General features: G+C 42.5%; 48 protein-coding genes, 1 tRNA gene and 1 other RNA gene. 22 read left to right on the plus strand and 28 right to left on the minus strand.

The annotated features are described in order from the left end of the window. Window positions 1-104 precede the first annotated feature (104 nt). On the minus strand, window positions 105-704 hold the full coding sequence (locus BN3769_RS04475) for a superoxide dismutase [Ni] (protein ID WP_068468005.1): 600 nt from the start codon (window positions 702-704) through the stop codon (window positions 105-107). A 253-nt stretch (window positions 705-957) separates the two neighbouring features. Here BN3769_RS04475 and BN3769_RS04480 point away from each other — a divergent pair, with 253 nt between their 5' ends. Beyond that, window positions 958-1,284 (plus strand): hypothetical protein, encoded by a 327-nt coding sequence (locus BN3769_RS04480; RefSeq protein ID WP_068468006.1) that lies wholly within the window; start codon window positions 958-960, stop codon window positions 1,282-1,284. Between the two features lie 20 nt (window positions 1,285-1,304). On the opposite strand, the gene BN3769_RS04485 is transcribed toward BN3769_RS04480, so the two are convergent. From BN3769_RS04485 to BN3769_RS04500, 4 genes are all read right to left on the minus strand, one after another. Beyond that, window positions 1,305-2,450, minus strand: a complete 1,146-nt coding sequence (locus tag BN3769_RS04485; RefSeq protein ID WP_068468008.1) for a cysteine desulfurase family protein — start codon at window positions 2,448-2,450, stop codon at window positions 1,305-1,307. After that, window positions 2,428-3,207 (minus strand): Stp1/IreP family PP2C-type Ser/Thr phosphatase, encoded by a 780-nt coding sequence (locus BN3769_RS04490; RefSeq protein WP_068468010.1) that lies wholly within the window; start codon window positions 3,205-3,207, stop codon window positions 2,428-2,430. The genes BN3769_RS04485 and BN3769_RS04490 overlap by 23 nt, the downstream gene beginning before the upstream one ends. Window positions 3,208-3,466: 259 nt before the next feature. Beyond that, window positions 3,467-4,708 (minus strand): serpin family protein, encoded by a 1,242-nt coding sequence (locus BN3769_RS04495; RefSeq protein ID WP_068468013.1) that lies wholly within the window; start codon window positions 4,706-4,708, stop codon window positions 3,467-3,469. Window positions 4,709-4,724: 16 nt separating this feature from the next. Next, window positions 4,725-5,600, minus strand: coding sequence for a CPBP family intramembrane glutamic endopeptidase (locus BN3769_RS04500; RefSeq protein WP_068468015.1), 876 nt, complete (start codon window positions 5,598-5,600; stop codon window positions 4,725-4,727). A gap of 192 nt (window positions 5,601-5,792) precedes the next feature. Between BN3769_RS04500 and BN3769_RS04505 the strand changes: the two genes are divergently transcribed. Next, window positions 5,793-6,779 (plus strand): class I SAM-dependent methyltransferase, encoded by a 987-nt coding sequence (locus BN3769_RS04505; RefSeq protein ID WP_068468017.1) that lies wholly within the window; start codon window positions 5,793-5,795, stop codon window positions 6,777-6,779. A 20-nt stretch (window positions 6,780-6,799) separates the two neighbouring features. Here BN3769_RS04505 and ffs read toward each other — a convergent pair. Next, window positions 6,800-6,898, minus strand: an RNA gene (gene ffs, locus BN3769_RS04510) — signal recognition particle sRNA small type. An 83-nt stretch (window positions 6,899-6,981) separates the two neighbouring features. Here ffs and BN3769_RS04515 point away from each other — a divergent pair. After that, window positions 6,982-8,106 (plus strand): phosphotransacetylase family protein, encoded by a 1,125-nt coding sequence (locus BN3769_RS04515; RefSeq protein WP_068468019.1) that lies wholly within the window; start codon window positions 6,982-6,984, stop codon window positions 8,104-8,106. Between the two features lie 53 nt (window positions 8,107-8,159). Here the strand turns inward: BN3769_RS04515 and BN3769_RS04520 are convergent, their stop codons facing one another. Next, on the minus strand, window positions 8,160-8,801 hold the full coding sequence (locus BN3769_RS04520; protein WP_068468021.1) for a MazG family protein: 642 nt from the start codon (window positions 8,799-8,801) through the stop codon (window positions 8,160-8,162). Between the two features lie 141 nt (window positions 8,802-8,942). Here BN3769_RS04520 and BN3769_RS04525 point away from each other — a divergent pair, with 141 nt between their 5' ends. Beyond that, window positions 8,943-9,446 carry an NUDIX hydrolase gene (locus tag BN3769_RS04525; protein ID WP_195155550.1) on the plus strand — a complete coding sequence of 168 codons (504 nt, stop codon included), beginning with the start codon at window positions 8,943-8,945 and terminating at the stop codon, window positions 9,444-9,446. 21 nt (window positions 9,447-9,467) lie between these two features. Further along, complete coding sequence (locus tag BN3769_RS04530; RefSeq protein ID WP_068468023.1) at window positions 9,468-10,031, plus strand: hypothetical protein; 564 nt, start codon at window positions 9,468-9,470, stop codon at window positions 10,029-10,031. A gap of 97 nt (window positions 10,032-10,128) precedes the next feature. On the opposite strand, the gene BN3769_RS04535 is transcribed toward BN3769_RS04530, so the two are convergent. From BN3769_RS04535 to rlmN, 12 genes are all read right to left on the minus strand, one after another. Beyond that, the gene (locus BN3769_RS04535) at window positions 10,129-11,406 is read right to left on the minus strand and encodes an MORN repeat-containing protein (RefSeq protein WP_068468025.1); all 1,278 of its coding nucleotides are present in this window, start codon (window positions 11,404-11,406) and stop codon (window positions 10,129-10,131) included. Window positions 11,407-11,909: 503 nt separating this feature from the next. Then, window positions 11,910-12,974 (minus strand): lipopolysaccharide heptosyltransferase I, encoded by a 1,065-nt coding sequence (gene waaC, locus BN3769_RS04540; RefSeq protein ID WP_068468027.1) that lies wholly within the window; start codon window positions 12,972-12,974, stop codon window positions 11,910-11,912. Between the two features lie 6 nt (window positions 12,975-12,980). Beyond that, window positions 12,981-13,865, minus strand: a complete 885-nt coding sequence (locus tag BN3769_RS04545) for an RluA family pseudouridine synthase (RefSeq protein ID WP_068468029.1) — start codon at window positions 13,863-13,865, stop codon at window positions 12,981-12,983. A gap of 31 nt (window positions 13,866-13,896) precedes the next feature. Next, on the minus strand, window positions 13,897-14,925 hold the full coding sequence (pheS, locus tag BN3769_RS04550) for a phenylalanine--tRNA ligase subunit alpha (RefSeq protein ID WP_068468031.1): 1,029 nt from the start codon (window positions 14,923-14,925) through the stop codon (window positions 13,897-13,899). A gap of 119 nt (window positions 14,926-15,044) precedes the next feature. Further along, window positions 15,045-15,401 (minus strand): 50S ribosomal protein L20, encoded by a 357-nt coding sequence (gene rplT, locus BN3769_RS04555; protein WP_068468033.1) that lies wholly within the window; start codon window positions 15,399-15,401, stop codon window positions 15,045-15,047. A 179-nt stretch (window positions 15,402-15,580) separates the two neighbouring features. After that, entirely contained in the window at window positions 15,581-15,766 is a 186-nt protein-coding gene (rpmI, locus tag BN3769_RS04560) for a 50S ribosomal protein L35 (protein ID WP_228840626.1), read from the minus strand. 66 nt (window positions 15,767-15,832) lie between these two features. After that, window positions 15,833-16,387 carry a translation initiation factor IF-3 gene (infC, locus tag BN3769_RS04565; protein ID WP_068468037.1) on the minus strand — a complete coding sequence of 185 codons (555 nt, stop codon included), beginning with the start codon at window positions 16,385-16,387 and terminating at the stop codon, window positions 15,833-15,835. Window positions 16,388-16,393: 6 nt separating this feature from the next. Further along, the gene (locus BN3769_RS04570) at window positions 16,394-18,151 is read right to left on the minus strand and encodes a His/Gly/Thr/Pro-type tRNA ligase C-terminal domain-containing protein (RefSeq protein WP_068468039.1); all 1,758 of its coding nucleotides are present in this window, start codon (window positions 18,149-18,151) and stop codon (window positions 16,394-16,396) included. Between the two features lie 19 nt (window positions 18,152-18,170). After that, window positions 18,171-18,244 (minus strand) — tRNA-Val (locus BN3769_RS04575). Window positions 18,245-18,635: 391 nt separating this feature from the next. Then, window positions 18,636-20,471, minus strand: coding sequence for an excinuclease ABC subunit UvrC (gene uvrC / locus BN3769_RS04580; protein ID WP_068468041.1), 1,836 nt, complete (start codon window positions 20,469-20,471; stop codon window positions 18,636-18,638). Window positions 20,472-20,479: 8 nt separating this feature from the next. Next, the gene (locus tag BN3769_RS04585; RefSeq protein WP_068468043.1) at window positions 20,480-20,941 is read right to left on the minus strand and encodes a hypothetical protein; all 462 of its coding nucleotides are present in this window, start codon (window positions 20,939-20,941) and stop codon (window positions 20,480-20,482) included. Between the two features lie 403 nt (window positions 20,942-21,344). Continuing rightward, window positions 21,345-22,415, minus strand: a complete 1,071-nt coding sequence (gene rlmN / locus BN3769_RS04590; protein ID WP_068468045.1) for a dual-specificity RNA methyltransferase RlmN — start codon at window positions 22,413-22,415, stop codon at window positions 21,345-21,347. A 465-nt stretch (window positions 22,416-22,880) separates the two neighbouring features. Here rlmN and BN3769_RS04595 point away from each other — a divergent pair, with 465 nt between their 5' ends. Then, the gene (locus BN3769_RS04595) at window positions 22,881-23,237 is read left to right on the plus strand and encodes a hypothetical protein (RefSeq protein ID WP_068468047.1); all 357 of its coding nucleotides are present in this window, start codon (window positions 22,881-22,883) and stop codon (window positions 23,235-23,237) included. A 41-nt stretch (window positions 23,238-23,278) separates the two neighbouring features. Here BN3769_RS04595 and BN3769_RS04600 read toward each other — a convergent pair whose 3' ends face one another. After that, complete coding sequence (locus BN3769_RS04600; RefSeq protein WP_079989408.1) at window positions 23,279-24,121, minus strand: glycosyltransferase; 843 nt, start codon at window positions 24,119-24,121, stop codon at window positions 23,279-23,281. A 196-nt stretch (window positions 24,122-24,317) separates the two neighbouring features. Here BN3769_RS04600 and BN3769_RS04605 point away from each other — a divergent pair, with 196 nt between their 5' ends. Continuing rightward, window positions 24,318-27,368 carry a glycine--tRNA ligase gene (locus BN3769_RS04605; protein WP_068468049.1) on the plus strand — a complete coding sequence of 1,017 codons (3,051 nt, stop codon included), beginning with the start codon at window positions 24,318-24,320 and terminating at the stop codon, window positions 27,366-27,368. An 82-nt stretch (window positions 27,369-27,450) separates the two neighbouring features. On the opposite strand, the gene BN3769_RS04610 is transcribed toward BN3769_RS04605, so the two are convergent. After that, on the minus strand, window positions 27,451-29,175 hold the full coding sequence (locus tag BN3769_RS04610; RefSeq protein ID WP_068468051.1) for a hypothetical protein: 1,725 nt from the start codon (window positions 29,173-29,175) through the stop codon (window positions 27,451-27,453). Window positions 29,176-29,472: 297 nt separating this feature from the next. Between BN3769_RS04610 and BN3769_RS04615 the strand changes: the two genes are divergently transcribed. Then, complete coding sequence (locus BN3769_RS04615) at window positions 29,473-32,553, plus strand: FAD-dependent oxidoreductase (RefSeq protein ID WP_068468053.1); 3,081 nt, start codon at window positions 29,473-29,475, stop codon at window positions 32,551-32,553. A 325-nt stretch (window positions 32,554-32,878) separates the two neighbouring features. Here BN3769_RS04615 and BN3769_RS04625 read toward each other — a convergent pair whose 3' ends face one another. The 4 genes from BN3769_RS04625 to BN3769_RS04640 all read right to left on the minus strand — a co-directional run bounded on the left by BN3769_RS04625 (window position 32,879) and on the right by BN3769_RS04640 (window position 37,037). Beyond that, window positions 32,879-33,598 carry a M15 family metallopeptidase gene (locus tag BN3769_RS04625; protein ID WP_068468057.1) on the minus strand — a complete coding sequence of 240 codons (720 nt, stop codon included), beginning with the start codon at window positions 33,596-33,598 and terminating at the stop codon, window positions 32,879-32,881. Between the two features lie 504 nt (window positions 33,599-34,102). Continuing rightward, complete coding sequence (gene dnaG, locus BN3769_RS04630) at window positions 34,103-35,899, minus strand: DNA primase (RefSeq protein ID WP_068468059.1); 1,797 nt, start codon at window positions 35,897-35,899, stop codon at window positions 34,103-34,105. Between the two features lie 291 nt (window positions 35,900-36,190). After that, complete coding sequence (locus BN3769_RS04635) at window positions 36,191-36,589, minus strand: Hsp20/alpha crystallin family protein (protein WP_068468061.1); 399 nt, start codon at window positions 36,587-36,589, stop codon at window positions 36,191-36,193. A 10-nt stretch (window positions 36,590-36,599) separates the two neighbouring features. Beyond that, window positions 36,600-37,037, minus strand: coding sequence for an Hsp20/alpha crystallin family protein (locus BN3769_RS04640; RefSeq protein ID WP_068468063.1), 438 nt, complete (start codon window positions 37,035-37,037; stop codon window positions 36,600-36,602). Window positions 37,038-37,166: 129 nt separating this feature from the next. On the opposite strand from BN3769_RS04640, the gene recD2 reads away from it, so the two are divergent. The 11 genes from recD2 (at window position 37,167) to truA (ending at window position 50,503) form a co-directional block, all read left to right on the plus strand. Next, the gene (recD2, locus tag BN3769_RS04645) at window positions 37,167-39,329 is read left to right on the plus strand and encodes an SF1B family DNA helicase RecD2 (protein ID WP_068468065.1); all 2,163 of its coding nucleotides are present in this window, start codon (window positions 37,167-37,169) and stop codon (window positions 39,327-39,329) included. Further along, the gene (locus BN3769_RS04650) at window positions 39,329-40,465 is read left to right on the plus strand and encodes a phospholipase D-like domain-containing protein (RefSeq protein WP_068468068.1); all 1,137 of its coding nucleotides are present in this window, start codon (window positions 39,329-39,331) and stop codon (window positions 40,463-40,465) included. The genes recD2 and BN3769_RS04650 overlap by 1 nt, the downstream gene beginning before the upstream one ends. A gap of 14 nt (window positions 40,466-40,479) precedes the next feature. Continuing rightward, the gene (dapB, locus tag BN3769_RS04655) at window positions 40,480-41,178 is read left to right on the plus strand and encodes a 4-hydroxy-tetrahydrodipicolinate reductase (protein WP_068468069.1); all 699 of its coding nucleotides are present in this window, start codon (window positions 40,480-40,482) and stop codon (window positions 41,176-41,178) included. A gap of 21 nt (window positions 41,179-41,199) precedes the next feature. Next, window positions 41,200-42,102 carry a 4-hydroxy-tetrahydrodipicolinate synthase gene (gene dapA, locus BN3769_RS04660; RefSeq protein ID WP_068468072.1) on the plus strand — a complete coding sequence of 301 codons (903 nt, stop codon included), beginning with the start codon at window positions 41,200-41,202 and terminating at the stop codon, window positions 42,100-42,102. Continuing rightward, a complete protein-coding gene (locus BN3769_RS04665; RefSeq protein ID WP_068468074.1) occupies window positions 42,095-43,315 on the plus strand; it encodes an LL-diaminopimelate aminotransferase in 1,221 nt (406 codons plus the stop codon). The genes dapA and BN3769_RS04665 overlap by 8 nt, the downstream gene beginning before the upstream one ends. A gap of 245 nt (window positions 43,316-43,560) precedes the next feature. Further along, window positions 43,561-44,565 carry a thiamine-phosphate kinase gene (gene thiL, locus BN3769_RS04670; protein ID WP_068468075.1) on the plus strand — a complete coding sequence of 335 codons (1,005 nt, stop codon included), beginning with the start codon at window positions 43,561-43,563 and terminating at the stop codon, window positions 44,563-44,565. 238 nt (window positions 44,566-44,803) lie between these two features. Beyond that, complete coding sequence (locus BN3769_RS14905) at window positions 44,804-44,962, plus strand: hypothetical protein (protein WP_195155551.1); 159 nt, start codon at window positions 44,804-44,806, stop codon at window positions 44,960-44,962. Window positions 44,963-45,466: 504 nt separating this feature from the next. Further along, window positions 45,467-48,379 carry a hypothetical protein gene (locus BN3769_RS04675; RefSeq protein ID WP_068468078.1) on the plus strand — a complete coding sequence of 971 codons (2,913 nt, stop codon included), beginning with the start codon at window positions 45,467-45,469 and terminating at the stop codon, window positions 48,377-48,379. A gap of 146 nt (window positions 48,380-48,525) precedes the next feature. Further along, window positions 48,526-49,122 carry a MarC family protein gene (locus BN3769_RS04680; RefSeq protein WP_195155552.1) on the plus strand — a complete coding sequence of 199 codons (597 nt, stop codon included), beginning with the start codon at window positions 48,526-48,528 and terminating at the stop codon, window positions 49,120-49,122. Between the two features lie 17 nt (window positions 49,123-49,139). After that, entirely contained in the window at window positions 49,140-49,739 is a 600-nt protein-coding gene (locus BN3769_RS04685; RefSeq protein ID WP_068468079.1) for a MarC family protein, read from the plus strand. Between the two features lie 14 nt (window positions 49,740-49,753). Next, the gene (gene truA, locus BN3769_RS04690) at window positions 49,754-50,503 is read left to right on the plus strand and encodes a tRNA pseudouridine(38-40) synthase TruA (RefSeq protein ID WP_068468081.1); all 750 of its coding nucleotides are present in this window, start codon (window positions 49,754-49,756) and stop codon (window positions 50,501-50,503) included. 68 nt (window positions 50,504-50,571) lie between these two features. Here the strand turns inward: truA and BN3769_RS04695 are convergent, their stop codons facing one another. After that, the gene (locus BN3769_RS04695; RefSeq protein ID WP_068468083.1) at window positions 50,572-51,756 is read right to left on the minus strand and encodes a DUF368 domain-containing protein; all 1,185 of its coding nucleotides are present in this window, start codon (window positions 51,754-51,756) and stop codon (window positions 50,572-50,574) included. Beyond that, entirely contained in the window at window positions 51,756-52,157 is a 402-nt protein-coding gene (locus tag BN3769_RS04700; RefSeq protein WP_420885316.1) for a helix-turn-helix domain-containing protein, read from the minus strand. The genes BN3769_RS04695 and BN3769_RS04700 overlap by 1 nt, the downstream gene beginning before the upstream one ends. 292 nt (window positions 52,158-52,449) lie before the next feature. Between BN3769_RS04700 and rnhC the strand changes: the two genes are divergently transcribed. The 3 genes from rnhC (at window position 52,450) to recN (ending at window position 55,584) form a co-directional block, all read left to right on the plus strand. After that, a complete protein-coding gene (gene rnhC, locus BN3769_RS04705; RefSeq protein ID WP_068468087.1) occupies window positions 52,450-53,364 on the plus strand; it encodes a ribonuclease HIII in 915 nt (304 codons plus the stop codon). Window positions 53,365-53,467: 103 nt separating this feature from the next. Next, on the plus strand, window positions 53,468-53,908 hold the full coding sequence (locus BN3769_RS04710) for a hypothetical protein (protein ID WP_068468089.1): 441 nt from the start codon (window positions 53,468-53,470) through the stop codon (window positions 53,906-53,908). Window positions 53,909-53,913: 5 nt separating this feature from the next. Continuing rightward, window positions 53,914-55,584 (plus strand): DNA repair protein RecN, encoded by a 1,671-nt coding sequence (gene recN / locus BN3769_RS04715; protein WP_068468091.1) that lies wholly within the window; start codon window positions 53,914-53,916, stop codon window positions 55,582-55,584. A gap of 114 nt (window positions 55,585-55,698) precedes the next feature. Here the strand turns inward: recN and BN3769_RS04720 are convergent, their stop codons facing one another. Continuing rightward, the gene (locus tag BN3769_RS04720; protein WP_068468093.1) at window positions 55,699-57,612 is read right to left on the minus strand and encodes a ubiquitin carboxyl-terminal hydrolase family protein; all 1,914 of its coding nucleotides are present in this window, start codon (window positions 57,610-57,612) and stop codon (window positions 55,699-55,701) included. Window positions 57,613-57,671 lie beyond the last annotated feature (59 nt).

The following is a 57,671-nucleotide window of genomic DNA, read 5'->3' on the forward strand; positions in this document are numbered from 1 at the left end:
GAGACTTAGGCAGTTTTAATACACCCCACTTAGAGGCGTATTAAAACCGCTAGCGACCTAAATTCGAGTTCTATTCCCTAGGAAGCGATAGAAGATAACAGAAATCAATGCGTATGATCATGGTCGTGGTCGTGGTCGTGATCATGGTCGTGATCATGGTCATGGTCATGGTCGTGATCGGAAGTGCTCTGCCCATTAACCGATTGGTTACTCTGCCGTTTTTCAGCCCATTTTTTAAGCTTAGCTTGGCTGACTTTGCACTTATAGCCTTCAATATGGAACATCAGCTTGAAGCTTTCCCATTCTTCATAAAAGTCATTAACAACTTTGAGATCAACCGTTTGTTTAATTTGCACCAATAGGAAAAGTAATTTATGCGCACTGAGGACTCTCTTAGCTGTATCTTCTTCCCCTGGCTTAATCTTCTGCTGCAAAAAATAAGTCGTAATGAGCTGTGCTATCTCATTAGAGCTATTCTCTTTTTGAATAATCCAACGGATAAATTCATTATGCTCCTGAACGGTTTTAAAGGGATTATCTGTCAAAACGCTAATTCCTTTTACAGTCGTCTCTATATACTGATCAATTTGATCGAAAACCATTTCATCATGGTAAATTCCGCATGGCATTTGACAATGGGCATGAATCGAGAACTGATAGCACATTCCCAATAGGCATCCGGATAACAATAGTTTTTTTAACATTTTTCTACCCCTTTTGATGATCGAGATTATCAAAAGTTTTACTATACAGGCCAATATTATACAATTGCTTACCGCTGCTTGCTGGGAAGACCCTGTTAGGAAATTGCTAATTCCTTGATGCAAGCTCTTTTCCTCTAGAAAGACAATATTCTCAACTCTAAGCAACTATTTTCAAAGTCATTTGACAGAACTTACTATTTCTGCTTTAATGATTATTCATGGCATTTATCTTATCTACTCACTCTCCTAGCTTATGTTATCTATCGTTTGGCACCATTTATTTGTCCGCTCCTGGTGGGTGATGGCTTTTTTCCTCATGTGCTTTATCTTGTATGAGCAAGCGCTTAAAAATAGAGACCGCCATTATAAACAGCTCAGCGAACAGCTCATTTCTCTTCAAATGGAAAAACAAAAAGCCCTTCAAAAGCAAAAAAACCTGCAATTGCAAATCAATAGTCAAAGTGATTTAGCCTGGATTGAATTAACTTTAATGAAAGGGCTTGGATTGGTTCCAGAAGGCGAACAAAAAATCTACTTTTATCAGAATAAAGACGAGCGCTCTATCGGCATCGCACAATAAAGCTTGCTGGCAAATTTTTACTAAGAGGTGCGCTTTAAAGAACGCATGCGTTCTACCATGGCTGCGATTATTTCAATTGCTTTGTCTATTTCTTGCGCAGTCGTCGTCCTTCCCACGGAGAAGCGAATAGCTGAAGCTGCCTGCGCGTGCGTAATTCCCATATTAAGAAGGATGCGAGAAGGCTCTAGAGCGCCTGAAGAACAAGCAGAACCATGGCTGACGGAAATGCCTGCCATATCTAAGTTGATAAGTAAAGCCTCTCCATCTACTCCTAGAAAGGAGATATTTGTTGTATTGGCAATGCGAGGTCCCTGGCCATTTACCACAACTTCGCCTAGCCGGTTTATCAAGCCTTGCTCCAATTGATCGCGTCGCTCTTTTAAATGCCTCGTAATGGCGTCCTGCTCCTTTTCTAAAATAGCGATAGCTTCGGCCAAACCAACAATTCCGGGCAAATTTTCCGTTCCGGCCCGTCGATTAAACTCTTGGCTTCCCCCAACAAAAAGAGGCGCAAGCTTCAAAAACTGCTTGCAAAAACAGACGCCTACCCCCTTTGGAGCATGAATTTTATGGCCGCTGAAAAACATAGCTGAAACGCCTTTTGGAATAGAAAAAGATTCCTTTCCCAAGAGGGCGACTCCATCTACAACAAAAGGAATATTGGCCTGAGAAGCAATCTCTGCGATCCCCTCAATGTCGGTTTTTACCCCTGTCTCATTATTGACAGACATTAATGTAATGAGACGAGTATCGGGACGAATAGCTTCTTTGACAGCCTCGGGGCGAACAGCTCCCCATAAGCCGGTTGGCAGAAAAGTGGCCTCATACCCTTGCTTTTCAAACTCTCTGACAGTTTGATAGATACAGGAATGCTCAACGCTTGAGGTAATGATATGGCCTGCTAATGATCTTTTGAGGATCCCATACAGCAATAAATAAGCCCCTTCTGTTCCACCGGAAGTAAAAATTAAGTCTGTGGGCTGAACGCGAAGAAAACGCGCAATCAATTGACGGCTTTGTTCTAATTTACGGCGACACCACTGACCTTGAACATGAAGACTGGAAGGATTTCCCTCTTCTTCTTCTAACTCTTGAACAATTGCTTGCAAGACCCGTTTATCAATGCGTGTGCTTGAGTTGCAATCAAGGTAGATCCGCTGAGTCATATTTTTCCTGGATTTTAATGACAACAACAGTAATGTTGTCATATCCGCCTCTTTGCTTTGCCGTCTCTACAAGTTTCGCTGCCATATTTTCTTCAGGCGTTTGCACAAGAATGCGTTGAATGTCTTGATCGCTTAAGAGGTCCGTCAGGCCATCCGTGCACATTAAAAGAATATCGTTTGCATGGATCATATCATGCCGAATACTTGGCTCTACATAAGGCTCTGTGCCGATCGCTTTAGTAATGATATTTTTGTATTGAAAATCTTCTGCTTGTTCCTCATTCAATTGACCCAGATCTATCAATTCCCTTAGCAAAGAATGATCGTGTGTAAGCTGCTCTAGTTTATTTTTACGCAACCGATAAATCCGGCTATCGCCAACATGGCCATAAACTATTCCTTTCGGATGCAGGAAAATACAGCAAAGCGTTGTCCCCATCCCTCTCATGCCTTCATGTTCCAGGCCCATTCGAAAAATAAGGGAATTAACCTCTTGAATAGCTTCTAATAAATGCTTTTGAACGGATTTTAAGCTCTTATCAGAAGAGATCAGTTTCTCTTTGAAGATTGTGCATAAATGATTAGCCGCTTCTTTAGAAGCAATTTCTCCAGCCTGGTGCCCACCCATTCCATCTGCCAGAACAAAAAATTGATCATCTAATAGCTGAGTCCAAAAATCCTCATTGTTCTGGCGAACAAGACCAACATCAGAAATGCCATAGACAGATATTTTGTAAAGCATTACTTGAAATGCCATAATAGAAGGTAAAACCTATACAGTTAGTACAATACGAATAGAATAGCAAATTTTGAAATGAGGAAAAGGAAATTTGTAGAAATCTTCTAATCCCCTTTTTCGCATTGTCAGCTTTCTGGTATTGTATTCTACTAAAAAAGTCTTTTTAAAGATAGAAAAGCTTAAAACCAGAGAAAAATTGCCGAATTAGGAGACTGCTCTGGAATGGCCAATTGTCTATATTCAAGATTATAGTTCCTTAGAGGGTGTATCCAAATTGCTAAGGCCGCAAAACACGTCCCATAAATAAGATCAATTGAGTCTTTTGATCTATAATAAAAAAATAAAAAGGACGGTCGATGGAAATTTCCTGTAAGTTCTCGCCCTCTCCTGGCCGAGCTTTTTGATTAGCCTTTATTCTAGGGGCGCCAATTGCATCTGTTCCCTTTTCATCTACGTGAATCAATGTTTTATGCACGGCCTTGTTTAAAAACACTCTTTTATCTTCTAAAATGTCAGAATAATCCGCTTGAGGAGTAAAAATTTGTTTGATACCCAATGCTTGCGCAAGGGGATTCAAATCTAATTTTTCCTCGATTCTAAAGCGCGGCAGGCCTAAGCGGAGCTGCTGAGGGCGGAGACCACCTCTCCATTTTTGCCAATTATCCGCATTGAGTTCGGGCTCCAAATTTTGCCAACCGCTCGCCTCAGTGGGAAGAAGAATAATCATCGCCAATTGAATTCCGCTCTCTTGAGCCTCGTAGGGAATCTCAATGAGAGTAAAATGCGGGGATACCCATGTCCGATAGCTGGCTATAGAGTGCATCATTTCCACTTGAGTCGTATATTGATCTCGAGTGTAAAAAGGAGCGCGGCTTGTTTGCCATAAGTCAAAAGGATGCATCCAAGCCCCCTTCATATAAATGGCTGTCGTTAAGACCAGTTGGGCGTTTTCAACCACATCCGCAGTGTTTAAAAGTTGATTGATCTTCCCTTTTGTTTGACTGGCTGTCCATTGATTAATTTTTTTAACGGATTGCACAAATTCATGTTGAAAATCGACAAATGCCAAGTCGAAATTAAAGCTGCGCTTAAGCGTTAGTGGATAGGCCGGCAGGATAGGCAGCCCCTCTTGCATCCAAATTGCATTGGCTAGAAAAAGCTGAGTCGCATTTTTGCCCTCGGCTAGAGCTAAAGAACGGTCAAGGCTGCCAATTAAAGGAGAAAGGCTCAAAGAATAATGCAAGGCTTGCTGGATTTCAATGGATGTTTGGCCTTTCGCTCCAACAGCGGCAAGGGCAAAACCTGTTCCGATGCTATAAGGAGAGAAAAAAAGATTGCCTTTGCGATTTTTCAGCTGTTGCAATAAATCGAATGCAAATTGATTCTGGCCCTGAATAAGCAAGTCAAAATAGCGGTTATCGACCGAAGGTGTTGGCTTGTCGGAGGCGGGAGCCTCTTGCGCCTGTAAAGAGAGGAAGAAAGAGAAAAAACAGAATAGTCCTAATAGGATTCGGTACATTCGAGATCTCCTTTTTCTAATATTTAAAGATCAATAGGACATTCATTAAATTAAAAAAAGCATGCATGCCGATGGGCGCCCACAAAGAGTGCTGCTTTTCATAAATATAGCCTAACACGCATGACAAAACAAAAAGAGAGGAAAGCAGCTCGATATTTGTCAATCCCTGCGAGCCTGAATAGTGGAAAATAGCGAAAAGCAAAGAAGTGAGCACAATAGCCAAGGGAACATGATTGAATTTTGATTTAAGCCAGGATTGCAGCAATCCCCGGAAAAGAAACTCTTCTGTAAAAGGAACCAAGCAGATCACTTCTATAGCAGTAATGGAAAAGATCAAGGGATCGGACAATAAGCTTTTCATATGCCTGACAGCCACTTGATCAAGCTCAGGCTGGCGATAAAGAGCAAGCACGATCAAAGAAATGAGCTGGCTAAATGCGATCACTAAGGGATAACTGACAAGCCAAGCGATCATCCCAACGAATACCTGTTTATACCAAGGAGAGCGGGCCTGCCAAAATTGCCCTCGCTTCTCTGCCGGCAGTCCGCGATAAATGCTCCATACCCCTATAAATCCTCCAAAGACCACCCCGATATTGATCCATCCTTTCAACTCCGGGCTGAGCATAGATGCCGTTAATATTTTACCCATTAACACATAAGCGCCTACGACAACTAAAGCAGGGACCATCACAAGCTCTGCAAGGAGAAAAGCCGCAAATCCTTTTAACACCTCCCGCCCTTTAATCTTAGGAAGAAAAGAAGGCGTAAAAGAGTGGAACGCTCCATTTCTCCATGCTAAAAATAGCAGGCCTGCTCCTATTAATAGCCCTAGGAAAATAAGTACCAGGTGTTGTTGGATCTCTTCGTTGATTACAGCCTCTTGCAGCATGGGTCCTTCCTAGTCTAGCCACTGAATTTTATACAAAATTTAAATAGGATGAGTTTGAGCCATTTTCTCTCCAACATCGACTCGCCACTTAAATTTTGACTTTAGATTTATTCCAAACCTGGGTTATTTAATAAGAACAAGCGAAAAGGTGCAATTGAAAAATTGATTTCGAAGAAGGTTCCTTAATTTATTATGGCAAATAACCGGCTTAATATTCTTGAGGTCGGTCCAGGCTCCCCTCAAACAAACGGCTCTTCGATTCCCTCGCGTCTTGCACGCAAAAAAGAGATGCAAGCCAAGTTTGAGCGTCTTTGGCTTCTCGATCCCGAACAATTTAATCCTTTGCGCAATTGCATGCAAAGAGAGCGCCTGGATAGAACATGGGCCCTTTTGACCCAGCACATCTCACTGGAAGGCAAGCACATTGCCGACATTGGTTGCGGAGCGGGTATTTTTTCGAGGCGCATGCGCGATGGCGGTGCCCATATAGAAGCTGTTGACATTGCCGAAAATGCTCTAAAGCGGCTGCGGCAAGAAGATATGCGCCATATTGAAGCCAAACAAGAGGCAATGCCCATGACGCAATTGCCGGATCAAGGGTATGATATTGTCGTTTGCACAGAAATCGTTGCGGAATTGAGCCGGGACGATTATCGCCTCTTTTTTGCCGAACTGGCCCGTTTGGTCAAGCCAGACGGTTATATTGTATGTTCAACCCCTATTGATATCGATAGCGAAGGCGGAGTGGAGCGGCTAACGGGCTTGGCGCAGACCGAATTCGACATTGTAGATGCCAAGCCCAGCTACCATGCGCTATTTATTCGATTAAAACGCTGGCTGGAACTGCCTATCAACTTGACCAAAGCTTGGCAAGATCCTCGCTTCAGAGAAGAAGAATTAGCAAAGAGAAGAGGTTTAAGCCGTTGGTGGTTCTATAGCCAGACTAGCTTTTTTTTTATTTGGATTTGGTTTGCCTTTGCTTATTTGGTGCATCCCCTCTTGTCCTATCTGAGAAAAAACCGCTGGCTGCTCTTGCAAATAGAAAAAATCTGCCAATTCATATGGGATGAGTCCGGAATCAGCCACTATATTTTTTTAGCGAAGCTGCGCCCACTGGCAACCGTTGACCCTAAAGAGATCCCGATAGAAAAGCCAAAGCGGAAAGAGATATGGGAATAGAGAAAAGGAAGGAAAATAAAAAAACCGGAGATTGTCTCAAGGCATAATCATCGTCCTTAAGGCTGCTACATTCCTGTCCTGACCTGGTTCGGACTGTTTTATTCCATGAGGTCCCCGGTTAAACTCTTGCCTCAATCAAAAGATTATATTATAACTTGTTAAGTTTTTTTACAATAAGAATTTACGGCTTTTATTAAATCCTATGAAAAACGCTATCTTTATTGCTGCAACAGGACAAAATGTCGGAAAAACAACGCTTTGCTTAGGCATCATTGCCGCTTTGCATAAGCGCTTTGAACAAATTGGATTCATCAAGCCTGTCGGCCAGCAGCACGTAAAGGTTGCAGAGGATTTAAAAGTCGACAAAGATGTCGTGCTTTTCAAAGAATACTTTAATCTTCAATCCGACTATGCCGATATGAGCCCTGTCATTTTGCCGGCCGGATTTACAAGAGATTTCCTGGACCGCAAGATTGACGGCAAAGCAATTGAACAGAGCATTAAAAAAGCCTTTCATAAGATTTATGACCGGCATGATTATACGATAGTGGAAGGAACAGGGCATATTGGAGTCGGCTCCATCGTCCATATGAATAATGCCAAAGTAGCTTCTCTGCTCGGACTAGAGGTTGTCATTATTGCGTCGGGAGGGCTGGGGTCCGCCCATGACGAGCTGGCTTTAAATATCGCCATGTGCCAAGCATATGGCGTACGCGTAAGGGGGGTCATTCTCAATCGGGTCTTAGAGGATAAAAAAGGCATGATTGAAGAGTATTTTCCCAAAGCGCTGCAACACTGGGGCATTCCCCTGATCGGCTGCGTGCCTTATAATGCTTTTCTCAACACCCCTACTTTAAAAGATTTTGAAATCTTATTCCAAACGCAGCTCCTTGCAGGCGAAAAGCATCATTATCGGCATTTTCAACATCACCGCCTTGTCGCAGGATCGCTGCAAGCTTATCAAGATGAACTGCACTCCAATGAGTTAATCATTACGCCTGCCAGCCGAGAAGACATTATTTTGGCCACTCTTCAAAGGCATCAAATGGCTAAAGAGAACCAGCAAGACGCTTTATTGGGCATGATCCTGACAAGCAAGCACCCCCCAAGCCCTTTTATTCTTAATCTCATCAAGCAAGCGGATATCCCGGCCTTATATGCCCCTTTATGCAGCTATGATGCGATGAAGATGATTACGTCTTTTACGGCTAAGATACGAGGGGAAGACCTGCCCAAAATTGAACAGGCCATTCAATTGGTGGAAAGCAATATTGACTTAGACCGGTTAGTTTGTCCTCTTGCTCAACCGCATTCTATATCAAATTAAAAGACTCAACCGAATTGATTTAATAGCGAAATAGCCAACTATTATATTTCAATTTAAGGTGGATTCGCCTGTTCCCATGCACGAAACTGTTGGTTGAGATGGGAAAGAAGCCTGCGCAGAGCGTGCTCGGCATCGATGCCTTTCCTAATCCCGTGCTGTACAAGCTCTAGCAAGGCCAGGCCCAGGCGATCTTCTTCCGACGTCTGTTCATTGGGCCTTGGCAAAGAAAAGCCGGCTTTTTCAAATTTTTTGAGCATCTTATAAGCCCGTGCAAGAGAAGGCAAATCCTTGGGAATATTATCCAGAGCGCTTTGAGGTTGGGCTTCTCCCTTTTCTTTTTTTTTGATTTCTTCCCATTGCTTGAGCACCTCTTCTGCCGTCCCAACCTGGGCCTCGCCAAAAATATGCGGATGGCGGCGAATGAGCTTGGCAGCGATCTGTTTAAGGACATCTTCCAACGAAAACCGGTTATCGCGCTCGGCCAATTTGCTTAGGAAAATCGCATTAAAAAATAAATCCCCTAGTTCTTCTTCAATCTGATGATTGTCATTTAAATCAATGGCTTCAATCACCTCATAGGTCTCCTCTACCAGCGAGCGGCGCATCGATTGGAGCGTCTGTTCCCTATCCCAGGGACACCCATCCGGAGCTAGCAGGCGTTCAATAATAATGATAAGAGCTTTGAAGTCATCCATGGCTTTTCCTTTAAAAATTGAGGACGAAAAGTAGAAAAATAGGATATACTCAACAAGGCCAATTTGAACGCGTTTTAAGAGAATCAAAATTGACCAAGCTGATTATAGCATAGCAGCAAAATTGCTTTTTTGGGTATCCGCATGATTAGAGAGTTTGTCGCAAGCGTCTATATTATTGAAAATGAAAAGGTCCTTCTCATTTTTCATCACAAGCTGCAAAAATGGCTGCCTCCTGGAGGACATATAGAAGCCAATGAAACGCCCGTGGAAGCAGCAAGACGAGAAGTGAAAGAAGAAGTCGGCCTGGACATTGCGTTTATTTCTCAAGAAAATCTGCAAATTGATTATTGGAATGCGCACAGTTTCGAGCGTCCTTATCTTTGCCTATTGGAAAATATCCCGGCTTACAAGGACAAGCCTGCACATCAGCACATGGACTTTATTTATATCGCTAAACCCGCTTTAGAGCAATCCCCTCTCCAAGATTCCTCTTTACATCTTCCTTTCCGATGGTTTAGCTTAGAGGAATTAACCCTCTTAAGACCGGATGAGGATATTTTTTGCGAAACCCTCCAAGTCATCCAGCACTTGCTAAGCGTATTTGCCTCCATCCCCGCCTCCCCCTCTTTAATGGTCGAAGGATAAGAATAGTAGGAATGTGTTCGTATGCTTAATCCCCTCTCAGAAAAATTGACATTCCTTTATACCCAGTTCCAACTCATTTATTACAATGAACGTGTGCAGACTATGTTGGGGATTACCCATCTAGCCTTCGGCATTCATGCAGCTCATCATTTGATTCAGACTTATTATTTTGCTTATCGAACCATTCCCTCTCCCCATCTGTCTTCCCAGCAGCATCAAGCGATTAAAATGATGGATACGGTCGCTGATATATCCCGCATTGCCAATGCTTTGGTCAACTGGCCTTTAAGCCCCTTATGGAGATGGACGGCACAACGCCTACTGTCTTCCGCTCAGATCGAGCGCTTTTTCGGCTCTTCGACTGCACTCTCTCCTTCGCGAATTCAGCTGGTCGTAGGATTAGCCAGTTTGATTTTAAGCCTGCCATCCAATTTAAAAACCGCCTATTTTTGCTATCTATGGGCCTTCAATCGTAGAAGGTACACCGCTCTACAACCTATTCCGGCCCCTCATGCGCCAGAGCGGACAATGCGAAGAACCTCTGACGTCGCAAGCCAGGTTTTATTCCATTTAAGCCCCAGATGAACGATCTATCCGCCACTGGTTTAGGAAACAGCCTCTTAACTAAGAATGGAGCTTCCTCTCAAAAGCCCCTTCTTAGCTTCTTTTCCCCTTCTTTCAATCAAAGCAAAGCTTGAGAGGGTGAGTCCATCCTATTAACGCTGAAGTGAAAAATGCCTTGCGCGCTAGGCTTGCCGTCAATGAATTTTCCCTCAAAAGAAGCCCCATTTTTATAGCGAAGAACACCATCACAAGGCTTGTTTGCTTTAAATATCCCTCTAAAACTGTGATTTGGATGCTGCGGAGGATACACGACATATCCATGCCCTTCGAGCTTCCCGCGAACAAACGATCCTCTATAGGAGATGCCTGCTTTTCCGATCAGAACGCCTTCGCCATGAAATCTATCATTCAAAAACTCTCCTTCATAATCTTGCCTTTGCGCAAATAATTTTCCCTGTCCGGAGCATTGATTGTTAATGAATTGACCCTCGTATCTATTCCCATTCGGCCAGGTCTTTACTCCATATCCATGCTTGTTTCCTTTATCGTAGTCTCCCTCATAAGAGCCGCCATCAATGAATTTCTGGCGACCTTTTCCATGCATCAGATCATCCTTAAATTCCCCCTTATAAATTCCAAAAAGATGAATTAAAATCCCTTCCCCATGTTTTTTGCCTTTATGGAAATCCCCTTCATACCGAGATCCATCAAGATAAGACATCTCTCCCTTGCCATGCGGCTGGCCATCTACCGTCCACCCTGCATAGCGATTTCCGTCAATAAACAATCTTTTCACATACACAGGCTCACTCAGCCTAGACTCTTCAGAGGGAACAAGAGGCCGAATGGGATCCAAATGATTCGTTGAAGGCAAAGAAGCAGGCTGGGCAACGGAACGAGAGGCACCTGCAAGTCCCTCCTGCGTTTGAAACGTCCTGGCTAAATGAGCGGACATTTGAGAGGCATAAGACACACAAGGAGGAATAACTGGCTCAATTGTTGGGAATAACCGTCGGCTTTGCTGGTTGATTAACGCATCGATGGAAGGCCTATCTGCTTCAGAATCCTCTTCATCTGGATTTGCCAACTTTTCACTTTCCATACCTCTTACGCATACTCTCTTGCTTAGAGGAGGTAGCTCTTGTTCTTGTCTATCCATAGTTTCTGGAGTTTCTGAAAAAGAGCGAGGCCTCTTAGGTAAAGGCAAAGCGGGAAAAAGAGAGTGCAGTGCGTGTTGTCCCGTACCGATTATAGGACCTAAATCAACCTTAGGTTCCAGGCATGAAGGGGCTGGAGAAAGACGGACAGAAGCACCAGAGCTTGGCACAACTGGAATTTCTCGCGAGGTTGTTGTTGTTGTTGGACAGACACCTTTTACATAAGTATTAAAATTCATTATCAGATCCCTTTTATTAAAGACTAAATTACTAATTCCTAAAACTAATCTTAACAGTCAAATTAAGGGCGTTTTAGCTAAACAATTTTAAAAATGAAATCTACCTGATTTTACGCTGCATAAAAGCTTGAAAAAAGCTTGGCTAGCTATCGTCTAAAGGTAATTATTTGTTTTAAGCTTGAAAAAAGAACATATTTTCATTCTCGTTTAAAAGACACGAGCATCCATGAAAATATTTAAAGAACTAAAGAAAGCATTTAGATAAAAACCATGCCAAAGTGTTAAATGAGATAAACTATTTAGTCCAACTTTGGTGCTTATCTTTCCTATATTTGATTTTTTGGGCATCTTAATTAACTGGCTGTTTTTTTGTCAAACTAGACTTAATCACAGAAAATCATTTACACAATTAAATTAAATAAAAAAATTTTCTTTTTATGTAAAAAACTATTTACAAAGCTTAATTTCTTCTTTAATAACAAAATCGATTTGCTACTAAAAATTCATAACACCCTGTTTTTCCACCACGTTTCAAAAGACTGGAACAAACGTGCGGCATCTATGTCTTTTATACAATTGCCAGTTGAGCAGGTGCGTAAAAGAGGACAGCGTTTTTCAAAGCTTTGATTAAAAGGGCAGCTTCCTTGAAAAGCCCCGTGATTTCCACCTAAGGGCTTATATTTGTGTGAAGAGGATGCGCCAAATATTCCATAAGTTGGAGTAGGCGTGGTTCCTGCGAGATGAAGAGGCAAAGAATCCATGGCTATGACGGCATCCATGCGGGCCATTAAGTTTTGCAAGGCAGGAAGAGGCAAGCGATCTACAATAAGGCTATGATCGGGAAAATGCGCTGCTAAGTATTCTCCCATGTCTTTTTCTGCTGGCGAGCCCCAGACAAAAAGAAAGCGTCCTGAGCATTTATCTAAAATTTGCTGTAGGAATGCTTTTAATGTCTCTTTGGGAAGCTGCTTATTCGTCCAATTCGATCCTGGACAGACCATGATTTGCATGCCATTTTGAATCTGCTCATGAGCTAAAATGGCCTCCAATTTGACTTGCCAGCTCGGCTCAATTTTTAATTGGACTCCTTTTCTTTCTGCCTTAAAATCGCCCAGAATGCTTTGAGCAAGAAAAAGATAGTCTTCGCGAATGTTTTGCCTTGGCGGCGGATTATAGCGTTGATTCGTAAATAAGAGATTGGGCCATTCCGGCACAGACTTTGAGCCAAATCCAATCTTTTTCGCGCTTTTTACAAAAGCCAGGATTAAGCCGGATTTGGTATTGCCTTGCAAATCGATGGCAACGTCATACGTCTGCTGGCGAATTTGCTGAACAAAATAGCGGATGTCTTGCCAAACATCTTTCTTCCAGAAGCCTTTGCGCCATTTTTTGGTATTGACGCTCCAGGCTTGATGAAGAGAGGGATGTGCTTGAACGAGCTCCACAAACGGCTGTTCAACGACCCAATCGATCTGGGCTTGCGGGTGGCGGGATTTTAAATATTGCAACACGGGAAAAGCATGGATGATATCGCCCAAAGAGGATGTTTTAATGATCAAAATTTTCATAAATCCTCACATCTTAAATAAGGCTTTCTGAGCGTGCAGGAAATCATCCGGTAAAGGAGCCTGAAAAGACAATGTTTGTTTGGTTAAGGGATGCCTAAAGGCGATTTCCTCGGCATGCAGCAAACAGCGGGAAGGGCGATATGCACAGTGAAATTGCTTGCAATATTGAAAGTCGCCAAGGATGGGATGGCCGATTCCTGCCAGATGGACCCGGATTTGATGTGTCCGGCCTGTCTTGGGAATGCAAAGAACTAAAGATGCCCCCTTGCCTGTTTTTAGACACTCCCATTCCGTATGGGCATATAGGCCTTTGTCGGATTTGACAGCTCCCCAAATGGCTTGGCCGGAGTAGGCATGCTTTTTTCCCAAGTAATTTTCAACAGTTCCCCGTCTGTCTTTTAAAATTCCGTCCACAATTGCTCTATAGCGTTTATGAACATGGAACTGCTTAAATTGCTGGACAAAGTCATCAAAGATTGCCGCGTTTTTGGCCAACAATAGGATGCCTGACGTCTCTCGGTCCAGGCGATGAACAAGCTGGAGATGGGGATAATGAGGCTTTAAAAGCTGAAGGACGCCTTTTTCATCGCTTGTGACTCCTGCCGGCTTATTATAAATAAGCACCGCTTCATCTTCGTATAGGATTTGCGCAGGGTCCCATTTGGGCTTTTTTTCTAAAGAAGCGGGAAGCTGTTCGAGAACCAACACAACATGGTCTCCCCTGCCAAGCAAGGTAGAGGCAAAGCGCTCTGTACGGCCATTCACTTGACAGCAGTTATTCTCAATCGCTCTTTTTAAGGCGCGCGCCGAGTATTCATTTCCCACTTTGCTGCTGAGGAAAGCAATGAGCTTGCAGCCTGCTTCTTGAGAGGAAACCACCCATTCCGGCATGTCATCTTGTCCCGCTATGATTGAAAGGAAACTAAATAGCTGTAAATTGCTCTAAGAAACGGAGATCGTTTTCCGTAAACAAGCGGATATCTTGAATTCCTTTAAGCATCATGACTAAACGCTCTAATCCCATTCCCCAAGCAAAGCCGGAATAGCTTTCTGGATCAATACCGCCATTACGCAAAACCTGCGGATGAATCATTCCCGCACCGGCCACCTCTACCCATCCTGAATATTTGCAAATATGGCATCCAGCCCCTTTACAGACTAAGCAGCTAATATCGACTTCCATTCCAGGTTCGACAAAAGGAAAATAGCTAGGGCGATAGCGTGTAGCAATGTCTTGTTTAAATAATTTTTTCAAAAATTCGTCCATCGCTGCCATTAGATCTGAAAAAGCTACATGCTTGTCGATATAAACGGCTTCGATTTGATGAAAAAACACATGCGAACGCGCCGTAATTGTCTCATTGCGGTATACTTTTCCCGGAGCAATGATGCGGATAGGCGGTTCATTCGCTTCCATCACGCGCGCTTGAATATTAGACGTATGCGTGCGCAGGAGAATATGGGGTGAAATATAGAACGTATCTTGCATGTCCCGTGCAGGATGCTCTAAAGGGAAATTAAGCACTTCAAAGTTATAATAGTCCGAATCAATATCTGGACCATATTGAACGGAAAATCCCATGCCCACTAAAATAGCTATAATTTGATCCATTGCCTGTGTCAGCGGATGCTTGCGTCCAATAAAGCGCTTGCGGCCTGGCAAGGTAATATCAAGGGTTTCATGGGCCAATTGCTGGCTTTCCTCTTGTGCGATGAGCTTAGCCTCAAGCTGATCGCATTCTGTTGTCATCAGTTCTTTTAAATCGTTGATATGCTTACCTACAGCCGGACGGTCTTCAGGAGCGACATCCTTTAACCCTTTCATCAATTGCTGAAGGGGACCTTTTTTACCCAAGAACTTGACTTTGACAGCTTCTAAATCAGATGTCGTTTTAATGAGAGCTAAAGCTTGCAGAAATTGCTGGCGGATTTCATCGATAGATTGTTGCACGGATGATGCCTTTACAAGAGAATCTTTAATTCGTTAAAAGAAATTTTGAAGAATAAGTTAAAGAGCAAAATCTGAGATTTTGCTCTTTAACTAAATGGCTTAAGCTTTAAGCATAACGTTTATGCTAAAGCTTCCTTTGCAAATCCAACGACCGCAGCAAAACTGTTCGGATCGCGGATCGCCATATCAGCTAGGACTTTTCTATCGAGCTCACATCGCGCTTTTTTTAACCCATAGATAAATTTGCTATAGGAAATTCCATTGATTCTGGCAGCTGCATTGAGGCGCATAATCCACAAACTACGAAAATCACGCTTCTTTTGCTTACGATGCGCATAATTGTATGCCATCGCACGCATCACTGCACCACTCGTTAAACGCAAATGGTTCTTTCTGTCGCCGACAAACCCTTTGGCTAACTTGTATAATCTCTTCTTGCGACGATGAGAAGCTACAGCATTGGTTGCTCTAACCATAGCTAGTCTCCACGTTAATCATTTTTACCGCTCAGAGGCGGCCTTAATTTTTTATTGACTTAGGCGCTTTGCCTAAGCCTTTATTTGCTTTTCCGATTGCTTTGTCTGTTAAACAGACGTCGACTGTCCATAAGCAAATAATTATCAAATAATAAGGAAAAAAATCCTTATTTCACTTGTTATAAACACATCAGACGCTTGTATGTCTTCAGATGGCCTTCATCTAAGAGCATAGGCTGTCGCAACTGACGCTTACGCTTGGGTGTTTTACCGGTCAATAAGTGACGCTTGCCCGGTTGGCTAGCTTTAAGCTTGCCGCCTGCCGTCACGCGAAATCTAGACGCAACAGCTTTGCGTGTTTTCATTTTAGGCACTGTCTTATCTCCTAACTTTATACAATCGATTCAATGAGGAAGTTCTTCGATACTTACCTAGTCGATAGCCGGCTCTTCAGTCGTACTACTCTGCTTAACTCCCTCTTTCTTCTTCTTTGATCCAGGTGCTAAGACGACAAGCAACATGCGACCCATCATTTTAGGGGGCGATTCAGGAGTAGAAACATCTTCTAGATCCTGACACATCTGACGGACAATTTTTTCCCCAATCTCTGGGTGCATCATTTCACGCCCTCGAAAAGTACAAGTGATTTTTACTTTATTACCACTCGCTAAAAATTCATGGGCATGTCTTGTTTTCGTCTCAAGGTCATGAACATCAATATTCGGTTTAAGTTTTATTTCCTTAACTTTGATTTGATGCTGTGCCTTTTTACTTTCCTTTTCCCGTTTGCTTTGGTCGTAACGGAATTTTCCGAAATTCATGACTTTGCAAACAGGAGGATTTGACCCTGGAACAATTTCAACTAGGTCTAATCCTTGCTCTTCTGCCATGGCCAACGCTTCATAGAGGGAAATAATTCCCACTTGTTCTCCGGTTGCACCGATGACTCTTACTTTTGGAGCGCGTATTTCTCTATTTACTTTCAAGCTACCTTACTTACTCCTCTTCAAAGTATACTCCACAAGTGCTGGATATACGCATTCTTGTTGGATTTGTTCTAGGCACGTTTCCAAATTCTGCAGTTGGTTTTTGCCCGGCTGCCGATGGGACCGTACCGTTACACCCTGCTTTTTACACTCTTGATCTCCCACAATAAGCAAATAAGGAATTCTCTCCTTTTCTGCTTCGTGGATTTTTTCACCCAATTTAACAGGACGCAAATCAAGCCTTACACGAAGCCCTTGTTGTTTGCATCTCGCTTCAATGGTCTTTGCATAAGAGCGGACAGACTCCCCGATTGAAAGAATCCGTACTTGCTCTGGAGCTAACCAGAGCGGAAGCGCTCCTTCAAATCGCTCAATCAAAAGAGCGATAAAACGATTTAAAGACCCCCAGATCTGCCTTTTTAAAATAACAGGCTGATCTCTTTTCTCTTCTAGACCTTCTGCTTTAAAATTCCAAGCCTTTAAACGATCAATGATAATTGTCAGAGAAGGACCCGCCCATTGACGTCCAATTTCATCCACTAGACGCAATTCTAAGCGAGGGCCCTCTATATTATTATCATCTTCATAGAGGTGAGAGTCAATAGGATACGTAAAAGAATACGACTGAATCGCTTGTTTGATCCAATCTAATGCCTTTCTCTCCTGCTTGGCTTTAAAACTTTTCTGCCTTGAAGCGACCAAATACCATTGGGCCTCAAAACCAAAGATTCTAATGATTTGTTCAATGAAATGCAAGGAAGAAATCAATTCTTGAGAAAGTTGTTCCGCTAAACAAAAAATTGTGAGCTGGTCAGACAGTTCGCACGCCGACTCCAACATCCCTTCGTTTATCCCTTCTTCCTTCCTCTTATAAACTGCCGAAAATTCAGAAAAACAAACAGGCAATTCCTCCGAAAGAACCGAATGCCGTTGAAATAAATGCACATGCTGAGGTACTCGCGAAGCGCTAAGCCTTAACACTTGATCCCCTACTTCAAAAGCAGGAAAACTTTGCAAGTCATGCGCGAACAACGCTGCATTGACAACTAAAGGAGTCGACACCTTTTCAATCGCCCATTGCTTGCTTTGCTCTTTCTCCATCCACTCTTGTAAAATCTGCTTAGCACTCTCGCCTTTGGGATGCCAAATCCACTCAACGGGACTGATTTGCTCGCTTAAGCTAAAGAAATCCATTTCTTGGCCGATCAGGACATGGCTTTTCTTTTTTAAATAGGCATCGTAGGTCTTTAAAAACTGCTTGAGCGTCTGCGGATTATCAAAAGACGTTCCCAATAGGCGCGTGACTGTTACCTCTCCGTCTTCGGTCAACCACTTCTTTTCCGTTGCATCGAGAAGCTTAACGGATCCCGCTTCGCCTGTCGATTGCATAGAAAAAGCGGGACATAGGCCATGAAACTGATCAATTTGAATAAGATCGATAATATTAGAGGCCTCTTCGCCTGCTTTTTCTGCCAAAAAAGGTTGACCATGATGCAAAAAAAGCGCTTGGGCATTCTCGCGCATCATATTCAACAGGCGCACATCCCGGTTTTCTTTGATCAATGTCCGCAAGTGCAGTTCGATAAAAGCAAGCATATCGGCATGCACAGGCTGATCGAAGATAAAATCGTAATAAAATCCTAATGGACTGGTTCCGCCACCTAAGAGAATGATATCTGGAAAAAGTTGAGAGACTGTATAAGCAAGCAACTCTGCAATAGGCCGGCGTTGAATGATAAGCTCAGGTGTATGAAAAAGAGGCATAATTGATAGTAAATGAGAATGAGATATAGCTGACTCGAACAGCTGACCTCCACGATGTCAACGTGGCGCTCTAACCAACTGAGCTAATATCTCATTGTGTGAAGCAAGATCTTACAAGAAGGCAAGAGTTTTACTCAACAAAAAAAATGCTTATTTGCATTTTTCTTTCCTGAGGCCTTTCTGGACCATGATTTAGCAAGGCCTGAATACGCATTGAAACAACTCGTTTTTCTACCCTTTCAAATTTAGGTGCCAAAGTCTTGCGCGCGTTCTATCTGTCGACGCTCTTTTTCCAGCCTCTCCCGTCGCTTTTTTCATTATTTGAGAGCAAAGGAATAATTTTCGAACTTTCAACTTGAGCTTGGAGTTTTTGCTCTTTCGACTGCTTCAAAGCTGCGGAGAAGAACAAATGATAAGGTGTACGATATGTCGATGAATTTGTCTGCACATATGGACAGTGTGGCCATTCCGCAAGACAGCGAATTTATTCTTCTTTTTTGCCTTGAAAGAAGGCTTTAAGAGCAGCGATATTGGCAGAAGAGATGCCTTTGACCTGACGCAACTCATCCTCACCGGCCAGTTCAACTTTTTTAAGGCTGCCAAAATGAGTCAGCAAGGCCTTCCGTTTGGCAGGTCCAATGCCTGGAATGTCATCCAGGGCGCTGCGTAACGTTTGCTTTGACCGCCGCTTGCGATGAAAAGACACAGCCACTCGATGAGCCTCATCACGAATATTTTGCAGCAGGAACAGAACGGGAGAATTAGATTTGAGAATGATGGGATCTTTTTGACCCGGCAAAAAGATCTGCTCGACCGTCATGCCCTTATCGTGCCTCCCTTGCTCTTTGGCCAGGCCGATGATATCGACACCGACTACATTGAGCTCTTCGAAGACCTTGCGCGCGATGTTGAGCTGTCCCTTACCTCCGTCTACAATGATCAGATCGGGAAGATCATTTTCTTCCTTGGCGCGTTTATAACGGCGCATGAGGACTTCTCCCATAGCTGCATAATCATCCGGCTTAGTTCCTATTTTAAGACGATAGGTGCGGTAACGCTTGCTGTCCTTTAATCCATCCGTAAAGGCAACCATGGAGGCAACGGGCTCGGATCCGGAGATATTGGAATTGTCAAAGCATTCGATACGGGATGGATAGCGGCTTAAATTAAGGCGTTCCTGCATTTCAAGCAGGGTTTTCTCACGCAAAGCGTCTTTATCTTTTCGCGTTTTGAAGAGAGCTTCTGCATTGGCTTGAGCCATATCCAACAAGATTTTTTTCTCGCCTCGTTGAGGGACATGTAAAGCCACTTTGCGCGCCTGCCGACCGGATAAAATATCTTCAACCGCTTGTCCATCGTCGATTTTAATAGGCAGATAAATTTCAGGCGGAATCTCTTCTTTACCTGAATACTGCTGCAGCAGAAAAGAAGAAAACAACTCTTCATCTTCTTCTGCAATATTATCAAAATCAAAATTGCGTGAACCCACCAGACGGCCTCCCCTAAAGAGAAGCTGCACTAAAATCACTTCTGTGCCATGGCGATAAAGCCCCAAAGCATCGGCATCATGCCCCAAGGGGCGATCCACATGCTGGCTCTCAATCGTCTTTTCAATTTGGCGGATGGTCCTCAAAATTTGATCGGCCTTTTCAAATTCCAAAGCCTCCGCGCAACGCTGCATTTCTTCGTACAGATCTTTTAAAACCTCTTTATCTTGCCCCCGCAAAAATTTGATCGTACGTTCCAGATGATGGTCGTACTCTTCTTGTGTACATTTGCCTCCACAAGGACCTGCACAGCGCTTCATTTGGTAAAGTAGGCAAGGGCGCACCCGCCTGGCCAATTCTTGATCCGAACATTGCCTTAATGGAAAAAGCCGGTTTAACAATTCCAATGTCTGGCGTGCGGCGTGCGCACTGGTATAGGGACCAAAGTACAACCCATCAGGCTCGGGACTGCCTCGATAGCGCACAAGCTTAACTGTCGGCCAGGGACCTTTATGATTGATTTTAAGAGCAATATAGGCCTTATCGTCTTTTAACAAGGCATTATAGCGGGGCTTATACTGTTTAATTAAATTGCTCTCCAAAAGAAGCGCTTCTTTTTCCGAAGAAACAACTATCGTGTCTATTTCTGCAATCTTTGCCACCAAATAAGGAACCATTAGGCGGCCATCCCTGCCGGGAATAAAATATTGTTTGACGCGTTGGCGCAAACTTTTAGCCTTGCCAATATATAACACTTCTCCCTTCGCATCCTTCATGAGGTAAACGCCTGGAAGAGAAGGAAATTGATCAATTTTTTTGGGATCGTAAGACATAGAATTGATTAAAAATTGCTGCCGGACTGTATATTCTTAAGTAAAAGGTGAAACTCTCTCTCTAAATTACGCCAGCAATGAAGCAAATACTTCCGCTGTCTATCCTGTTCGAGCAGCCAAAGAAGCGTCTTTTCCTCCGCTTTTGCAACTCTTTCTGCCAAGTGAAACATTTCAGCACTTATCACTTGAGTCCAGCTAGTAAAGTGATGTTCCCCTTCACCGATAGACACTCGAGCGCTCTGATAAGCCGCCAAACTCTCCCGCGCCTTTACGCTTGTTATCTGGTCGCACTGCTGTTGAGGCGTTAAGGTCGGTTCTTGAGATAAAGCTTCAGAGGCATAGGCAGTTGGTTCTTTAGAATCGCGAGTAGAAACATCTGGCCTCTTCATTGCTTCTGCCAAAGAAGAGCTGTCTGCATAAGAGGAAACCTGCTCTGTTCCTCCCGTTCTAGAGATAAGTCCCGGATCCATAATTTCTCTCTTTAATTTCTAAACTCCTTGTTGCCTTACTTATAAGAGACTGTCTTGAAACCAAGCTTGAAATCAAAAGAAATTTAAAATCAACTCCCTATAATCAGTTTAACATTCTTTCTTATTAGTTTCAATTCACTCAAGTCGTTTATTTATGAGACTTTATAGATTTTTTACTGCTAAGGATTAAAAACCTGAGTTCTTTTCGACTATCAGCCATTAGCAATTTTAATTCACTCTAAGAGTATTTTTCTCATTTTCAATGTCTAAAGAATTTAATTTTCCCTTTCAATTCTGACAGCGATTAAAGGTCGATAAGAAAAAATAGGAAGATGAAAGCATCTGAAAGCCTATCATTAAATAGGCCTTCAGACTGAAGATTCTTTTAAGAGATGGGAAATGCTTATTCGCCAGCCGCTAGCATGGGCAGACCTGACTTTTCTTGTTTTTCTTGCAAGGCTAATTGTCCGCAGGCGGCACTAATATCATCGCCTTTTGTATAGCGGCAAGTATTCACAATACGCGATCCAAATAAAACGCTGCGGAATTGCTTAATCGCTTTCTTCTCAGGACGTTTTAATCGTAAGCCAGCAACAGGATTATAAGGGATCAAATTAACAGTACATTGCTTGCCCTTCAATAGATGGGCTAATTCGTGGGCGTGATCGGGATGATCATTAATTCCGGCTAATAATGTATACTCATAAGTAATGTCGCGTTTGGTCTTTTGGGCATATTCATCCATCGCATTTAAAATATCTTCAAGCGGGTATTTTCGTGCATATGGAATAATCTTTTTGCGAATATGCTGATTAGGAGCATGCAAGGAAAGAACGAGATTAACCTTCAGTCCTTCTGTCGATAAACGTTTGATTCCTTCTACAATGCCTACCGTAGAAACTGTTATGCGACGCTGAGAAATATTAACCAGATTGGGATCGCTCAACAAACGAATGGATTTGATAACGGAATCGTAATTTTTAAGAGGCTCCCCCATTCCCATATAGACAACATGAGAAACTTTTTCTTCCTTATCTGCCAACCACTTATTAATTTGCAGCACCTGCTCGATTATTTCAGTCGGGCGAAGATTTCTAAAGAACCCTTGTTGGCCAGAAGCACAAAATGCACAGCGAGCTGGACAACCAACTTGCGAAGAGACACAAACAGTCCGACGTGTGCCCGAACAAATTAAAACAGATTCAACTAAACTTCCATCCTTTAAACGCCATAAGAATTTATATGTTTCCAGATCTTGAGACTCTGTCAATTTGACTAACTCTAAGACAGGCAGACGAATATACTGGGCAAGTTTTTCCCTTAGTTCTTTACTAAGATTTGACATTCCCTCCCAAGAAAGGACATTCTTTTGGAAAATCCATCCTAAAATTTGCTTGGCATGGAATTCCTTTTCTCCCTGTGCTTTCAGCCATTGCACCAGATTTTCATAGTCTAAATCTGCATAATCTAACATAAAAAAGCCATTCCCATAAAAATTTTTCTTTTATTATATCTTAATAAAACAAATAAAGCCAGAGTATTTAAATTGTTAACTATTGAATTTAAATATTTTATTTTCATTAGACAAAAAAATTCTTCATCTACTTGCCTAATGCAATCCCAGCCTTCTGGCAGAGGAAAATAAAGTAAAAGAGGAGAGAAAAGTGAGGGTAAATGTTAAAATGAAGGGAAACAGAGTAAAGGAATTCCCCATTCTAATAAATTCAAAAAAAACATTTTCTACAAACACAAGATAATTAAAGACTTAAAACAAATCATCTTTTCCCTTTAAGATAAATTAACTTTTAATTTAATTGACATTAACATCTCCCCTCTTATACTAGCCCCAAGTAATTAACCTACTCGAGTATATTTTAAATTTTAAAATTTAGATCATGGTTAAGAGCTTAATATCATTATTAACTTATAGGAGTGAAAAATGCTAAAAAGAATTTTATGCCTTGGTATGTTAATCGCCCTTAATACGATTACTCTCCATGCAAGCGATGATAATCAATCACAAGAGCGTTCTTCAACTAATGAGAACCAACTTTTTAATGATGATGAAAGCAAAAATGAAACAAACGTCTTATTTGTTCAGTCTGCTGAGTCAGACAAAGAAGGAGAAGATAAAGACAATTCTGGATCAAATCATCTAGCCTGTGATTGCGAAGAAGAGATTAAAAATAGAGCCGGTGAGTGCACGGAAGAAGAGTCTTCCAAAGCATTTGCTGCGCAAGACGAGGAATCTAAAGAAGATTCAGCTCTTTTCTTATGCTGCAAAAACTGCGAATAGGCTTCTCAAATTGCAAAGTCCGCCATTTGGCGGGCTTTGCGCTATTTCCCCAAAAACGCAATTTTCGCTCGCCTAGTCCATAATTTAAAGAATCGTCTAACATCTTTCTGCCTAATCAGCCATTTAAGCGTAGGCCACATCCCAAAATATTGAAATAAGATCTTTCCCGTTTCCCAGAAATGTCGAATGACCATTCCGCTAGTAACCCAGCGCATGTCATAATCAATCAATGCCCGGTATAGGGCTGCGCTGCGCATGTCTTTTTTAAGGCAAAAGCGGCACAGTAGGTCAAATCCCCCCCTTAACTCATAGTCTGTGCAGAAAATTCCCAGCTTCAAAAAAACATCTTTTTTAAACCAGCATCCTTGAAGGCTAGTCGGCTGTTGTCCTCTTCGCAAGAGATCTAAGGTGAGGCGTCGAAATAAAAATTTAACCTCTGCTCTTCCGTCTCGAAGCAAAGCGCCGCAATAAACAAGCTCGGGCCTATTCTTTTGTTGAGCAAGCTGCATCATGTCCAAAAGGGTATGGGGATGAATATAGAAATCACCGGGAAATAAAATATTAATATAATCTCCTTTAGCCAAAAGAATTCCCTGATTGATCATTTGATAGACTTGATAATCGGGAACGGAACTCAATTGGATTTGATCTCCCGAGCTATGCAAAATTTCCAATGTCCGGTCGCTTGACCCTGCATCGATGGCTAAAATTTCCAGATTGGGGTATCCCTGCTGAAAAATACTTTCTAAAGTCAAGGGAAGAAGAGAAGAACAATTTTGAGTGGGAATAATGACTGTTACCCAAGGAAGTAAATGAGGATCCAAACGGGAAATATCACTCGGTTGGGAACAACAAGAAGCTAAGACAGGCTCTCTTTCATCCATACATGCGGTTTATTTTATAGGTGCTTATTTGCCGTAGCTGATCCGATCAGTTTTGGAACTCAAATTCTCGCTTTTCCTGCCACTGAGTATATTATTGAGATAAAATGACTGTCCTAGTACACTTTAACACAAGATATACACTCAAAATCAATGAAATAGGTCAAGCTCTTTTAAGCAAAATTCTTAGGATGACTTTATGTTAACATTTCAGCAATTTTTAAAGAATCTATCCTCTTTTTGGGAAAAACAGGGATGCATTATCCATCAAGGATATGATTTAGAAGTAGGCGCCGGAACATTTAATCCAGCGACTTTTTTACGCTGCCTAGGCCCTGAACCCTATCGAGCCGCTTATATTGAGCCTTGCCGCCGTCCAACAGATGGCCGTTATGGGACAAACCCAAACCGTCTTCAGCATTATTTCCAATATCAAGTCATTTTAAAGCCCTCTCCTCCTAATATCCAAGAGCTCTACTTGCAATCGCTGGAAGCTTTAGGCTTTAAGCTTGACGAGCACGATATCCGTTTTGTCCATGATGATTGGGAATCTCCTACATTAGGCGCATGGGGACTGGGATGGGAAGTGTGGATGGATGGAATGGAAATTACCCAATTTACCTACTTTCAAGCAGTAGGAGGCGTAGAGCTTAGACCGGTCACAGGAGAAATCACTTATGGGATCGAACGCCTGGCCATGTATTTGCAAAAAGTGAACAGTATTTTCGATTTGCAATGGAATGAAGACTTGACTTACGGCGATATTTATCATCGCAATGAAATTGAATGGAGCCATTATAATTTTGAAAAAGCCTCCACCGCTATGTGGCTACGTCATTTTGAAGATTATGAGGGCGAAGCAAAAAAACTCATCACAGAGCATTTTCCCATCCCCGCTTATGACTTTGTCATGAAAGCGTCTCATGCTTTCAATCTATTGGATGCGCGAGGCGTCATCTCCGTAACAGAAAGAACAGGCTATATTGCGCGCATACGCGATCTGGCACGCCAAGTTGCCGAAGAATATATTAAAAGCCGAGAAGCGCAGGGTTTTCCTCTTTTGAAACAGGCAAAAAAATCCCCGGCAGAAGAGCCCGCCCCTTCTTCCTCCCTCCCTGAATCCTTATTAAATATTCATTCTGATGATGCCGATGATTTTCTGTTAGAAATAGGATCGGAAGAGCTGCCGGCCAGCTTTGTCTCCATTGGTAGTCAAAATTTAGAAAAAGCCATCACTGCCCTTTTAGAAAAGGAAGGCATTGCGTTTGAGCGTTTGAGCTTGTATGCCACTCCAAGACGTCTGGCTGTCTATATTCATCAATTGGCAAAGGGCAAGCCTTCTCAGACAATTGAAAAGAGGGGGCCGGCGCTCGATCAGGCCTATCAGCCGACAGGAGAAATTAAGCCTGCAGGAGAGGGGTTTTTCCGTTCCTTAGGCATGCCGGCTCCGACGCTTGAAGCAATTCGCCAAGGGCAAATCAGCGGCGTGGACATCCGCCTAGTCAAAGGCATTCCTTATCTTTTTGGGACTCTGCGCCAAGAAGGCAGAGCCACTGCGGTCATTTTGGCCGAGCAGCTTCCTACCCTCATTCTCAACCTTGAGTTTCCCAAAAAAATGCGCTGGGGAGATTCGGATATTGCCTATGCCCGTCCCCTGCGCTGGATTGTGGCTCTTTTCGGCTCTGAAGTTGTCCCTTTTCAAGTGGGAACCATTCACGCCGGCAAAGTGACTTGTGGTCACCGCCAGCTTGCGCCGGAAGTTCGCGCCCTTGAAAATGCCCGCGACTATATAAAAGTTTTACGCCATTCTTCTGTCATGGCAGATCCGGCAGAACGGGAAGAGGCCATTCTAGAGCAATTGAATGACTTGGAACAAAAATTCAATATTAAAATTATTGAAAGGGAAAGGGTGATCCCTCAGGTATTAAACCTTGTAGAGTGGCCCCATTTAACCTTGTCTTCTTTCCAATCCAACTTTTTGCGGGCCCCTAAAGAGGTGCTTATTTCCGAAATGGTGGAACACCAAAAATATTTCCCCGTGCTCAATCCCGATCAAACCCTTAAAAATGCGTTTGTCATTACAGCCAATATCATTCCGACCGATCAAATCCGGCAAGGAAATCAACGCGTGCTGTCTGCGCGTTTGTCCGATGGAGTCTTTTTATATGAAGAAGACCTAAAAATGCGCCTAGAAGACTTTAATGAAAAGCTCAAGAAAGTGACCTTCCAAAAAGAATTGGGAACCGTTTATCAAAAGGTAGAGCGGTTAATCAAGCATGCGGATATCTTGCAAAAGTCCTTAGCCATTAGCACACCTGTCAAAGCTCAGCGGGCAGCTTCGCTAGCCAAGGCTGATTTAGCGTCTAATATGGTCTATGAATTTCCGGAATTACAAGGAACGATCGGCCGCTACTATGCTCTTTCGCAAAAAGAAGATCCTGAAGTCGCCCAAGCGATCGATGAGCATTGGATGCCGCGAGGCGAGAATGCCCCTTTGCCGGAAAGCGAGACAGGTACTCTCATCAGTTTAGCCGATAAGATCGATAATCTCTTAGGATGTTTCTGCATTGGACTTAAGCCGACTTCGTCCAGCGATCCCTACGCTTTGCGCCGCCAAGTGCTGGGAATTATTAAAATGCTCATTAAGGGACGCTACGCGCTTCCTTTGCGGGAAACTTTTATGGCATGCGCCGAAAACTTTCCTCCTGCTCTTATGAAAGATAAAAAGCAAGTCGTCGATGAAATTTTAGCTTTCATCGTTAACCGCATCAAAACGGTTTTTCAAGACTATGGATTTTATAAGGATGAGATTGAGGCCAGCCTAGCCCATGGCTGCAATGATATTTATGACACGTTTTGCCGTGTTCAAGCTCTACACGATTTTCGTCAACAAGCCAATCAACAATTCAGCTCTTTATACGAAGTCTATAAGCGGGCAAAAGGCCAGCTCAATGGGCATCAGTATCCTCCCATTTCTCAAGAAAAATTGATCGAACCTGCGGAAAAGCATTTGAATAGCTTGCTGGATCAGCAGCAAAGAGCACTGCAAGACGCTTTGAATAAGCGGGACTACAATCAAGCTTATGCGCTAATTGCGACCATTCAGCCAGCCTTGGCAGCTTTATTTGATCAAGTAAAAATTCTGGCTGAAGATCCACATATCCGTGAAAACCGCTTGGCCTTGCTCAAACGCGTTTTTGATTTGTTTGGAGAAATTCTAGATTTCAGCAAAATTCAAGAAAAAGCCTAGACAATAAGAAAGGAGGCGCTTACAGCCTCCTTTCTTTATTTCAAAATGAACTCAACATTATTTTGAACTTATCGCGTTATATCTAGCAAGTAATGCTAAAGCCATGCATTCCACCTAATCGGTTAAAATAAAAAATATACCCCTTTTTAAACAAAGCCATTAGGATGCGATTTAGCCAAAGTTGCAATTCCTCTTTAGGCGTTAAGTCTGTTTTTCCCGGCATACCGAGATCTGCATAATCGCTAAAAGGACGGATGGATAAAGGAAGCTGAACTGTACGCTTATTCTTTACATGAGTAAAATGGGCGTTGCTTTCTATTCTTTTATTGAGATAGCGGACAATATCTGTGACAGCTTGCCTTAAGGTGCAGCTCTTTACTTCCTCCCCCGTCAGAGTATAGGTTTTATAGGAGTCTACCTCTTCTAAATCCAATCCCAATTGATCAATCTCCTCAGTTGACATAAAGGGTTCATTACCCGTTTCAATGCCTCTGCCTTTACAAAAAGCTTGGTATTGATGATATTTTTTAATTTCAGAGATCTGATCGGCTTTTGCCTCTTCAGCTTTATCCTTCTTAATTCCCCAAGTATTCTCTTGAGAAAAGTCAATTCCTAGTTTTTTACCCTCTTCAATGACCATATCCACTAATTCTTCATTTGGCATCATCCCAATTAGTCCTCGGCTATTATGCGGGCCGCCTATAAAACCATCCAAGGGCTCCTTTCCTGCCCATTCCATATCAATGACTCCACAGTAGAGCGGTTGATCCTTCTCTCCTCCGTCTGATTCTAAAAGAGGATAATTATTGAAGCGCACATCGTCATCTCCCGTTTCAAAGACGAACCGAGCGAGCTGTTTAGCTAAAGGCTTCAAGCGATCCGCATGCTTATAATAGAGGTCTTCTTGCTCAAAATGCTCTCTTTGAAAGGCAAGCCGTTTTTCCGCAATAATGTTATAAGCATACCCATGGCTTTCTATCGTAAACATTTTTGCAGGAGGAAGCCTTAAAAGGTTCAGCCCATATTTCAGGATCACTTGCTTTCCCCTCACGGTATTTTTAAATCGCTTTTCCGTTTCTTCGCTGCCACCTGAAGAAGGTATATCTTCTGAAAGATAATGAGTCGTACAATTGGCGATCTTAAAGACTAAATCAGGCTCTTCCGGAATGGTAAATACCGAGAAGAATTGTCCCCTGCTAATGAATTTCAACTGTTCATTTTCTTTTTTACTTGCGATATCAGGCATCAAAGCCATCATGCGCGCAAGCCCTTCAGAAGAAATCTCCACACCTTTTTCTAAGGCTTGTTGGGCTTCTTCAAAAGTCACAGGTTTTGCTTCAAAAACAAGGGATGGCTCAGGATTAACCGTTTGGGACTCCACTGATTCCTTCTCTAGTCTTTCATCCTTAGGCAGGCTAGAATTAATGGGCGTTTGTGCCCTTGCCTGTATGCTTTCATTTGAATTGACAAGATTAGCCGGATCCCCAGTGTTTAAAAGAGAGCGATTCACAATTGGTTGAAGCGACGAACAAGCGCGATAAATTTTTACAAGCTTTTTACTTGTCCAAAAAGCCTGTAAATCTCCTTTAACTTTTTCACTCCGATATCCGCTTCCTAAAGAAAGGATGATTTTGGCAATAGCCCGAAGCCCTACCCATATGCGCCGCTTTAGACTGTACGCTTTCCAGTACGTCCCTTCTAATGTGTAGTCTCTGCCATTATGCGTGATTTTAGTCCTTCCATCGATCGCTTCAGAAGAGTAATTCACAGAAAGTTGCTTATTCTCATCAATATACTTTGTATACATTTTATTATTAACTCCAAATATTGGATGTATTCGTTCAAATTACCTTTCTTAATAAAACAACTCGAATTTAGCACAATAAAAATAAAAAATAAATTTCTTTCAAAACTATATCCACATTCTAAATTTCTTTTCCACTTTGCTTTCTTTCTATTTTGCTCAGCCCAATGCAAGACATTAAATTAACAAAAATTTAACGTATTATTTAAAAAAATTAATAGCAACGGGTTATAATAATAATAAAATTACACATTATTAATAATAATTATAATTAAAAGTTAACACCTTTTTGAGGTTTATATGAACATCCAAGTTAATGATCATCGCTATAATAATTTAGAAGATTTAGGCCAATCCATCGAGAAAAATTTAAAATCAATTGCAAATGCAAAGGGTAACAACAAAACTTTTTATATTATCACTAATAGCGAAGGAAAGACAGAAGTTAAAATTCCTTCTAATTTCTTTTCCCGCCTTTATTATTCCTTTTTCAAAAGTAAAGCCGATGCCTCTTTTTTGAATGAAATTAGTTACTATTTGCAACATTCGGATGAAGAGCAAAAAGTCAATTTCCAACGAAAGTATACGCATGTCTTAGAAAATTATATTTCCGTAGCTGATAAAAAAATTCAAAAATTTGCGCATTCCTCTATTACCAATATCTCTCAAATTTTACATCCCGATAAAAATATTGAAGAGAGAGAATTTGCTTCCAAACAAGTGGGAAAAAAAACGGCTCAAGCGATTCTTTCCCAAATTTTTACAGAGGGCAAAGTATCGGATAACCTGTTGAAGCAATTAGAAGAAAGCGTGCATGCTTTGCAAGCAAATGAACTTCATCCCACCCTAGAACTTTATGAAGACGCCTTATTTATCAATTTAATGATGCAGCAGTTAATCGTACTTGAACAGCAGGGCTCTCTTAAGCAAAAGGAGCAAATTCAAAAAATTTTTGAAAGAATCCAGTGGCCTGATGAAACGTTTTGCCTAACAGCAAAAGAAGAATACGCTCATCGGCTAAGCCTTTCGAATTTCACTCAAGAGGTCAAAGCAAAGGAAGTGGAAGGACGAATCGCTCATTTATCCGAATTGCTGAAATTAATAGATAAAGGAACCATCGGCCAAAAAAACCTCAAAAGGCTTATTTTAAGTGAATTAAATTCACTCAATTATAGTGTTCTGCGGGTCAAGGAACATCTCATGTCTGGACCGTCCATTACTGCCAATGAAAATGAATTGATCACGCTCCAAGACTTAAAGGCCATGCATGCCTTGAGCAATTTCATTGATGCGCATGGAAAGCAAATTACACAGTTATTATATGATGAGCGTATTCCCAATGATCCCATGCATGCGATCATGCGCGGTCTTCAAGACTCTTTGAACAGCCATCATTTGGACAATATTGTCATTGAGCTCTCTAGCCGCTATCGCCGTTTTGAAGATAAAATAGATCAATTCTATCAGAACAACCATCTGGCTAATTATTCCACAAGCGATCTTCTTTATTTACAAAACAAGGCTAAAAGCGAAAGACTCAGCACTGAGGATAAACAAATAATTGCTGACTGCAAAGCCTTTATGCTGGAGCTTAGCTTAGAAGAAGGGACCGCGTTATCGCTTCGAAATTTTATGCGTTATAACCAGCCTTACGGCAAGCATTTGGAAACCATTCGGACATTATCCCTTATTCAAAATAGACAGTTGGATGACCAAACCCTAGCCCTTTTCAAAGCTCATCGAGCAGAAGTCTTGGATTCCGCTTCTCAAACCGCTGGCCAGCCAGTCAAATCACCCGAAGTCATCATCGAGGGAGGAGGGCCGACCGGATTATTTACAGCTCTTAAGCAATACATTTCCGGAGCTAACGTCAAGGTATTTGAAAAGCGAACCGAAAACTATAGCCGCGAACAAATTGTCCGTTTGGATCCAAAATGGGTTATGCAATTGCAATATTATTTAGGGACAAAATTCGATGAACTATTTATTAGCGAGAATAAAAAAGGTATATTGAGGCCCGATGGATTCGTAGAAATCACGATTAATAACCTAGAGAACGCTTTAAAACAGCGCTTGGATGAATTAATTGCTCAAGATCCTGGAGCTGTCGAACTACATTTTCAAAGCGAGCTCGTCGGAATAGACACCCCTTCCGATGAGGACAAGCCGTTTCAAGCAGTCATAAAAAAGCAGTACGGAGAAGAGCAGAAAGTCGCGGCTGATATGGTTATCTGCTGCGGAGGCAAGCATAGTCCCATTAGAACTGCTTATATGGCCCCCAGCAAGCAAATGACAAGCCAAGATTATTACGGAGTAGCCGTCTGGCATTTTACCCCTAATGCAAACAATCAAAAGCCTGACTTTTCGCGATTTGGCGATTTTAGAGGAGGATTTGGCGGAAATGAATTAAGAAACGCCTTAGCAAAAAGAGAATGGTTGGACGCACTCCCAGAAGAAGGCTTAGATGGCAATCTTTTTTACGAGGTTGCACGCGCCATTCATCAATTCCCCGCTGATTTAGAAAAAAATATTACTCAAAAAGCCTTTCAAATTCGCACATTTGAAAACAGAGGGCTTATTTATTTAGGCATGCAGATTCCCCCTTCTCTTCACGCTCTTGTCGATAAAATAGAAGAGCTAAAAAGAGAAGAGGTCGATCCGGATCAAAAAAATCATCTTTCTCAAGTGCAAAAAAAATTACAAATGAAATGGTTCGAGTCCGTAGCGGAAGTTTACGGTTTAGATAAAGCCGGAATGGTCTTGCAAGAAAAATCCGTAGGGACATTCCCAGTAGCCCAACAACGTGTCGCACAGCCCATTTCAGAAGTGAAATCGCCTTATGGCCAGGAATTATTAATTGCGGCTGCTGGCGACAGTTTTGCCAGCCCTCACTTTATGCGCTATAGTGGATTAAGCGGCGCTAGGCAAAATACGGAAAACTTGCAAAGTTTTACGGAAAGGTTAATTTTGGCCAATGCCAATCCTGATCCTGGAGTAAAAGAAAGAGAACGCCAAGAAATATTTAAAAGCTTTATTGAAAATCAGCAGCGAACAGCAGATTTTGTTATTCGTCGCGGTTTGACTTTCCTCCAAGCCAATCCTGAAGAAGCGATTAAAGAAGATTTACATAAACAAATGGCGGATCAATTAGAACAGGAAATCAAGCTTTTATTTAGTTCAGAAAAGCAAGCCAACTACCTATTTTTTCAATATAACAATACTTACCACTTAAGCGTAGTGAATGCAGAAGGCAAAGAAGAAGTAAAAGACATTATCTTTAGCCCCAATGGACAATATATTGTCGATGGCCAAGCATTCGCTTCCGTGTTTGCTTTAAAGACTTACTTGGGAATGGTTTTAAAATCGGCCATACAAGCCTAAGCTAGGAGGCCCTCTAAAATATGGCTTGCTTAAGTAAGCCATATAAACCTGAGTTTGGAGTTCTTTTGCCTTTGGACTGACGGGAAAGCGCTTGCAGATGAAATGGCAAGGCGTTGACGCGGGTGAAAGAGCAAAAAACTTCAAAGTCAGGTTATAAAGCGCTTGCTCACCTTTGTCTTGCAGTCCGAAAGGATGCATTAACCCCATAATGAATGGGATTCGCGCTCTTTTCTCCTGGTAACAAAGCCTATAAGGGAGAAAACAACCTCAATATAGGCCATTAGCGGTTTTAATTCCCCTTCTGCCTACAAGAAGATAAGGTGGATTAGGAGCATGCCTTAAGCTTTTTTTTGGTTTGTAAAATTTCTTCTATTTCCACCATGTAAAAATCCAAGGAAGGAAAGTCTCTCTGTTCTAGACAATCACTTTGTTTTTTAAAGGAAAATTCCCACCAAAAATAAGGAGACTGCTCAAACCCGACTTCTTCCATCGCTTTTTTTAGTTCTTCTCGATTTTTTAATATATCAGCGGAAGGAGATTCAGCTCTTTGGCATTGCTGTTGAATCATTTGCAAAAGATCAAACTCTCCTTCATGCATGTCAATGGGATCGCCAGTATCCTTCATCAAGCTGACGGTGACAGCCCGTCCGCATGAATAAAGGACATTCCGCTGATAGGGATGAATTAAACAATCTTTAAGCTTTTCATCGATCCAATTTTCAATGCGCTTAGAGCGATAAGTGGCATAGACAACTAGCCTAGCTCCTTGCTCTCTTAAGCTTTTACTAGCTCTCAGCAAGCCTTCGGCCGCTTCTTCATGTATAAAGGCTCTTTTATCAGAATAAAATAAATCTTGATATTCTTTATCAGTTATATCTTCAAATAGCCTTAATTCCAATTCACCGCAAATTTTCTCCTCTAAATTACAGAAATATTTTTGCACATATCTGATATCCGATAAAGACACGACATGGCAGGGAAACTGTTTTGAAAGTCCCACCGTATCGCTAGCTGCTGAATGAGACACAGCCGAAAATAAATTCATATTTACTCCTTATTAATTTAATAAATCAGTCAAAATTAGATGAATTAATAACCTAAATTTAGAATTCTAAGACGAAATTAGAAGGTGATAATTAGAACTGCCGCCATTGCTAATTGTCTATAGTCAAGATTGTTTCTCCCTACATAGAAAAATTTGAATCTAAGCCATTAGCGTTTTAATACAATATTTTCGTAGGCAATAAAGAGATCCCTTTATTGAAAAAGTTTATTTTTAAAATTAATGAAACAAAATGTTCGCTTTTTAAATCGCAAGATCATTTCGAAATGAAAGAAATGGAAAGCCAAGAGTGAAATAAAATGATTAGAGACTATCGTCGAATTCATAACAGTCTAGATTCGAGTTCTTTTTTCCCTATGGAGCAAGAGGTCTTTCTAAGGAGAGAGCCATCTCAAATGCAAGCTATTATAAGTTATTTAACAGTCTTCTACTTATTTCGCACCATAACGCGAAGCAAATTACCATTCAAGCAATCAAATTAACAAGCTAACATTTCTCACTATGCGTCCTAACACGAGGCGGATGCTTTTTCAATTCATCAAATTGTTTGATCAGCTCTAAGGCTTCCTCATCCGAGCATTGCCCGCTTTGAATTCTGATTTTAATCTCTTCTCTTCTCTGCATCCAATTACGGTCCAAAATTTTTTGAATCGTTTCAATCAATTGCTGCTCAGCGCGTTCTTTATTGACCTTTTTTTGTAAAAGATCAGAGAGAACCAGCTGCCCTTCCGCATCATCTAAATCAATCGCCAAGGAAAGAAGATCGCAAGATCTCTGATTTTCATAGTTTTCTCGATAGACTTCGTAAATTTTTTGACAAATATTGACCCGAAAATCCTCCTTACTAAGATTCATCCTTACAATATCAACAAGCTGCGTCTGCTCTTGCCCGAGCAGCAACAACCATCTTAATAAATCTGTTTCTAAAATCCGGTCCGGATCTATTGTTTGGGTTCCAATGCTAGCAGACTTCTTAATATAGATATTCTGCAAATGCTCTTGCCCCACGCCAATAATCTCTTCGGGAACCTTCATCAAATGAGCCAGCTTGCGCAGCGTTTCATGCACCATTAAAGGATGGTCCCATTCCCGAATAAGCTTCGTCGCCTTCTGAACAAGCTCATTTTTAGCTGCAGGCGAATCGAGATTCAAGTCTTTTGAAAGATGCTTGACAAGGAACTCTAGATAGTCCGTACTGATCGATAAAAGTTTTAAGAAAGCCTCAGGCCCTTTTTCCCTTAAGAATGAGTCCGGATCGCCGCCTGCAGGCATTTGGACAACGCGCACTTCCACCCCTTCCTTTTGAAAAAAATGGCCAATTTTACTAGTCGCCTCTTGTCCGGCATGATCCGAGTCCAAAGCTAAAAAAACTTGATTGACGCCTAAATTGAGCAATTCTTTGACATGCCCTTCGCCAAACGCTGTTCCCTGCCCTGCGACCGTTAAATTCAATCCTTCTTGAATCAATCTAAGGGCATCTATTTGTCCCTCGACAATAATGGCTTTGCGCTCTTTAGCAATGCGGCGGCGCGAATAGTTTAACCCGAACAGCACACGTGATTTTTTAAATAGAGGCGTTTCAGGCGTATTGACGTATTTGCCTCCAAACGTCTCTTCTTTATATTTCCGCCCAGAAAAACCAATGATTCCACTGGAATGATGATGAATGGGAAACATAATCCGATCGCTAAAGAATTCTCTCATCTGCCCCTCCTTATTGGAAGAGAGTAGCCCGGCCTCCAGCAATGCTTCATCTTTAATTCCTCTGGCATGCATGACTTTGCGAAACATTCCTGCAGGCTTAGGGGCCAAGCCGATTTGAAAATGCCGAATAAAGTCTAAATCAATTCCGCGCCCATATAAATAAGCCAACGCTTCGTGCCCCTCGGCCGTATGCAATAGGCAATAATGAAAGAACTGGCAAGCGGCTTCTAAAGCAGTCTTCAATAAAGACTTATTTAATCCCCGCTTCTCTTCTTGCTCATCAACTATTTCTAAATGCACATGGAAGCGTTGAGCTAAACTCTCTACAGCTTCAGCAAAGCTCATTTTTTGATGATTCATCAAAAATTGAATGGCATCTCCATGCGCTCCACAACCGAAACAGTGGTAATGTGTATCCCCTTTTTGAACAATAAAAGACGGCGTCTTCTCATCATGGAAAGGGCATAAGCCTTTATAAGATGCGCCGCTGCGCTTTAGCTCCATATGAGATGACAGGACTTCTACTAAATCCACGCGCTGTTTAAGCGCTTCTAAACTTTCTTTATTGAAAATGGGCATAATGATCTCTCCAGCACATCAATTGTGCCTGGAAAGGGATTTGTAAACAAGCTGAGAAAAGAGAAAAACAATTAATTAAAAACAAACAAATTAATACAATTTAATTATCATCAAAGCTAAAGACTGTTGTTGAATTGCTATATTCAAGAGTATTGTCTTCCAAAGAGGCAACAGGAGAGAGAGCCGACCATATTGCGTGAATATTACCCGTTCTCTCCTACGCTTCCTAGGGGAAAAGAACGCGAATCTAGGTCTTTAGCGGTTTTAATACCCCCTCTAAGAGCCTCTCTATTACTTAATTTGAATTTTGCGCGGTTGAGGCTCTTGTTTTTTAGGCAGTTCCAGCGTTAAAACGCCGTCTTGCATGGAGGCTTCGATCTGATTTTGTTCAATTTTATTTGAGAGGACAAAGGCTCGCTGGAAATGGCCAATGTTGTATTCCGTATGAATGGGCTTTAATCCCTCATAAGTCTGCGTCTCAATTTTTCCTGTCACTTCCAAGTTATTTTTTTCTAAATGAATATCAATATTTCCTTTTTTGACTCCCGGCATATCCATTAGGATGAAGAGGCTTTTGTCCGTTTCGTAAATGTCGGTAGAAGGAATGTAGGTCTTTCCGGGAATGATCTGCTCTTCTTTGCTTTCCGCTTGCTGCTTTTGCTGGACTTTAATTTTTTTTTCTTCTGCCATATGTCCTCTCCTATTTAATAGAAACGCGCTTGGGTTTATCTTTTTCAGAGCGCTGCAGAATGATCTTCAACACACCGTCTTGATACTCTGCTTGAGTTTTCTCGGCGTCCACATTAAAGGGAAGATGGAAAGTGCGGTCAAATTGGCCGCTGCTGCGTTCCATGCGATGAATGCTGGCCTTGGAATCGGACTGAATCGTACGCTTGCCTGATAGGCGCAGCGTGTCATTTTCAACCGTAATTTGCAAGTCGTCTTTCTTAACGCCCGGCAGCTCAGCGATTAAAATCCAATCGCCATTTTTCTCAAATACATTGATGGGCGGATAGACATTGTGGTTGGCCTGCGCTTGGGATAGGCTGCTTGGCCACAGTTGGCTTAAAGAACCCAAATTAGCCAGCTTTTCTTGCAGGGCAATAAAAGGATAGAGTTCGGGAATTAATTTATTCATAAAACCACTCCTAGTTCTGTCGACTTATATTTTTAATTAAGAAACTTATCAATTTCAACTTATTTTTTTTTAATACACGCTTGTTTTCCTGTTCTTCTTCCGTTATGATAATCCCATGATAGGAATGCGATGGAACAAATATTTGGCTATATTGAAAGGCTGACCTTTCACAATACAGAAAACGGTTATACGGTTGCTCAGCTGAAACAAGGGAAACAGACAGAGCTGACTTGTATTGTAGGATTTATGCCCGGCATTCAACCGGGAGAAACGGTTCGCTGCTTTGGGCAATGGAAACATCATTTGATCCATGGCCGTCAATTTGAAGTCGCCCAATTTCGAGTAGAGGCTCCGGCCGATATTCTTGGTATTCGCAAGTATTTAGGTTCAGGCCTTATCAAGGGAATCGGTCCAAAATATGCCGGCCGCATCGTCGATAAATTCGGCATAGATACCCTCAATGTGATCGACCAATCGCCTGAAAAACTATTGGAAATCCAGGGGTTGGGAGCGAAAAGAGTAGAAAAAATTAAGGCTTGCTGGTCAGACCAAAAGTCGATCCGGGAGGTCATGGTTTTTCTACAAGGCCATGGGGTCAGTCCAGCCTTTGCCCAAAAAATCTTTAAATCTTACGGTGACCAAAGCATAGCCAAAGTCAAAGAAAATCCCTACTACTTAGCAAGGGACATCTTCGGCATTGGCTTTAAAACTGCCGATACATTAGCCCAAAAGATGGGAATCGGCAAAGAGTCCGATCAGCGCATCGATGCCGGGATTGAACATCTTCTCTCCCAATTGTCCGGCGAAGGGCACGTCTGCTATCCGGTCGAAGAGTTTTTGAAAGAAGCCGAAAAAACATTGGAAGCCCCTCCTTCTCAAATCGAAGCACGCCTTCTTTTTTTGCAAAAAGAGGAGCGGATCGAACTGTCCGATTTGCTGGAAGAGGGCAAAAAACGCCGCTTCGTCTGGATCAAACCTCTTTATCTGGCTGAAATGGGTATCGCCCGCGAATTGCGGCGCCTTAAAAGAGGCATCAGCCCGCTCAGACAAGTAGATACGGAAAAAGCTCTTAATTGGGTTCAGGAGCAGCTTCAGATCCAACTGGCCTCTAATCAAAAGCAGGCCGTCGCACATGCCATTACCGGCAAACTACATATCATTACGGGCGGACCGGGAACGGGAAAGAGCACGATCACAAATGCCATTTTAACCATTACGGATAAGCTGACACAAAGAATCTGCTTAGCTGCACCGACAGGGCGGGCGGCCAAGCGCATGAGCGAAATTACCAAACGCAAGGCGACGACAATTCACAGCCTTTTAGAGTTTGACTTTAGAGCCAAGGGCTTTAAACGCAATCGGGAAAACCCTTTAGACTGCGACTTAATGATTGTCGATGAAGCCAGCATGATCGATACGCTTTTGATGTACAGCCTTCTAAAAGCTTTACCGGATCATGCACGCGTCATCTTTGTCGGCGACATCAACCAGCTTCCCAGCGTCGGCCCCGGTCATGTGCTCAAAGATATGATTGCTTCGCTTAGCCTTCCTGTGACAACGCTGAATGAAATTTTCAGGCAGGCGGCAGGTTCGCACATCATCACCAATGCCCACCGAATAAACCGCGGCATTTTTCCTTCCCTGTATAATGGCCATAACAGCGACTTCTTCTTTATGGAATGCCAAGAGAACGAAGACGTTCTCAATACCATCATTAAGCTTGTCTCGCAGCGTTTGCCTAACCGTTATGGATTTAATCCAACGGAAGATATTCAGGTCTTAGCTCCCATGAAGAAAGGCATCATTGGCACGGAAAATTTGAATCAATCTCTGCAACAAGTGCTCAATCCGAAAGAAATGGCCCTTTTCCGCGCCGGACAAAAATTCCAAGTCGGCGATAAAGTCATGCAGCTGCGCAATGACTATCAACGAGAGGTCTTCAACGGAGACATTGGCTATATCCAAACCATCGACCCGGATGACCACCAAGTCATGGTCCGCTTCGAGGATCGGGAAGTCCCCTATGATTATGCGGATATGGATGAACTAGTGTTAGCCTATGCCATCTCTATCCATAAGTTTCAAGGCAGTGAATGCCCATGCGTAGTCATGCCTATTCATACCAGTCATTTTATGCTTTTGCATCGCAATTTGCTATATACAGGAATTACGCGCGGCAAAAAGCTTGTCGTCTTAGTCGGAACAAAAAAAGCATTGGCCATTGCCGTCAAGAAAGATGATGTGCAAAGGCGCTATACAAGTTTACAACAAGCTCTTATGGAAATTCTATAATGCCTAGAAAATCTGCTCCCCCTTCTTTTCCTTTCCGCGCCTTATTTAAGAAATCGTCGGTCACAACGCTTGTCGCGATTCTTTCTTATCTGATCTATGAACTGATCGCTCATGGCCAGCACGCGGCAGCGCCTGCTCCCGAGCAAGTGCGCCTTCCCGCTTCGAACGAGGCCGTTCAGCTTTATTCTAATCAAACGAACGACGATCTTACGAACCTTTATCTTTCGGCCATTCAAAGCGCTAAGAAATCCATCACGTTCGTCATCTACGCCTTAATGGATCCACAGATCATTGCCGCTTTGCAGCAAAAGAGCGAAGAAGGCGTTCCCGTTTATATTGTATGCGATGCCAAAGCTTCGATGGGCATTTCGCGCAAGCTACCCAAGGCCACGATTGTCAGAAGGATCGGCCAAGGGCTCATGCATCAAAAGATCCTGATTATCGATGAAACCCAGATTCTGCTAGGATCTGCCAATATGACCACGGACTCTTTACGCGTCCACGGCAATCTCGTCATGGGAATTGAAAATCCAGCCCTTGCCCAGGCCATGACGGCCAAAGCTAAGAGCATGGATGAAGAAGGGCATTCTACGCCCCTTCCCCATATAGAAACTCAAGCCGGCCCGCAGAAAGTAGAATTATGGATGCTGCCGGATGATCCGCAAGCCGCTAAACGTGTAATCGAGCTTCTGCGCTCCGCTAAAAAAACCATCCGTGTGGCCATGTTTACATGGACACGGACCGATTTTACACAAGAACTGATTGATGCAGCCAAGCGCGGCGTGCAAGTCGAAGCTGTCATCGACCGCTATTCAGGCAAAGGAGCAAGCGCTAAAATTGTGCGCATGCTTGATCAAGCAGGTATTTCTGTCCGCTTAAGCACGGGACACGGCCTCCTGCACCATAAATTTGCGTATATTGATGGAAATATTTTGATCAACGGATCAGCTAATTGGACCAACAATGCTTTCAAAAATAATGATGATTATTTTGTCGTTCTTTATCCCTTAACAACAGAGCAGCAAACTAAGATGAATCAGCTTTGGCAAACCATCCAAAGACAATCGGAAAAGCCTGGAAATGCTCCAAAGGATGGAAGCAAGAAAAAGAAAGAGAAAGTTCCCTATTTTGAATAGAGAGAAGAGGTAAAATGAAGATCGCTTTGATGGGCTATGGCAAAATGGGCCGTCTTATTGAGCAATTCGCTCGGCAAAGAGGCCATGAAATTGTAGCCATTATTTCCAGCCAAACAAAAGACTCGGCAGAACAGTTGGAAAAAGCTGAGATAGCCATCGATTTCAGCCACGCTTCCTGTGTACTGGGAAACTTGCAGCTTTGCATCCAATTAAATAAAAGCCTCGTAATCGGCACAACAGGCTGGGATGCTCATTTTACGCAAGCCAAACAGCTGATCGCTCATTCCACTATTGGCTGCTTATATTCCCCCAACTTCTCTATCGGCATTCATTTATTCAAGCACATGGTTGCCTATGCGGCCCAGCTTATGTCTGCTTTTACCCATTATGACGTCAGCGGAATTGAATATCATCACAGCCGCAAAGCAGATGCTCCTTCCGGGACTGCCAAGGCGCTTACCGAAGAATTGCAAAAACATATGCCGGAGCGAACAAATTTGCAATTTAGCAGCATCCGCTGCGGTTCTATTCCGGGCACGCATACCTTGCTCTTTGATAGCGAAGCCGACACCATTACCCTGACTCATCAAGCCCGCAACCGGGAAGGTTTTGCTCAAGGCGCCGTCATGGCAGCCGAATGGCTAAATGGCAAGCGAGGCTTTTTTACATTGGATGATATGCTGCCTCACCCTTATTCACCGCTTAAAAGCTGAGAAATCGCTTAGGGAGTTGTTATGCACTTAAAAGGTCTTTATACGGCTGTTATTACACCATTTACAACACAAGGCAAGCTAGATGAAGAGGGATTCAAATCCAATTTACAGTTCCAGCTGCATCACGGCGTGGATGGCATTGTGGTGTTGGGAACAACAGGCGAATCCCCCACTTTGACGGCAAAGGAAAAACAACGGGTAGTCGAAATTGCAGTCCAGGAAGTCAAAGGCAAAGCAGTCCTCATGGTGGGAACGGGAAGTTATTCAACCGAGCAGGCCATCGAGCAGACTTGCTTAGCCGAACAGATGGGAGCCGATGCGGCATTGATTGTCACGCCCTATTACAATAAGCCCACTCAAGAAGGCCTTTATCGGCACTTCGCTGCCATCTGTCAATCCACGCCTCTTCCTATTTGTATTTATAATATCCAAGGACGCACAGGCCAAAATTTGCAAACAGCTACATTAAAGCGCATTGCCGCGTTTTCTTCCATTATGGGAGTGAAAGAAGCCTCGGGCGATATCATTCAAATGAATGAAGTCCTAGACATGATCGCTAAAGATTTTCCGCATTTCAGCGTTGTGTCAGGAGACGACGCCCTAACCCTTCCTTTAATCGCCCTTGGAGGACAAGGGGTCATTTCTGTTGCCAGCAATCTTGTACCCGGCGCCGTTAAAGCGCTTGTCCATGCCGGTTTGGAAGGCAATTTCAAGCTAGCCAGAGAGTGGCACTACCGCCTGCTTCCCTTTTTCAAAGCGGCTTTTATTGAGACCAATCCAATTCCCATCAAAACAGCCATGTCCCTTTGCCGCATGCCAGCCGGAAGCTGCCGCTTGCCCCTTTGCGACCTTCTTCCACAAAATTATGAAAAATTGGCCCAAGTCGTCAAACAACTGCCTGAAGAATGGATAGCCCATGGTTAAACGCAATCCTCATTTAGCTAAATTGCATGCCGGATATTTATTTCCTGAAATTGCCAAGCGCAAGCGCCTATTTCTTGAAAAACAGCCGAATGCCAAACTGATCAGTTTGGGAATCGGAGACACAACAGAGCCTATTCCTTCTTTTATTACAGACCGCTTCAAAGCTACGGCTGATGCACTAGCCACTTATGAAGGCTATTCAGGCTATGGGCCCGAACAGGGTCATTTAGACTTGCGCCAAGCCATTTCCAAGGCGCTTTACCAAAACCAGCTTGATGTCAACGAAATCTTTATTTCCGACGGATCCAAATGCGATATTGGCCGCTTGCAAGTCATGTTTGGCAGTCAAGCTTCAATAGCTGTGCAAGACCCTTCCTATCCCGTTTATGTGGATACCGGTGTGATCATGGGCCAAACTTCGCTTTATCAACCTCAGATTAGGCAGTATGCCGGCATTGCTTATATGCCTTGCAGACCCGAAAATCATTTTTTTCCTTCTTTAGAGCTGGTTTCCAGAACAGACATCATTTACTTCTGCTCTCCTAATAACCCTACAGGCGCCGCGGCAACGCGAGATCAGCTTCGACAACTTGTTCAATTTGCCAAACAAAACAAATCCATCCTCATCTACGATGCAGCATATGCCTGTTATATTAGAGATCCTTCTCTGCCGCGCTCCATTTATGAGATCGAAGGCGCGCGGGAAGTGGCTATTGAATTGGGATCTTTCTCTAAAATGGCCGGATTCACGGGCGTTAGGCTGGCTTGGAGCATTGTCCCCCAGGAGCTGCGTTTTGAAGATGGCCACCCGGTCCACCAAGATTGGAGCCGCATCAATTCCACTTTTTTCAATGGCGCGTCCAATCTTGCCCAGGCAGGAGGATTAGCCGCTTTGCAGCCGGAAGGATGCCAGGCCATGGAAAGACTCATCACCTTTTATATGGAGAATGCTGCTTTGCTTAGACAAGTTTTTGAAGCCCATGGCTATTCTGTCTATGGAGGAATACACACCCCTTATCTCTGGGTCAAATTCCCTCATCACACCTCTTGGGAAGCCTTCGAAATCCTTTTAGAAAAAATTCATATCATCAGCACGCCAGGCAGCGGATTCGGTCCAGCCGGCGAGGGATTTCTGCGTTTTAGTGCATTTGGATATCGCGACCGCATCGAAGAAGCTGTCCGACGGCTAAAAAAGCATCTCTCCTCGATTTAAAGTTATCTGCCCCTTACTTAAGGGGCCAGGTCTGCTTATTTTAGCCTTGCTAACCTGGCAAGATTGTAATTAATAGAAGACTGTCGTATTCATAATGGCTTAGATACAAGCTCTTTTCCCCCGGGAAGAAAGAAGGCCTTCTAGAGAGAAAATAATCTCAAATATAAGTCATTAGCGGTTTTAATATGCCCGTTGAGATTTTTGCCTTCTTTTGTTTTGTATGCTTGCCAACGCAGTGAGGAATAATGGAATTAAACGCATTAGGTGAATTTGGGTTAATTCAGCGCTTTGCACCGCATTTTAAAAGCCATATTCCTACCGGAATTGAAGGAATCGGAGATGATTGTGCCGTTATTCGCCAAAACGCCACCACCTCTTCTTTGATTACAACCGATTTACTGATTGAAAATATCCATTTTCTTAAAAATAAAATTTCCCCGGAAGAGCTAGGATATAAATCCCTAGCTGTCAGTTTGAGCGACATTGCTGCGATGGGCGGCCGCCCTCTTTATGCTTTTTTATCTCTTGGCCTCCCCGGTAATTTGGACGTGGAGTGGATCGATCATTTTTTTAAAGGCTTCCAAGAGCTAGCAGCTACAGAAGATGTCTTATTATTAGGAGGCGATACCACGCGTTCTCCCCATGAAATTATGATAAACGTTTTAGTGATTGGCGAGGCTTTAACCGCCCATATTAAACGCCGCTCACAGGCTCTTCCTGGAGATTGGATTTGTTGTACCGACTATTTAGGCAATTCAGGAGCAGGACTCAAAGTCTTACTAGAAAATCTTCCGCAAGATCAAGTCACGTTGAAGCTCGTTAAAGACCATGTCACCCCCCGTCCGCATTTAAGAGAAGGACAATGGCTCGCCAAGCATCCTTCCGTCCATGCCATGATGGATATTTCTGATGGAATCGATTCAGATATCAAACGCATAATGGAAGAGTCTCATTGCGGGGCATGCATTGAACTGGAACACCTTCCTCTCTCTCGTGAACTTTGCCAAGCAGCCAACACTTTTTCCTGGCTTACCCCTGAACTCGCAGCAACAGCAGGAGAAGACTATTGCCTACTTGTGACAGTCGATCCCGCAAGTTATAATGAACTCAATCAGGCTTACCAAAAACAATTTGGCCGACCTCTCTTTAAAATCGGACAAATTACCTCCTCTCCTTCTCTTATCTATTTGCATCATGGCCAGCCCTTTTCTCTTTCTAATAAAGGATTTGACCACTTCATTGCTCGGTAATCCCCATTTTCAAAGTGAGCGCTTAGAAAGTGTATTTTTAAACCACTGAGCAAAATACGTGCCTCCTAAGAAAAAAATAAGCGTGAATAGTGACTATGCGATATCATATCGATTGATAGCTTGAATGGCTAACTATCAAATAGTTTACCGCTTAATCTCTTCTCCTCCTCATTTTTATCTTGCCTTTTGCCAAACGAAACGATAAATATTTAATTTAACAAATAAACGAGGGAAAAAAATGCTATTTGGAAGAACATTTAATATTGGTTTTTTGCTGTTAGCTATTTTTTTGATTTTAACAGGCCTTGGAATGCTCATAGCCACTTTTAGCATTCCTCCTTTGGTCCTAGGAATTATTGCCCTGTTAGCCGGCATTTTCCTTCTCATTGGCCGCTAATCCTTTACATGAGGCTGTCATAGAATGACTCATAAATTTAATGACAGTCCTTAAGAAGCTATTTAAAATTCATAATCCTCTATATTTGAGATTATTTTTCTCCTACAAGAAACGAGAGAGAGGACAATATGGAGTGATAGCCCCCTCAGATTTCCTTCTACGGAAAAAACTCAAGTCTAGACCTTTACCCGCTTTAAGGAATCCTCTCACTCACTCATTGAAGTGCCAACTCAATCAACCTTTTAATCTAATGGACCGGTTTCAATACATTCCGGTTAACTTTCACTCACTCTCATTATTTATTTTAATTTTATAGAGAATTTATTATAAAACAATTAAAATATTCATTTAAATTTAATAAATTAAAACCGTAATTTAAAATAATTAAACAAACATTTATAATTAAAATAAAAATGATCGTAAAAAAAGCAAACAAGATTTTAATAAAATCTTAATAAAGATCATTTATTTTTAATCTTTACGATCATTTAGGATTAATTTTTTATGAGCCAAGTTAATTTAACTTCAATTCAATCATTTCTTGTTCAATTGAATGAATGCAATTTAAATGAAAATTTAAAGAATCTGAATACAGATGAGAAAAAATTCATCACTCGCTGTATTGATGCCATTCAATCGGCTGGCAAGAAAAAACAGGCAAGAAATTTAAATGAAAGGACGTTTAACCGTCAGGTTCAGTGCATCCTTGGCAAGCTGCAAGGATCTCCTTTAATGCCTTCCCCTCCCTCCCCTGCAACAGCCTCTGATACAAGGGCAGGCAATGAATCCGATGCAGCTATTATTGTGAAAGTGAAAGAAGTTACCGACAACAAAAAAATGGCAGATTCATCTGTTAAACCATCTGCCGCACCGCATTCATTAAGCTTAGTAGGAACAATTCAAAGATTTTTCCAATCGATCGGAGAGTCTCTTTCTTCTGCTTGGAGGGTTTTAACTTTTCAAAAGTCCAGAAAAGCGGAAGCGACTGCGCTATTAGCAACCGATCAAAACAACACCATTCAAGCCGTTAACGAAGCAGCAAAGCCTATACTCCAACAAGCCGCCCCTTATCATTTGCTTGAAGGTGACAAGCCTATTTCTCCCTCTCAATTTGCTTGGCACCTTAATTTGGGCCTCTTGCGGGAGGCTTATGCAAGCACAGATGATCCGGTCCTTAAGAAGCAAATTCAATTTTTGGCGACAAATTATTTGGATAAAACAGCCCCCATTCGAGCTGAACATACGCGCAAATATGTCCGCAATTTCGATACGACTTTCCAAACAGGGCCTTATTCCAATTATGATTCGTATCATCGCTTGGCCTTCACAGAAAAAATGAAAAGGCTTGATCAAGCAGTAGAATACAGTAAGGAGTTTGGACTCGGAGAGAAGGCTCCCTTAATCCTTGTAGATACCGTAGAATTCCAGCATCTTTTGCCGGTGGGACTTCATGTGATGAATGAAAAGCCCGAAAAATGGTCCGATTCTCTGACGGCAATTTTATCCGCTCATTTCACCAAACATGGAACAGTGGCGAAAGGCTTAACGAAGTCTTTTGAGAAGAACATATTATTTGACTTAACGGAACAATTAAAATCCTCTATTAAAACAGAGGGAAAAGAAGAGAATGAGCAAGAGTTCAATAAAAATTTGAATGAATTAAAAAAGCAGATGAATGACGCGATTGAGCGCTCCCTCCAAGATCTGGCCAAAAAATTTCCCGATTTAACTAACGACCAAAAAGCCAAGATAAAGAGAGCAATTTACAAGCATACGAATGGCATTGCCCGCGTACAAGTGAATGATCAAATAGGCGGAATAAAGATTTTGCCCATTTTCTCTTCTGAATTAAGCTTAAGCAACTTGAGAAAAACGCATGGCCGCCTGCTCGAATTCATCGATCATTCAGGGATCTTTTTAGGAGCTGTAAACATGCGTCGGCATATTATGAAGGGCTTCGCCATTCGAAAGGATGTCCATTATGCGGTAAAAGGAAAAGATGCCTTTTATTATCCCACCGTCTCGGATTTCACCAATACAGCGCTCATGAAACGCTTGTCTGAAAAATTTAGTTCAGAAACGTTCAAGACAGAAAAGCCGCATGTAGCCATCTTAGGCGATGCGACCGTCAAACTAGTAAAAGGATTACTAGAAAATATTTCTGAAGAGCAGTGGAACACAATCAATGCGGATCCTGCCAGACAAAAAATCGTTCAAACGACGCTATTTCAATTAAGAGAACAGCTGGCCACTGCCGAGCTTCACATGAATGACTATATCAAATTTGCCCAAGCTATCGAACTGGCGCAGTGCGAAATTGCGACGCTGCTTGAGATGACTTATCCTTTTAAAGCAGGCGATTTTTCGGACATTTATAAACAGCAGCTTGATTCAGTGGTCCCACCTCCCCTGAAGCCCTTATTAAAAGCCACGCTTGGTAAAACAGCTGTCAATACTTTTGCCGGAATCAATGCCGCCCTTCTTCAAAATCATCCCCATCCCACAACATGCTACAGCAAGGGGTTATATTATGAAGAAGCAGGGCTAATGGGGGATAATTATCGTTTTGAAGACATGATCAATAACGACAAAATTACGCGTATAGACCTATACGCGGCTCAAGTCAATCCCAATATCGAAGTCGTTCCTGAACATACGCATTATGAATGCGTCGATATCGCCGCCAATGTTAGAAAAATACTAGACAAGAAGCCAGATACTAAACATCTGACCGTTGCCGTGGATTGCACGATTGATTATCTTCACTCCCCCAAAATCCGTGAGCTGTTAACTCAATTTGAAAAAGACATTAAAGACGGAAGGGTGAACTTTGTTTTCTTTCATAGCGGACAGAAGTTCGATATGCTGGGCATGGACAACTATTTTGGCTCTCCTTTTTACCTCGTGAATAATGGAGATCCCCATTGGCAACCTTTTAATGACATGGTAAGCAAGCAAGTTCACAAGACGGATTTATTAAGCGAGCAATGGTTTTGCCTTTCGCATAAATATGCTGCGACTCTAATCGATGACTACCGCAGAACAATCTTTAACAATGCAAAAGATATTCTCAAACACGTTCCAGACGTATTAAAACCTAACGGAAAGAAATCTCAAAAAATATGGATCAGCACAATCGATAAGGAAATGGAGCCCTCTTTCATCGATATCAAAATAAATGGCTCTAACAATAAAGAATTGTCGAAAAAATTGATTGCACGCTTTTATGAAAAGTGCACAGATAGCGGAGTCAAGGTATTCAAGAAACCCAGCTTCGGATTTTACCATCCCAATCTCGTCTATATTCCTGGCAGCTCGGACTCCATGAGCATCCGCATCAATCCAAGCTTGAATCCTGAGGAAAATAAAGTCATTATTGAATTTTTAAATGAATTAGTCGCCTTACAGTCAGACTAATTCATGCCAAAATGACCCCTCCCGGGAGATTTGCCAGCCAAATCTCCCTTTCTATTCTCACTTATTATGCGCTTACCAACTTGTTCAAAATACCCGAGGAATATATAGTATTGATTGATTCGATTAATCTTACCTAAAGGGGAGCCGTGACCATCCTACAGCTTGCCATGATTTTCTTTATCGTGACAAATCCCATTGGAAACTGTCCAACAATTATCGCGCTTATCAAAGATCATACCATCAGGGAACAGCAAAAAATTCTATTTCGCGAAGCCATATTCTCTATGATTTTGGCCATTTTCTTTTTATTTTTAGGCGAAACATTTTTGAGCAATTTAAATATTCAAAACTATGCTCTAACTGTTAGCGGCGGGATTTTGCTATTCCTGGTCGCCTTGAAAATGATCTTTAGCAATCGTACGGATACCAAAACAGACCAGCCCAAGCAAGATCCCTTCATTGTTCCTATAGCGACTCCCCTGCTATCCGGCGCGGGACTTCTGACAATGATCATGTTATATTCCAAACAAGAAAGTAATGACTTAAAGATCTTATTTGCCATTTTGATTGCTTGGATAGGCGTCACCGGAGTGCTGGTTGCCGCGCCTTACCTGCAAGTTTTTCTTGGCAAAAGAGGGCTAGCGGCTCTTGAACAATTAATGGGCATGCTTTTAGCCATGATCGCAATGGAAATGATCGTTCAAGGTTCGTCTTTATTCTTAACTGCCCTTTCATCTGTTTGAACCACTAGGAGTCATGAATGTCTCTTTTTAATATTGCGCTTGCTCTCTTTCTTATTATGGACCCTGTCGGCAATATCTCTTCTTATCATACCTTGGTCGGTGGCTTAGACTCCAAACGGCAAAATTGGATTATCTTTCGCGAAATGTTAATTGCCTTGCTTGTCATGATCGGCTTCAACTATTTAGGCGAATATATTTTTGACTTTTTGGATCTTTCTGAGACAACCGTGCGCATTTCTTCAGGCTTGATTCTATTTTTGATAGCTATTAAAATTTTATTTACAGCCTCGGATAGTCCAAGAGCCAATTTGCCCAAGGGCGAGCCCTTTATCTTCCCATTAGCTGTTCCTCTTATTGCCGGTCCTGGATTAATGGCCACCATTATGCTATATGCACACTTGGAGCCTTACCAATCTATTATGCTCAGCGCAATCTTGATCGCCTGGCTGTTGTCTGTCATTATTTTGTTCTTCTCTAATACGATTAAACGCGTTTTGGGCTCAAACGGACTCATGGCATGCGAGAGGCTCATCGGAATGGTTCTTGTACTGATTTCCGTTCAACGCCTGTTAGAAGGTATTTTGCTTTTCTGGGCTACCCAACCGCAGCCCATGTAATTGACTTTGCAAGTATGCAAAATATCAAACTACTCATTGCCTACGATGGAGGGCATTATCTGGGATGGCAAAAGACCCCTATGGGGCCTAGCATCGAAGCTACCTTGCAGCAAGTGCTGGAACAAATTTTGCAGCATCCCATTTCCCTTCAAGCGGCCAGCCGCACAGACGCTGGCGTGCATGCTTTAGGACAAGTGGTCAATTTTCTCACTTCTAAGCCTCCATCCGATTTCAATCGCTTCATCATTAGCCTTAATAGCCTTTTGCCCAAGGATCTTGTTGTTCTATCCGCTGAAAGAGCTCCCACCACCTTTCATCCGACGTTGGACAGCATCGGCAAGGAATATCATTATTTTATTTGCTATGGAATGACCCAGCTCCCCCACTTACGGCATTATTCTTGGCATTGCCATTTTCCCCTGCGTTTAGCAGAAATGCGCAGCGCTTTGCCCTATTTCATCGGGACTCATAATTTTGCAGCTTTTTGCAATTTTAAGAAGAATGCCCATTACACGGATTATACGCGCGAGATTCAAGAAATAAGCTTATTGGAGTTGGAAGGATGCCGTCTTCGCTTTTCAGTCCGCGGAAATCATTTCCTCTATAAAATGGTGCGTAACCTAGTGGGAACGCTTGTTTATATAGGAAAAGGCAAAATAGACAAGGAACAAATCCCCGCTATCCTAAGCTCAGAAAAGCGCACGGAAGCGGGTATCACGGCCCCTGCCCATGGCCTTTTTTTACATCAAGTCTTCTATCCCTGAGAAGGCTTGCTAATGACTTAAATTCGAGGTATTTCCGGGAATAGGCTTGAGATAGAGGACCGCCTCCCCTATGAAGCCACTGCTGCTTTGCGCTTGGCCAAATATTCAATGAGGAACACAATGGCGAATCCTCCAGCCATACAAAGGGCTGTACCTCCTAGCAGGAAAGGATCATTTGTAGGCCAAATAGGCTCTAAAGGTAAGAGTTGAGGACCTTGCTGCAGTTTTAAAGGCTGTAAAATGTAAGTATAAGACCAAAAAGGCCAAACGGAGCGCAGAGCACCGATCATAAATCCTGAAAGAACAGCGATGCTAATGTCGGGATAATGGCGTAGCAGCCAGCTGACAAAACGCGCAAAACAGACAGCGCCAATGACAATGCCAATAAATAAGCTGAGCAAAATAGAAGCTGCCTCCCAATCAATAGTAAATTGCTTTAAATGAAATACAAAATCAGCTAAAGCCCCAATGACGAGAGGATAGACACCCAATAAGGTGAGAAGGTAGCTGCCGGAAATCCCAGGCAATAATAAAGCGCAAATTGCAATAGCTCCGCAAAGCACGATCCATCCGTCAATAAGAGCGGGCCGATAAGAAGCCGTCAACTCAGCCGCCCGCCCCACCTGCACGCCCTTCCCATCATAAACAAGCGTATCAGGCTGGATAATGCCTTTGGATAAAAGAGCGCTCAATACAGTAGGCGATAATTGCGTCAAAAGACTCTGCTGAGCCTGATAATTAAATAAGTCCTTCTCCTGCCGAATTTCCATTTTAATCGCATAAGGACCGGCAGACTCAGGAGAAAGAGTTAAATCTGTCAATCCATAGGCAATGAGGGCACCTGCAATCAATCCTATGCCTTTCCCTATTGCCCATTGCTTAATTTGGCGCAAACAAAAGACAAATGAAGCCAGAATCAATCCCATAAAGGCACCATAAAAATAAACGCGGTATACCTCATGCGATAGAATAGAGTGAAATAGTCCGGCCAATGTGATAAGCGAACAGATAATTCCAGCCCCTAACGTAAAAAGAAAGGGCCACGCGACTTGTTGGGAAAAAGCGCGGAAACGAAAGGTGAACAACAGCTTAAGCGTGGAAAAATTAATGGTCTTAAGGCTTTCTAGCAAGGATTGGTAGAATCCCATGATGAAGGCAACCGTCCCGCCCGAAATGCCGGGAACCAGATCCGCGGCCCCCATGCATAAGCCGCAGAAAAAGAGATAAATCCCTTTAAAGGAAAGGGAAGACATTAAATGACTCCGGCCAATCTGGCCACATACCAAGCAACGAGCAAGGTCGCAATAAAAGCTAAAACCCACAAAGCATTAGGAAACCATTTAACGCCGGCCCCTGGATTGCCTCGCACTTCCAATGTCCCTATCCCATAGGCAAACTCTTGGGATTCTGGTCGGTTAAAAATTCTTGGATTTTCCCGAATGATATTTTCTCCGTCAATCCCTAAAAAAGAGGCATATTGCTTAAAAAAACCCTGCGCATATACAGGAGAGATCAATTTACCCATCTCCCCTTCTTCCAAAGCCTGAAGATAGGGCATACGGATTGAAGTGGCATTTTCCGCTTCTTTAAGGGAAAGGTTCATCTCTTTGCGCTTTTGACGCAGCATATCTCCAATTGCCTTCATATCTTGCATAAGTGCCGGATCAAATTCCATTCCGCCTTTTCTCCTTTCCACAATTTTTCTCCTGGTTCGCACGGTCGCTCTCTTTTATACACGAACAAGAATTAAACGTGTAGTTTCATTAAAGTGTATTTCCCATTTCATATAAACTTATAGTAGTCAATTTATCAATTTTAAAATTTATTGTTATTCAATCCATTCTCTTTGCTTTCAAAATTTGAATTTTAGCTTGTTATATGCTAAACTAGCGGGCATGATTCGACTATCTTTTTTTAATTAAATAAGCGAAGGACCCCTGATCAGTATGGCCGATGACTCTTCTACGCCCTCTTTTGTTGCAACAATGGATATGAATTTAGCAGACAAACTTTTTCAAGATCTTCAACAGCAAGGCTTTACCATCACCACCCCAGCTCATACGCGTTTTTCGGCTCGTAAGAAAGGCATCACATGCACGCTTTATTTATCTGGCAAATTAGTTGTCCAGGGCAAAGAGAGGGGCCCGTTTATTGAATTTTATTTGGAACCGGAAATCCTAGGTTCTTTTCAATTTAGCCATCCTCTTGCTCATTTGGAGCTAATTTCCCGCATTGGCATTGATGAGTCGGGCAAGGGGGATTTCTTTGGCCCTTTATGCGTGGCAGGCGTATATGTAGAGGCTCAGCAATATGCTAAGCTGCAAGCTTTGGGAGTGAAAGACTCGAAACTACTAACCGATAAATCCATTCGAAAAATTGCGGCCAATATTAAAACTCATTGCCTTTATCATATTGTTAAGATTAATCCTCCTAAATATAATCAGATCTATCAAGATTTTAAAAATCTCAACCGGCTTTTAGCTTGGGGGCATGCCACCACTATCGAGCAGCTCGTCCAGCGTTCGGGATGCCAAGATGTGATTATTGACCAGTTCGCCGATGAGAGAGTTGTCCTGCAAGCATTAAAGCGCAAGCAAATGAATATTCACCTTACGCAACGTCATCGGGCAGAAGAAGATTTAGCCGTTGCGGCAGCGTCTATCTTAGCGCGCAATGCTTTTATTGAAGGATTGGAACAGTTAAGTCAAGATGTTGGTATTGAGCTTCCAAAAGGAAGTTCAAAGGCTGTTGTTCTAGCAGCCCAGAAGATTATCGAGAGATGGGGGCCAGAAAAATTACTGAGCCTATGTAAACAACATTTTAAAACTCTTGACGCAATTTTGAATAAAAAAAGAGAATAGTTTAGAGTATTAAGGTATTTCAAATAGCCAAAGCTTTAATTTGAGCTCAAATAGAGAGAAAGCGGAATTTGGAATGCATGCTTAGATTTCATCAAGGCCAATTATGACCAATCGAACATTGATTTATTTAACAATTTTAGTTCTCGTCAGCATGGGAGTGCTCTTTACCCTGAACATGACTGCCATTTTAACGGGCAAACCTGAAGAGGAAACTTATTTAAAATATAATCAAGTAAGAGGAATGGCGGTTGGCCATCACAAATTGCTGTATACGCTTAATTTTAAGCAGCAAAATGATGTGATTGATATATTAAATCGCTCTGTCCGCGTCATGGGCGTCAAGCCGGGTAAACGGCAGAAGCCTAATATCGAGAAAATTGTCATCTATCAATTTAACGATCAGCCGGAACTTGTTCTTACGCCGATTGCCTATATCGATGGCAATCTTGTCTTTTCCGTTCCTCAATGGAACTCTGATGGCTATTTAATGGAAGTCAGCAATGGTCGCCTCCAACAACTCCTTTCGCAAACCTATGATCCTTAACTATCATGTTAAAACATTTAAGAATCCAAAATATTATTCTCGTTGAAAAAGCCGATATCTCTTTTAACTCCGGATTAAATATTCTTACAGGAGAAACAGGCTCGGGTAAATCTGCCATTATGCATGGCCTTAGCTTAGCAATTGGAGAAAGGATGGATTCCTCGCTTGTCCGTAAAGGATGCGAAAAAGGAATTGTCGAGGCTATTTTCGATATTGACCATCTACATGTGAATGCCCTGCTTGCAGAAAGTGGAATCGACCATGACCCTGGACAGGAATTGATCATACGCCGGGAAATCCCCCTTTCCGGTAAAGGCCGTATTTTCATTAACCACCAGCCTGTCCAAGCCTCGCTCTTGCGCAAGCTAGGCCAATCCCTCGTTCAGATTGTGGGACAGCATGCCAATCAAAGCCTCCTTTCGATCGATTACCATAGAGACGTCCTTGATCTTTACGGAGAACTGGGGAGCTTGTTACAGGCTTATCAGGACAGTTTTGAAAAAGAAAATGACTTACGCCGACGAATTGAAGAATTAACCCGGCAAGAGGCACAGCGCCTACGTGAAATCGATGTCTGCCAACGGGAATTAGAAGAGTTAGACGAAGCTCACATCAAGCTGGGAGAAGACGAGGAATTATTTGCCGAGTACACCCTCCTTTTCAATGCAGAAGAACTAGCGGAAAAGATTCACGAAGTCAGTCAAGCCTTAGCGGGCGAAAGGCAAGCCATTTTGGCGACATTGAACCGCCAAAAACAGACAGTGGAGTCGCTCGTTAAATTTGATTCTAGCCTTCAAGAAACCGTTCAAGCCTTTCAAAATGCCCTTATCGAGCTGCAAGAAGTCTCTCATACGTTGCGCTGCTATCAAGGCCATATCCATCACGATCCTGAGCGGTTAGAGTGGGTAAATGATCGCTTGACCCTTCTTAATCGGCTTAAACGCAAATATGGCTCTACTTTAGAAGACATTTTAGCTTATCAAGCTCGAACAAAGCAAAAATTACAGCAGCTGGAAAATGCCGATATCGAGATTGAGAAGCTGCAGGATGCCTTAAAGGACATTGAGCAGAGGACCAACCAATTCGCCCAAGACATCTCAGCAAAGAGGCGTCATTTTGCCGTTAAATTAGAACAGGACCTGACAGCTCAATTACATGCCCTCAATATGTCCAAAGCGGAATTCAAAGTTGTCGTTACTGAGCAAAAACGAACAGTGCATGGAGACGATCGTATAGAATTCTTTTTACGGCCCAATGTAGGCGAGCATGAAATTGCATTGAAGGAAGGAGCGAGCGGAGGCGAAATTTCCCGCGTCTTATTAGCTCTTCAGACCCTTTTAGCCGGAAAAGAGCAAACCCCTACTCTTATTTTTGATGAGGTCGATGCCAATATTGGAGGAGAAACGGCGACAATTGTCGGCGATAAACTAAAAAATATCAGCCGGCAGCATCAAGTCATTTGCATTACGCACTTTCCGCAAGTCGCCAGCCAGGCCCATCACCATCTTCAAATTTCAAAAATTGAAAAAGAAGGCCGCACAATTACCCTCATTCAAGAACTGGATGAACACGCGCGCAAGCAAGAATTAGCCCGCATGGCCGGCATAACAGTCACTCATTCCAAATCCCGACACAAAAAAGTAGACGCTTTTGAAGATCTTCTCCTTGTAACCTAGAATGTCTCTGATCGATAATTTGAAATTAAAGAACGAAAAGAGGCAAGCATTCTTTTCATCAGGCTGAATGCTTGCTCTTTCTATTTTTTTATGCAGGCAGGAGAAGGTAGAGGTTTATTGGTGGACTCGCTTTAAAATCAGCAGATAAGGTTGATCTTGGCTATAGAACATATCCTTCGTAATTTTTCTAAAAGGCGGATTGGCCATATCATCGCATACCCAATAAGCCGCCTGACCGCTCTGATTCTCTTCTTTTTTAATAAAAGCCACATAATGCCCTCCATGCAAGCTGCCGATATGAGAGACAAAGCCCGTGATTTCATAGCGGGCATCTAACGGCTCGCCTGGCATGGGATCATAGTATGGACTTAGATCGACTATCCCATCAGCCGGAAGATTGACCGGACTCGAAATTTTTGATGTCGTCCGGCCAACTTCGCCCTTAAAGCGGACGAGATGCAGAGCAATAACATCCGGCAAAGAAACTAAGCGATCCCATGTCTCATACTGAGCAGATTTGACCTCCTGATTGATATCTAAAACAGCTGCGTCAGCCAACTCCTGATTTTCAATCAGTCCTTCGGCAGGCGTAACGATGATTTGATTATCCGGATCGTCGCGATTTTCAATCGTAAAACGATGTGAAATCAAATCTGCCAAATTTCTTAGTTGAGGAATCAGAGGAATGTGCAAGCTTGAAGTCGGCTCAGGATTCCCGCTTCTGAAAAGGCGCCCGGGAACAGCCGGAGTTTTAGTAAAGCGTTGAAGCTTTCCTCGGTACTCTAAAATGCTGTCTAATAAAACTTCTACGGCAGATGCGGCATCCAATTGCCTTGTCAAGGTCCCGGGATTGAATTCGATATGCAAATTGGAATTAGCCAAAAGTCGACGTAACTGGGCAATCGAAGGCCCATATAAAAGCGATAAAATATATTCTATATAAGTAATGGAAGGCCGGCCTGCATTCTCCCCTTGCAAAAGTTTAACGAGCTCATACTGGATTTCCCTTTTCTTTTTTAAAAGATCTTCTTTTTCAGCCAGAAAATATTTTTTTCGCTCCAAGATCCGCTCGCTCTCATTTGTCAGCGGCTGCGGAAAGTTTTGTATGTCTTCCTTAAGCTCCGCAATGGATGGATCTTCCAATACATGGGATGTTAACCTTTCCCGTATCATGGGATGACAGAAGATAGCCTGCAAACTGCTATTCAAATAGCAACTATTGTCTGAATTTCTCAAATACATCGGTTGATGAGGAACAAAAACACAGGGAAGCTCATCTCCCTGGTGGTAAGCCATTTCCAACCGATTCATTTGATTAAAAAATTCCTCGGGTATTTTGCTTCGCCAAACGCGGCCGACCAGCAACTCTTTCACAATTATCCAATCTTGATAAAGGTCATTGCGAACACTGCTGGGCATGGGAGCATGAGGCTGCATGAACAAATTACAAATCCGCATAAAGTCAATTAAAATGTCCAGCGCCTTTTCATCTAAATAATTATTAAATTGCTCTTTATAGGTCAGATATTCCTGCTTTAAATGCAGCATTTCTTCATGAATAGGCAAAGGAGGAATATGACGGCCTGTAATAGCTATAAAGTCTTCCAATTGCTTTAAATGAGCTGAAATATCCCGCTCTAACGCCAGCAAATACGCTAAATCGCGCGTCAAGCAAGGAATTTGCTTAAATTTATCTTCTAATAATTCTAAACGACTTTTTATTGCCGTCTTTTCTTGCCCAATTGAAGCAATTAGCTGAGTAAACACAGCACTTCTCGGATTAAAAGGAAGCGGATAAACCAATCGATAGAAAAGCTCTTGCGCAATCCATATTTTTAAAGTGAATTGGGCTATTAAAAAGACCCGGGCAGCGTTCAAACGCGAGAACACATGTCCAATAGCAGAAGCAAACGGTTGAACAATTTGCGAAAAATTTATGTGCAGTCTAGAAATCATAGAAAGACGAGGCGGGACAGAAGGCAAAACGGGTGGATTCGCAGTAGGGTTATCTACTCTTAAACTACTCATATACTCTCATTAGTTATTATATTTAATAGACGAGGTATTATGCTTTCAGAAAGTTATTT

This window comes from Candidatus Protochlamydia phocaeensis (genome assembly GCF_001545115.1).
Taxonomy (GTDB): domain Bacteria; phylum Chlamydiota; class Chlamydiia; order Chlamydiales; family Parachlamydiaceae; genus Protochlamydia_A; species Protochlamydia_A phocaeensis.

What these genes read in the sequence shown, in the direction of transcription:
- BN3769_RS04475 (WP_068468005.1), bottom strand. Translation starts at nt 704, where the DNA reads ATGTTAAAAAAACTATTGTTATCCGGATGCCTATTGGGAATGTGCTAT.
- BN3769_RS04520 (WP_068468021.1), bottom strand. Translation starts at nt 8,801, where the DNA reads ATGGATGACTTCAAAGCTCTTATCATTATTATTGAACGCCTGCTAGCT.
- BN3769_RS04495 (WP_068468013.1), bottom strand. Translation starts at nt 4,708, where the DNA reads ATGTACCGAATCCTATTAGGACTATTCTGTTTTTTCTCTTTCTTCCTC.
- dnaG (WP_068468059.1), bottom strand. Translation starts at nt 35,899, where the DNA reads ATGCCCATTTTCAATAAAGAAAGTTTAGAAGCGCTTAAACAGCGCGTG.
- truA (WP_068468081.1), top strand. Translation starts at nt 49,754, where the DNA reads ATGCAAAATATCAAACTACTCATTGCCTACGATGGAGGGCATTATCTG.
- BN3769_RS04485 (WP_068468008.1), bottom strand. Translation starts at nt 2,450, where the DNA reads ATGACTCAGCGGATCTACCTTGATTGCAACTCAAGCACACGCATTGAT.
- BN3769_RS04720 (WP_068468093.1), bottom strand. Translation starts at nt 57,612, where the DNA reads ATGAGTAGTTTAAGAGTAGATAACCCTACTGCGAATCCACCCGTTTTG.
- recN (WP_068468091.1), top strand. Translation starts at nt 53,914, where the DNA reads ATGTTAAAACATTTAAGAATCCAAAATATTATTCTCGTTGAAAAAGCC.
- BN3769_RS04605 (WP_068468049.1), top strand. Translation starts at nt 24,318, where the DNA reads ATGTTAACATTTCAGCAATTTTTAAAGAATCTATCCTCTTTTTGGGAA.
- BN3769_RS04700 (WP_420885316.1), bottom strand. Translation starts at nt 52,157, where the DNA reads ATGCAAGATATGAAGGCAATTGGAGATATGCTGCGTCAAAAGCGCAAA.
- BN3769_RS04480 (WP_068468006.1), top strand. Translation starts at nt 958, where the DNA reads ATGTTATCTATCGTTTGGCACCATTTATTTGTCCGCTCCTGGTGGGTG.
- BN3769_RS04640 (WP_068468063.1), bottom strand. Translation starts at nt 37,037, where the DNA reads ATGAATAAATTAATTCCCGAACTCTATCCTTTTATTGCCCTGCAAGAA.
- BN3769_RS04515 (WP_068468019.1), top strand. Translation starts at nt 6,982, where the DNA reads ATGAAAAACGCTATCTTTATTGCTGCAACAGGACAAAATGTCGGAAAA.
- BN3769_RS04610 (WP_068468051.1), bottom strand. Translation starts at nt 29,175, where the DNA reads ATGTATACAAAGTATATTGATGAGAATAAGCAACTTTCTGTGAATTAC.
- BN3769_RS04490 (WP_068468010.1), bottom strand. Translation starts at nt 3,207, where the DNA reads ATGGCATTTCAAGTAATGCTTTACAAAATATCTGTCTATGGCATTTCT.
- dapA (WP_068468072.1), top strand. Translation starts at nt 41,200, where the DNA reads ATGCACTTAAAAGGTCTTTATACGGCTGTTATTACACCATTTACAACA.
- rpmI (WP_228840626.1), bottom strand. Translation starts at nt 15,766, where the DNA reads ATGAAAACACGCAAAGCTGTTGCGTCTAGATTTCGCGTGACGGCAGGC.
- dapB (WP_068468069.1), top strand. Translation starts at nt 40,480, where the DNA reads ATGAAGATCGCTTTGATGGGCTATGGCAAAATGGGCCGTCTTATTGAG.
- BN3769_RS04665 (WP_068468074.1), top strand. Translation starts at nt 42,095, where the DNA reads ATGGTTAAACGCAATCCTCATTTAGCTAAATTGCATGCCGGATATTTA.
- BN3769_RS14905 (WP_195155551.1), top strand. Translation starts at nt 44,804, where the DNA reads ATGCTATTTGGAAGAACATTTAATATTGGTTTTTTGCTGTTAGCTATT.
- BN3769_RS04570 (WP_068468039.1), bottom strand. Translation starts at nt 18,151, where the DNA reads ATGCCTCTTTTTCATACACCTGAGCTTATCATTCAACGCCGGCCTATT.
- BN3769_RS04635 (WP_068468061.1), bottom strand. Translation starts at nt 36,589, where the DNA reads ATGGCAGAAGAAAAAAAAATTAAAGTCCAGCAAAAGCAGCAAGCGGAA.
- thiL (WP_068468075.1), top strand. Translation starts at nt 43,561, where the DNA reads ATGGAATTAAACGCATTAGGTGAATTTGGGTTAATTCAGCGCTTTGCA.
- uvrC (WP_068468041.1), bottom strand. Translation starts at nt 20,471, where the DNA reads ATGTCTTACGATCCCAAAAAAATTGATCAATTTCCTTCTCTTCCAGGC.
- BN3769_RS04710 (WP_068468089.1), top strand. Translation starts at nt 53,468, where the DNA reads ATGACCAATCGAACATTGATTTATTTAACAATTTTAGTTCTCGTCAGC.
- BN3769_RS04650 (WP_068468068.1), top strand. Translation starts at nt 39,329, where the DNA reads ATGCCTAGAAAATCTGCTCCCCCTTCTTTTCCTTTCCGCGCCTTATTT.
- BN3769_RS04545 (WP_068468029.1), bottom strand. Translation starts at nt 13,865, where the DNA reads ATGCCGGAATGGGTGGTTTCCTCTCAAGAAGCAGGCTGCAAGCTCATT.
- BN3769_RS04505 (WP_068468017.1), top strand. Translation starts at nt 5,793, where the DNA reads ATGGCAAATAACCGGCTTAATATTCTTGAGGTCGGTCCAGGCTCCCCT.
- BN3769_RS04695 (WP_068468083.1), bottom strand. Translation starts at nt 51,756, where the DNA reads ATGTCTTCCCTTTCCTTTAAAGGGATTTATCTCTTTTTCTGCGGCTTA.
- BN3769_RS04675 (WP_068468078.1), top strand. Translation starts at nt 45,467, where the DNA reads ATGAGCCAAGTTAATTTAACTTCAATTCAATCATTTCTTGTTCAATTG.
- waaC (WP_068468027.1), bottom strand. Translation starts at nt 12,974, where the DNA reads ATGAAAATTTTGATCATTAAAACATCCTCTTTGGGCGATATCATCCAT.
- BN3769_RS04530 (WP_068468023.1), top strand. Translation starts at nt 9,468, where the DNA reads ATGCTTAATCCCCTCTCAGAAAAATTGACATTCCTTTATACCCAGTTC.
- rlmN (WP_068468045.1), bottom strand. Translation starts at nt 22,415, where the DNA reads ATGTTAGATTATGCAGATTTAGACTATGAAAATCTGGTGCAATGGCTG.
- recD2 (WP_068468065.1), top strand. Translation starts at nt 37,167, where the DNA reads ATGGAACAAATATTTGGCTATATTGAAAGGCTGACCTTTCACAATACA.
- rplT (WP_068468033.1), bottom strand. Translation starts at nt 15,401, where the DNA reads ATGGTTAGAGCAACCAATGCTGTAGCTTCTCATCGTCGCAAGAAGAGA.
- BN3769_RS04685 (WP_068468079.1), top strand. Translation starts at nt 49,140, where the DNA reads ATGTCTCTTTTTAATATTGCGCTTGCTCTCTTTCTTATTATGGACCCT.
- BN3769_RS04615 (WP_068468053.1), top strand. Translation starts at nt 29,473, where the DNA reads ATGAACATCCAAGTTAATGATCATCGCTATAATAATTTAGAAGATTTA.
- rnhC (WP_068468087.1), top strand. Translation starts at nt 52,450, where the DNA reads ATGGCCGATGACTCTTCTACGCCCTCTTTTGTTGCAACAATGGATATG.
- BN3769_RS04625 (WP_068468057.1), bottom strand. Translation starts at nt 33,598, where the DNA reads ATGAATTTATTTTCGGCTGTGTCTCATTCAGCAGCTAGCGATACGGTG.
- BN3769_RS04535 (WP_068468025.1), bottom strand. Translation starts at nt 11,406, where the DNA reads ATGAATTTTAATACTTATGTAAAAGGTGTCTGTCCAACAACAACAACA.
- BN3769_RS04585 (WP_068468043.1), bottom strand. Translation starts at nt 20,941, where the DNA reads ATGGATCCGGGACTTATCTCTAGAACGGGAGGAACAGAGCAGGTTTCC.
- BN3769_RS04500 (WP_068468015.1), bottom strand. Translation starts at nt 5,600, where the DNA reads ATGCTGCAAGAGGCTGTAATCAACGAAGAGATCCAACAACACCTGGTA.
- BN3769_RS04525 (WP_195155550.1), top strand. Translation starts at nt 8,943, where the DNA reads ATGATTAGAGAGTTTGTCGCAAGCGTCTATATTATTGAAAATGAAAAG.
- BN3769_RS04595 (WP_068468047.1), top strand. Translation starts at nt 22,881, where the DNA reads ATGCTAAAAAGAATTTTATGCCTTGGTATGTTAATCGCCCTTAATACG.
- BN3769_RS04600 (WP_079989408.1), bottom strand. Translation starts at nt 24,121, where the DNA reads ATGGATGAAAGAGAGCCTGTCTTAGCTTCTTGTTGTTCCCAACCGAGT.